General features: G+C 72.6%; 51 protein-coding genes, 2 tRNA genes and 1 pseudogene (2 of these 54 cut by a window edge). 24 read left to right on the top strand and 30 right to left on the bottom strand.

The features are described 5' to 3' along the window. From ASG83_RS09190 to ASG83_RS09165, 6 genes are all read left to right on the top strand, one after another. Positions 1-1,131, top strand: the 3' portion of a protein-coding gene (locus ASG83_RS09190) for a bifunctional o-acetylhomoserine/o-acetylserine sulfhydrylase (protein WP_055860289.1). Its footprint begins 186 nt before the window's first position; only the last 1,131 of its 1,317 coding nucleotides appear in the window; its start codon lies beyond the left edge, outside the window; its stop codon occupies positions 1,129-1,131. A gap of 84 nt (positions 1,132-1,215) precedes the next feature. Further along, on the top strand, positions 1,216-2,415 hold the full coding sequence (locus ASG83_RS09185) for a homoserine O-acetyltransferase (RefSeq protein WP_055860286.1): 1,200 nt from the start codon (positions 1,216-1,218) through the stop codon (positions 2,413-2,415). Position 2,416: 1 nt separating this feature from the next. Then, positions 2,417-3,388 (top strand): hypothetical protein, encoded by a 972-nt coding sequence (locus tag ASG83_RS09180; protein WP_055860283.1) that lies wholly within the window; start codon positions 2,417-2,419, stop codon positions 3,386-3,388. Between the two features lie 59 nt (positions 3,389-3,447). Then, positions 3,448-4,614 (top strand): sensor histidine kinase, encoded by a 1,167-nt coding sequence (locus tag ASG83_RS09175; protein WP_055860280.1) that lies wholly within the window; start codon positions 3,448-3,450, stop codon positions 4,612-4,614. After that, complete coding sequence (locus ASG83_RS09170) at positions 4,611-5,882, top strand: hypothetical protein (protein ID WP_055860277.1); 1,272 nt, start codon at positions 4,611-4,613, stop codon at positions 5,880-5,882. The genes ASG83_RS09175 and ASG83_RS09170 overlap by 4 nt, the downstream gene beginning before the upstream one ends. Positions 5,883-5,967: 85 nt before the next feature. Continuing rightward, positions 5,968-6,639 (top strand): response regulator transcription factor, encoded by a 672-nt coding sequence (locus ASG83_RS09165; RefSeq protein WP_055860274.1) that lies wholly within the window; start codon positions 5,968-5,970, stop codon positions 6,637-6,639. Here the strand turns inward: ASG83_RS09165 and ASG83_RS09160 are convergent. From ASG83_RS09160 to clpX, 3 genes are all read right to left on the bottom strand, one after another. Then, positions 6,636-7,820, bottom strand: coding sequence for an MFS transporter (locus ASG83_RS09160; protein WP_082515103.1), 1,185 nt, complete (start codon positions 7,818-7,820; stop codon positions 6,636-6,638). The two genes, ASG83_RS09165 and ASG83_RS09160, sit on opposite strands and share 4 nt — an antisense overlap. 197 nt (positions 7,821-8,017) lie before the next feature. Beyond that, a complete protein-coding gene (locus ASG83_RS09155) occupies positions 8,018-8,542 on the bottom strand; it encodes a pyridoxal 5'-phosphate synthase (protein WP_055860271.1) in 525 nt (174 codons plus the stop codon). An 87-nt stretch (positions 8,543-8,629) separates the two neighbouring features. Then, entirely contained in the window at positions 8,630-9,907 is a 1,278-nt protein-coding gene (clpX, locus tag ASG83_RS09150; RefSeq protein ID WP_055860268.1) for an ATP-dependent Clp protease ATP-binding subunit ClpX, read from the bottom strand. A 144-nt stretch (positions 9,908-10,051) separates the two neighbouring features. Here clpX and ASG83_RS09145 point away from each other — a divergent pair, with 144 nt between their 5' ends. The 3 genes from ASG83_RS09145 to ASG83_RS09135 all read left to right on the top strand — a co-directional run bounded on the left by ASG83_RS09145 (position 10,052) and on the right by ASG83_RS09135 (position 12,196). Beyond that, on the top strand, positions 10,052-10,726 hold the full coding sequence (locus ASG83_RS09145; protein ID WP_156376810.1) for a hypothetical protein: 675 nt from the start codon (positions 10,052-10,054) through the stop codon (positions 10,724-10,726). 88 nt (positions 10,727-10,814) lie between these two features. Then, positions 10,815-11,576, top strand: coding sequence for a YcnI family protein (locus tag ASG83_RS09140; RefSeq protein ID WP_055860262.1), 762 nt, complete (start codon positions 10,815-10,817; stop codon positions 11,574-11,576). Then, the gene (locus ASG83_RS09135; RefSeq protein WP_055860258.1) at positions 11,573-12,196 is read left to right on the top strand and encodes a copper resistance protein CopC; all 624 of its coding nucleotides are present in this window, start codon (positions 11,573-11,575) and stop codon (positions 12,194-12,196) included. Before ASG83_RS09140 ends, ASG83_RS09135 begins: the two co-directional genes overlap by 4 nt. An 81-nt stretch (positions 12,197-12,277) precedes the next feature. Here ASG83_RS09135 and ASG83_RS09130 read toward each other — a convergent pair whose 3' ends face one another. Continuing rightward, a complete protein-coding gene (locus ASG83_RS09130) occupies positions 12,278-12,940 on the bottom strand; it encodes an ATP-dependent Clp protease proteolytic subunit (RefSeq protein WP_055860255.1) in 663 nt (220 codons plus the stop codon). Between the two features lie 29 nt (positions 12,941-12,969). Further along, entirely contained in the window at positions 12,970-13,554 is a 585-nt protein-coding gene (locus tag ASG83_RS09125; RefSeq protein ID WP_082515020.1) for an ATP-dependent Clp protease proteolytic subunit, read from the bottom strand. Between the two features lie 115 nt (positions 13,555-13,669). Here ASG83_RS09125 and ASG83_RS09120 point away from each other — a divergent pair, with 115 nt between their 5' ends. Both ASG83_RS09120 and ASG83_RS09115 read left to right on the top strand, forming a co-directional pair. Beyond that, on the top strand, positions 13,670-14,266 hold the full coding sequence (locus ASG83_RS09120; RefSeq protein WP_055862001.1) for a GNAT family N-acetyltransferase: 597 nt from the start codon (positions 13,670-13,672) through the stop codon (positions 14,264-14,266). Positions 14,267-14,335: 69 nt separating this feature from the next. Beyond that, positions 14,336-14,746, top strand: a complete 411-nt coding sequence (locus tag ASG83_RS09115; protein ID WP_055860248.1) for a hypothetical protein — start codon at positions 14,336-14,338, stop codon at positions 14,744-14,746. Between the two features lie 59 nt (positions 14,747-14,805). On the opposite strand, the gene tig is transcribed toward ASG83_RS09115, so the two are convergent. Further along, positions 14,806-16,164, bottom strand: a complete 1,359-nt coding sequence (tig, locus tag ASG83_RS09110; protein WP_055860245.1) for a trigger factor — start codon at positions 16,162-16,164, stop codon at positions 14,806-14,808. 36 nt (positions 16,165-16,200) lie between these two features. Then, positions 16,201-16,278 (bottom strand) — tRNA-Pro (locus tag ASG83_RS09105). A 149-nt stretch (positions 16,279-16,427) separates the two neighbouring features. On the opposite strand from ASG83_RS09105, the gene ASG83_RS09100 reads away from it, so the two are divergent. Then, positions 16,428-16,498 (top strand) — tRNA-Gly (locus ASG83_RS09100). Between the two features lie 114 nt (positions 16,499-16,612). Here ASG83_RS09100 and ASG83_RS09095 read toward each other — a convergent pair. Next, positions 16,613-18,157 carry a hypothetical protein gene (locus tag ASG83_RS09095; protein WP_055860242.1) on the bottom strand — a complete coding sequence of 515 codons (1,545 nt, stop codon included), beginning with the start codon at positions 18,155-18,157 and terminating at the stop codon, positions 16,613-16,615. Between the two features lie 69 nt (positions 18,158-18,226). Then, on the bottom strand, positions 18,227-18,754 hold the full coding sequence (locus ASG83_RS12815) for an RNA polymerase sigma factor (RefSeq protein WP_055860238.1): 528 nt from the start codon (positions 18,752-18,754) through the stop codon (positions 18,227-18,229). A gap of 112 nt (positions 18,755-18,866) precedes the next feature. On the opposite strand from ASG83_RS12815, the gene ASG83_RS09085 reads away from it, so the two are divergent. Both ASG83_RS09085 and ASG83_RS09080 read left to right on the top strand, forming a co-directional pair. Further along, complete coding sequence (locus ASG83_RS09085) at positions 18,867-22,562, top strand: SCO7613 C-terminal domain-containing membrane protein (protein WP_055860235.1); 3,696 nt, start codon at positions 18,867-18,869, stop codon at positions 22,560-22,562. A gap of 138 nt (positions 22,563-22,700) precedes the next feature. Continuing rightward, positions 22,701-23,189, top strand: coding sequence for a Dps family protein (locus ASG83_RS09080; RefSeq protein ID WP_055860232.1), 489 nt, complete (start codon positions 22,701-22,703; stop codon positions 23,187-23,189). Between the two features lie 68 nt (positions 23,190-23,257). Here the strand turns inward: ASG83_RS09080 and ASG83_RS09075 are convergent, their stop codons facing one another. The 4 genes from ASG83_RS09075 to ASG83_RS09060 are packed head-to-tail and all read right to left on the bottom strand — an operon-like array spanning position 23,258 to position 26,855. Continuing rightward, on the bottom strand, positions 23,258-24,745 hold the full coding sequence (locus tag ASG83_RS09075; protein WP_055860229.1) for an amidohydrolase: 1,488 nt from the start codon (positions 24,743-24,745) through the stop codon (positions 23,258-23,260). After that, a complete protein-coding gene (locus ASG83_RS09070; protein ID WP_055860226.1) occupies positions 24,726-25,361 on the bottom strand; it encodes an FMN-binding negative transcriptional regulator in 636 nt (211 codons plus the stop codon). The genes ASG83_RS09075 and ASG83_RS09070 overlap by 20 nt, the downstream gene beginning before the upstream one ends. Positions 25,362-25,368: 7 nt before the next feature. Continuing rightward, positions 25,369-26,367, bottom strand: coding sequence for an Fpg/Nei family DNA glycosylase (locus tag ASG83_RS09065; protein ID WP_055860224.1), 999 nt, complete (start codon positions 26,365-26,367; stop codon positions 25,369-25,371). A 2-nt stretch (positions 26,368-26,369) separates the two neighbouring features. Next, on the bottom strand, positions 26,370-26,855 hold the full coding sequence (locus ASG83_RS09060) for a ribose-5-phosphate isomerase (RefSeq protein ID WP_055860221.1): 486 nt from the start codon (positions 26,853-26,855) through the stop codon (positions 26,370-26,372). Between the two features lie 103 nt (positions 26,856-26,958). Here ASG83_RS09060 and ASG83_RS09055 point away from each other — a divergent pair, with 103 nt between their 5' ends. Beyond that, a complete protein-coding gene (locus ASG83_RS09055) occupies positions 26,959-27,735 on the top strand; it encodes an SDR family NAD(P)-dependent oxidoreductase (RefSeq protein WP_055860220.1) in 777 nt (258 codons plus the stop codon). A gap of 51 nt (positions 27,736-27,786) precedes the next feature. On the opposite strand, the gene ASG83_RS09050 is transcribed toward ASG83_RS09055, so the two are convergent. Together ASG83_RS09050 and ASG83_RS09045 are read right to left on the bottom strand one after the other, a co-directional pair. After that, positions 27,787-28,134 carry a cupin domain-containing protein gene (locus tag ASG83_RS09050; protein WP_235460149.1) on the bottom strand — a complete coding sequence of 116 codons (348 nt, stop codon included), beginning with the start codon at positions 28,132-28,134 and terminating at the stop codon, positions 27,787-27,789. Next, on the bottom strand, positions 28,131-29,552 hold the full coding sequence (locus ASG83_RS09045; RefSeq protein ID WP_055860218.1) for an FAD-binding oxidoreductase: 1,422 nt from the start codon (positions 29,550-29,552) through the stop codon (positions 28,131-28,133). Before ASG83_RS09045 ends, ASG83_RS09050 begins: the two co-directional genes overlap by 4 nt. Positions 29,553-29,620: 68 nt before the next feature. Here ASG83_RS09045 and ASG83_RS09040 point away from each other — a divergent pair. From ASG83_RS09040 to ASG83_RS09025, 4 genes and pseudogenes are all read left to right on the top strand, one after another. Next, positions 29,621-30,998 (top strand): annotated as a pseudogene (locus ASG83_RS09040) (alpha-amylase family protein); the annotation flags it as partial. A 516-nt stretch (positions 30,999-31,514) separates the two neighbouring features. Then, complete coding sequence (pepN, locus tag ASG83_RS09035; RefSeq protein WP_055860213.1) at positions 31,515-34,058, top strand: aminopeptidase N; 2,544 nt, start codon at positions 31,515-31,517, stop codon at positions 34,056-34,058. Between the two features lie 115 nt (positions 34,059-34,173). Then, positions 34,174-35,193, top strand: coding sequence for a mechanosensitive ion channel family protein (locus ASG83_RS09030; RefSeq protein WP_055860210.1), 1,020 nt, complete (start codon positions 34,174-34,176; stop codon positions 35,191-35,193). Beyond that, positions 35,193-35,606, top strand: a complete 414-nt coding sequence (locus ASG83_RS09025; protein ID WP_082515016.1) for a globin — start codon at positions 35,193-35,195, stop codon at positions 35,604-35,606. Before ASG83_RS09030 ends, ASG83_RS09025 begins: the two co-directional genes overlap by 1 nt. A gap of 2 nt (positions 35,607-35,608) precedes the next feature. On the opposite strand, the gene ASG83_RS09020 is transcribed toward ASG83_RS09025, so the two are convergent. From ASG83_RS09020 to ASG83_RS09000, 5 genes are read right to left on the bottom strand one after another with little or no spacing between them, the layout of a single operon-like run. Continuing rightward, positions 35,609-36,466, bottom strand: coding sequence for a CoA ester lyase (locus ASG83_RS09020; protein WP_055861993.1), 858 nt, complete (start codon positions 36,464-36,466; stop codon positions 35,609-35,611). After that, entirely contained in the window at positions 36,463-36,951 is a 489-nt protein-coding gene (locus ASG83_RS09015; protein ID WP_055860207.1) for a MaoC family dehydratase, read from the bottom strand. Before ASG83_RS09015 ends, ASG83_RS09020 begins: the two co-directional genes overlap by 4 nt. Beyond that, positions 36,948-38,096, bottom strand: coding sequence for an acyl-CoA dehydrogenase family protein (locus ASG83_RS09010; protein ID WP_055860204.1), 1,149 nt, complete (start codon positions 38,094-38,096; stop codon positions 36,948-36,950). The genes ASG83_RS09015 and ASG83_RS09010 overlap by 4 nt, the downstream gene beginning before the upstream one ends. Then, entirely contained in the window at positions 38,093-40,309 is a 2,217-nt protein-coding gene (locus tag ASG83_RS09005; RefSeq protein ID WP_082599187.1) for a biotin carboxylase N-terminal domain-containing protein, read from the bottom strand. The genes ASG83_RS09010 and ASG83_RS09005 overlap by 4 nt, the downstream gene beginning before the upstream one ends. A gap of 5 nt (positions 40,310-40,314) precedes the next feature. Beyond that, positions 40,315-41,895, bottom strand: coding sequence for a carboxyl transferase domain-containing protein (locus ASG83_RS09000; protein ID WP_055860202.1), 1,581 nt, complete (start codon positions 41,893-41,895; stop codon positions 40,315-40,317). 125 nt (positions 41,896-42,020) lie between these two features. On the opposite strand from ASG83_RS09000, the gene ASG83_RS08995 reads away from it, so the two are divergent. Next, positions 42,021-42,623 (top strand): TetR/AcrR family transcriptional regulator, encoded by a 603-nt coding sequence (locus tag ASG83_RS08995; RefSeq protein ID WP_055860199.1) that lies wholly within the window; start codon positions 42,021-42,023, stop codon positions 42,621-42,623. Positions 42,624-42,750: 127 nt separating this feature from the next. On the opposite strand, the gene ASG83_RS08990 is transcribed toward ASG83_RS08995, so the two are convergent. From ASG83_RS08990 to ASG83_RS08975, 4 genes are all read right to left on the bottom strand, one after another. Next, complete coding sequence (locus ASG83_RS08990; RefSeq protein ID WP_055861983.1) at positions 42,751-44,184, bottom strand: dihydrolipoamide acetyltransferase family protein; 1,434 nt, start codon at positions 44,182-44,184, stop codon at positions 42,751-42,753. A gap of 78 nt (positions 44,185-44,262) precedes the next feature. Next, on the bottom strand, positions 44,263-45,119 hold an 857-nt coding region (locus tag ASG83_RS08985), incomplete at its 3' end, for an alpha-ketoacid dehydrogenase subunit beta (RefSeq protein WP_235460211.1). Further along, positions 45,116-46,252: a pyruvate dehydrogenase (acetyl-transferring) E1 component subunit alpha gene (gene pdhA, locus ASG83_RS08980; RefSeq protein WP_055860196.1), complete on the bottom strand. Its 1,137-nt coding sequence runs from the start codon at positions 46,250-46,252 to the stop codon at positions 45,116-45,118. The genes ASG83_RS08985 and pdhA, both read right to left, overlap by 4 nt. Before the next feature lie 195 nt (positions 46,253-46,447). After that, a complete protein-coding gene (locus ASG83_RS08975) occupies positions 46,448-47,116 on the bottom strand; it encodes a hypothetical protein (RefSeq protein ID WP_055860195.1) in 669 nt (222 codons plus the stop codon). 58 nt (positions 47,117-47,174) lie between these two features. Here ASG83_RS08975 and ASG83_RS08970 point away from each other — a divergent pair, with 58 nt between their 5' ends. Beyond that, positions 47,175-48,023: an acyl-CoA thioesterase II gene (locus ASG83_RS08970; RefSeq protein WP_055861980.1), complete on the top strand. Its 849-nt coding sequence runs from the start codon at positions 47,175-47,177 to the stop codon at positions 48,021-48,023. A 2-nt stretch (positions 48,024-48,025) separates the two neighbouring features. Then, complete coding sequence (locus ASG83_RS08965; RefSeq protein ID WP_156376807.1) at positions 48,026-48,850, top strand: glycoside hydrolase family 16 protein; 825 nt, start codon at positions 48,026-48,028, stop codon at positions 48,848-48,850. Here ASG83_RS08965 and ASG83_RS08960 read toward each other — a convergent pair. The 3 genes from ASG83_RS08960 to ASG83_RS08950 form a co-directional block, all read right to left on the bottom strand. Then, on the bottom strand, positions 48,847-49,260 hold the full coding sequence (locus ASG83_RS08960) for a nuclear transport factor 2 family protein (RefSeq protein ID WP_200932310.1): 414 nt from the start codon (positions 49,258-49,260) through the stop codon (positions 48,847-48,849). The genes ASG83_RS08965 and ASG83_RS08960 overlap by 4 nt on opposite strands. Continuing rightward, entirely contained in the window at positions 49,257-50,234 is a 978-nt protein-coding gene (gene speB / locus ASG83_RS08955; RefSeq protein ID WP_200932309.1) for an agmatinase, read from the bottom strand. The genes ASG83_RS08960 and speB overlap by 4 nt, the downstream gene beginning before the upstream one ends. Before the next feature lie 91 nt (positions 50,235-50,325). Further along, entirely contained in the window at positions 50,326-51,888 is a 1,563-nt protein-coding gene (locus tag ASG83_RS08950; protein ID WP_055860188.1) for a cytosine permease, read from the bottom strand. 85 nt (positions 51,889-51,973) lie between these two features. Between ASG83_RS08950 and ASG83_RS08945 the strand changes: the two genes are divergently transcribed. Further along, a complete protein-coding gene (locus ASG83_RS08945; protein ID WP_055860186.1) occupies positions 51,974-52,639 on the top strand; it encodes a cyclase family protein in 666 nt (221 codons plus the stop codon). Between the two features lie 41 nt (positions 52,640-52,680). Next, positions 52,681-53,229, top strand: coding sequence for a helix-turn-helix domain-containing protein (locus ASG83_RS08940; RefSeq protein ID WP_200932308.1), 549 nt, complete (start codon positions 52,681-52,683; stop codon positions 53,227-53,229). 21 nt (positions 53,230-53,250) lie between these two features. On the opposite strand, the gene ASG83_RS08935 is transcribed toward ASG83_RS08940, so the two are convergent. The 3 genes in view from ASG83_RS08935 to ettA are tightly spaced (at most 58 nt apart) and all read right to left on the bottom strand, a layout consistent with a single transcriptional unit that may run on beyond the window. Beyond that, positions 53,251-53,715 carry a thioesterase family protein gene (locus ASG83_RS08935; RefSeq protein WP_055860180.1) on the bottom strand — a complete coding sequence of 155 codons (465 nt, stop codon included), beginning with the start codon at positions 53,713-53,715 and terminating at the stop codon, positions 53,251-53,253. Continuing rightward, positions 53,712-55,028, bottom strand: a complete 1,317-nt coding sequence (locus ASG83_RS08930; protein WP_235451478.1) for a DUF2254 domain-containing protein — start codon at positions 55,026-55,028, stop codon at positions 53,712-53,714. The genes ASG83_RS08935 and ASG83_RS08930 overlap by 4 nt, the downstream gene beginning before the upstream one ends. Before the next feature lie 58 nt (positions 55,029-55,086). Then, positions 55,087-56,001: the 3' portion of an energy-dependent translational throttle protein EttA gene (gene ettA, locus ASG83_RS08925; RefSeq protein ID WP_055860174.1), read on the bottom strand. It continues 768 nt past the right edge of the window; only the last 915 of its 1,683 coding nucleotides appear in the window; its start codon lies off the right edge, out of view; it ends in the stop codon at positions 55,087-55,089.

The following is a 56,001-nucleotide window of genomic DNA, read 5'->3' as shown; positions in this document are numbered from 1 at the left end:
CAGGACGTCGTCGAGCAGCGCGTCGCCGCGCTCGAGGGCGGAACCGCCGCCCTGCTGCTCGCCTCCGGCCAGGCCGCGACGACGTACGCGGTGCTCAACATCGCGCAGGCGGGCGACCACATCGTGTCGTCCTCGAGCATCTACGGCGGCACCTACAACCTCTTCAAGTACACGCTCGCGAAGCTCGGCATCGAGACGACGTTCGTCGAGGACCAGGACGACCCCGCGGCGTGGGCCGCCGCCGTGCGCCCGAACACGAAGCTGTTCTTCGGCGAGACGGTCGGCAACCCCAAGGTGAACATCCTCGACATCGAGAGCGTCGCGGCGGTCGCGCACGAGAACGGCCTCCCGCTCATCGTCGACAACACGATCGCCACCCCGTACCTGATCCGCCCCTTCGAGCACGGCGCCGACATCGTCGTCCACTCGGCGACGAAGTTCCTCGGCGGTCACGGCACCGTCCTCGGCGGCGTGATCGTCGACGGCGGGAAGTTCGCGTGGTCGCAGAACGCCGAGAAGTTCCCCGGCCTCACCGAGCCCGACCCCTCGTACCACGGAGCGAGCTACACGGGCGTGCTCGGCGACGGCATCGCGTACATCATCAAGGCGCGCGTGCAGCTGCTGCGCGACATCGGCGCGGCCGTCTCGCCCGACAACGCCTTCGCGCTCATCCAGGGCATCGAGACTCTGAGCCTGCGCATCGAGCGCCACGTCGAGAACGCGCTCGCGGTCGCCCGCTGGCTCGAGGCCCACCCCGATGTCGCGACGGTCGACTACTCGGGGCTCGACTCGAGCCCCTGGCACGCGGCCGCCCAGAAGTACGCCCCGCGCGGCGTCGGCGCGGTGCTGTCGTTCGAGCTCAAGGGCGGCGTCGACGCCGGCCGCACGCTCGTGGACTCGGTCGAGCTGTTCAGCCACGTCGCCAACATCGGCGACGTGCGCAGCCTCATCATCCACCCGGCGTCGACGACGCACTCGCAGCTCACCCCCGAGCAGCAGCTGACGGCGGGCGTCACGCCCGGGCTCGTGCGGCTCTCGGTCGGGCTCGAGCACATCGACGACATCATCGCCGACCTCGAGGCAGGGTTCGCGGCCGCGCGCGCCGTCGTCGCGGCCAACCGCGAGGACTGACACCGGGCATCCGCCCGCTCTCGCCGGGCCCCCGCCACCGAGTGGCGGGGGCCCGGCGTCGTCTGCGCCAGAATGAGAGTCGACATGGACTGGCAGACCTCCGAAGACACCGTGCCCTCGGCGTTCATCACCGAGGCGAACCGGCGCGCCCTCCGCGGGACACCGCCGGTCACGGGGGCGTGGCGCGAGGGCGACGACGCGGGCGATCGGCTGTTCGCGAACCTCGGGCCGCTCCCGCTGGAGTCGGGCGCGCGGCTGCCGCACGTGCGACTCGCCTACGAGACGTGGGGCGAGCTGGACGATGACGGCAGCAACGCCATCCTCGTCTGCCACGCGCTCACGGGCGACAGCCACCTGACCGGGCGACCCGGGCGCGGGCATCCGACCGCCGGATGGTGGAGCGGCATCGTCGGCCCCGGGCTCGCGATCGACACCGACCGCTACTTCGTCGTCGCCCCCAACATGCTCGGCGGCTGCCAGGGCTCCACGGGCCCCGCATCCTTCTCGCCCGACGGCGCCGAGTGGGGCTCGCGGTTCCCGTACGTCACGGTGCGGGACCAGGTCGCGGCGCAGCGCCTGCTCGTCGACCAGCTCGGCATCGACCGCTTCTTCGCCGTCATCGGCGGGTCGATGGGCGGGATGCACGCGCTCGAGTGGGCCGTCACCCACCCGGAGCGCGTCGCGCGCCTGGCCGTGCTGGCCGCGCCCGCGATCTCGAGCGCCGACCAGATCGCCCTCAACTCGGTGCAGCTCGAGGCGATCCGGATGGACCCGGCCTTCCGCGGCGGCGACTACTACGACGAGGCCGAGGGGCCGTACCGCGGTCTCGCGCTCGCCCGGCGAATGGCCCTGCTCAACTACCGCTCTCCCGACGAGCTCAACGAGCGCTTCGAGCGGTCGTGGCAGGGCGTGCTCGACCCGCTCGGCGGCGGAGGGCGGTTCGCCATCGAGAGCTACCTCGACTTCCACGGCAACAAGTTCACGCGCCGCTTCGACGCCAACAGCTACGTGCGCCTGGTGGAGGCGATGAACTCGCACGACATCACGCGCGGCCGCGGCTCGCTCGCGGAGGTGCTCGCGGGGGTCACAGCGCGCGCGCTCGTGCTCGGCATCGACACCGACCGCCTCTTCCCCGTGGAGCAGCAGCAGGCGATCGCCGCCGCGCTGCCCTCGACGATCCACGGCCGGGAGGCCGTCGTCATCTCCTCCCCCTTCGGCCACGACGCCTTCCTCATCGAGGACGACCTCGTCGGCCCCCGCCTGACCGCGCTGCTCGCGAGCTGACATGCGCGCGCGCCCGCCCCGTCCTGCCGCGCGCACGGCGGGACGGGTCGCGGTCGCGGCCCTCTCGGCGGCCCTCGCCGCCGCCGGCCTGACCGGATGCGCGGGTGCGACCGGCTCGGACTCCCCGCCCCGCCCGGCCCCGGTCGAGGCGCTCCCCGCCTCGACCGACGCGATCGCCGTCGAGGCGGAGGTCTACCGCACGCGCATCGACGCCGCGCGCGACGGCATCCAGCTCTCGGTGACCAATGAGGGGGATGCCGCGCTCGCCCTCGATGGAGCCCGACTCGAATCGCCCCTCCTGAGCGCCGCGCTCGAGCGGATCGACGACGCCGTCATCCCCGCCGGCGCCACCCGGGATCTTCCGATGACCCTCGTCGAGCCCCGGTGCCCCGCCTCGCCCGAGGGCCGCGCGCCCGACGCCCCCGAGGCGGTACTGCTCGTCCCGCTCGCCGACGGCTCGGTCACCGAGCTGCGCGTGCCGACGACCGACCGCATCGGTCAGTGGGCGGCCTGGGTCGAGAGCGCGTGCTTCGCGCAGGCCGTCGCCGAGCGGGTGGAGCTGAGCGTGCGGGCGGACGGCGGCGCGGGCGGGACGATCGGCGTCGAGCTCGTCGTGCGGCCCCGGGAGGGTCCGGTCGGCGACCGCGGCGGCGCGGAGGTCGTGCGCCTGATGAGCGTGAGCGGCACCGTGCTGCTGGGCGCGCTCGACGCCGCCGGTGAGCGCGCGGAGGGCATCCCCCTCGATGTCGTCGTGGACCCCGCGAGCCCGACCGTCGCGCCGATCGTCGTGCCGCTGCGCTTCTCTCCCAACCGGTGCGATGCCCACGCGATCGCCGACGACAAGCAGGGCACGCTGTTCCGCGTCGGGGTCGCGCTCGGGGAGCGGACGGGCACCGTCACGATCGTCTCGGACGACGCGACGAAGGAGGCGCTCTACGCGGCCCTCACCGCGTCGTGCGCCGCGAATGACTGACGCGCACCGCAGGTGACAGACTGTCACCGGAGCGACCCGACGCTCCTCGACGGAGAAGCATGGACCTGATCGCGAAGGAGCGCCGCACGCTCCTCCAGCGCGCCGCCCGGGCCTTCGGGCTCGCCGGCGTCGCCCTGACGGCGATCTGCGTCGCGCTGCCCGGGATCGTCGACCCCGACGTGCTGCCATCGGTGCTCATCGTGCTCGCGGGCCAGGCCGCCGCTCTGGTCATGGTGGGCCGCTCGGGGAACCTCGGCTGGGTGATCCTGTCGATCGTGCTCGGCTGCGGGGCGCTCGCGCTCGCTCAGCTCCCGTGGGGCGAGTCGGCGAACGTCGCCCTGCCCGTCTCGCTCGCGCCGCTCGGCGCCGCCGGCCTCGGCGCGGTCGGCATGGTGCTGAGCGAGCGCACCGGCCGCTGGATCCTCTGGGCGCTCGGCGCGCTCGGCTCGAGCGTCCTGGTCGCGACGGCCGGCCCCACGCGCGGGCTCGTCTCCGTTCCGGCGATCGCCACCCTCGCCGGCTGGGTCATCACGCTCATCATCGGCATCTGGGTCACCGCGGGCGTGCAGCGCGCGATGCGCCGCATCGAGCAGATCGGCCGCTCGCACCAGGCCGAGCGCCAGGCCAGCGAGCTCGAGGCGCAGCGCCGCCAGGGCGCTCGCCTCCTCCACGACACCGTGCTCGCGACGCTCACCCTGCTGGCGCACTCCGGCGTCGGCGTGAGCGAGGACGCCCTTCGGCAGCAGGCCGAGGAGGACGCGCGCCTGCTGCGCCAGCTGCGGCTCGGCTCGACGCCCATGCCGCGGTTCTCGGGCTCGTACAGCCTCGAGCCGGTCGGCGAGACGACGCTCGGCACGACTCTCGAGTCGGTCAAGCAGCGCTTCCTGCGCATGGGGCTGACGGTGCGCTGGCACGGCACCGGCCACGTGCTGCTGCCCAACGACGTGCTCGACGCCTTCCTCCTCGCCCTCGCCGAGTGCCTCGAGAACGTCCGCCGGCACGCGGGCGTCGAGGAGGCCGACGTGACGATCACCGAGAGCGACGACATCGTCCGCGCGGTCGTCACCGATGCCGGCGTCGGCTTCTCTCCCGAGTCGATCAGCCCCGACCGCCTCGGCTTCCGCGAGTCCGTCGTCGCGCGCCTCGGCAACGTCGGCGGCAGCGCCCGCGTCTTCTCCACTCCAGGAGCCGGCACGACCGTGATGCTGGAGGTGCCGCGGCGATGAGCTCCTCGCGCACGAACCCCCGCTACACGCTCCCGGAGGAGAGCACGCTCGGCGGCAGCATCCGCCGCGCCGGCGCCCGCTCGTCGGTGCGCCGCGGCTCGGCGGGCTCCACGCACGCCTCCGCCCTCGGGTCCGGGTTCCTGGGCATCGGGATGGCGATCATCGCGGCGCTGCAGTCGATCCTCGGCGTCGGCCTGTTCTTCCTGCGGGCCGAGGAGTACCCGAGCCTGCTGCCCGGCCTCGGGGCGTGGCTGCTGCTGCTCGTGACCTTCCTGGGGCTCATCGTCACCATCTCGGCCACGGGAGAGCGCCTGCCCGACTGGCTCTACGGCTTCTTCCTCGCCGCTCTCGCCGCCGTCGTGTGGCTCGACTTCATGACGATCGCGCCGCTCGGCGACATCGGCCGCTACGCCACGGCATCGGTGAGCGCGGGGTTCGTGCTGCTCATCGTGGTGACCCTGCGCGCGGGGTGGGAGGTGCTCGTCGCGACGGCCGCGCTCGGCGCGGCCTTCCTCGTCGCGATCATGCTCACCACGCCGCTCACGCCCGTCACCATCCCCCACCAGATCGTCACGGTCGCCCTCGCCGTCGCCCCGGGCATCACCGGCGTGCTGCTCGTCGCCGGATTCGAGCGGATGCTCAAGCGCGAGCTCGACCGCGTCCTCGTCCAGTCGACCGTCACCGCGCCCCGCCTCGCGGTGGGCATGCTCGCCTCGGAGGAGCTCGCGCGCCTCGACCTCGCCGCGGAGGAGCTGCTGGACGCCGTCGCCGTCGGCGGCACCCCGCTCCCGCTCCCGCCGGAGTACTCCTCGCGCGCGGCGACGCTCGCGACCGAGCTGCGCCTGCACCTGCTGGAGGGCCGCCGCGAGACCTGGCTCTTCCACGCCGTCGCGGAGTCGGAGCAGCTGGGCCGGCGCGTCACCATCAGCGACCCGGGAACCCTCGCGGGGCTCCTCGACGACGTCCAGCGAGACGCCCTCCTGGCGGCGCTGTGGATGCTCGGGGCCGACCCGCTCGGATCCACGCCCGCCGAGTCGGTCACCGTCGAGCTCGGCCCCATGACGAGCGGCCGTGTCGACGCCGAGGGCCGCTCGATCATCCCCATCCGGCTGGAGATCGCAGGCCTGCGCCGGAATCGTGTCGATCCGGGTGTGTGGGAGGCCCTGGACCGGGTCGGCCGGTACAGTGACAGCACGGCATCGAGCATCGTCCGCATCGAGATCGACTGCCCCGTCGAGAATCCTGTCGACGCGGGCCGCACGACCTGAGCGAGGGCGAGCAGCGCACCCGAAGCGCGCGAGCCCGCAGCAGAAGCACCGCAGCACCTGCTCACCGAGTCGGAGGACCCGAGTTATGGCATCTGGAAGCGACCCCATCCGTCTGGCGCTCGTCGACGACCACCGCATGCTCCTCGGCGCCCTGACCGAGTGGATCCGCCAGGCCGCCGACGACATCTCGATGGTCGCGGCCGTCGCCAGCTGGCCCGAGCTGCTCGCCCACCCCGAGTTCCCCGTCGAGGTCGTCCTGCTCGACCTGGACCTCAAGGACAACATCCCCGTCTCGCTGAAGATCCAGACCCTGCGCGCGACGGGCGTCTCGGTCGTGCTCATGAGCACCTACTCGGAGCCGAACGTGGTCCGCGAGGCACTCAACGCCGGCGCGCTCGGCTACCTCGTCAAGAGCGAGGACGCGGGCATGATCGTCGAGGCGATCCGCGCGGCGAAGGCCGGCGAATCGTTCATCTCGGCCGAGCTCGACCTCGCCCTCAACGCCGCCGACGTCGGCGGCTCGCCGCGCCTGAGCGCGCAGGAGCGCCGCGTCATGGCGCTGTACGGCGCGGGCGAGCCCGTGAAGGCCGTCGCCTACCAGCTCGGCATCTCGGAGGAGACCGCGAAGAGCTACCTCAAGCGCATCCGCGAGAAGTACCGCATCGCGGGCATCGACGTGGGCACGAAGGTCGGGCTGCGCAAGCAGGCGATCGCCGACGGCATCCTCGTCGACGCGCCCGGCACCTTCACCGCCTAGGAGTCCCCCGCCGGGGCGCGGCGCTCCATCGCGACGCTCACGACGGCGAGCACCGCGCCGCCGACCGCGAGAGCGAGCCCGACCCACGCCGGCGCGAGATAGCCCCAGCCCGCGGCCACGACCAGCCCGCCGAGGAACGCCCCGCTCGCGTTGCCGAGATTCAGGGCCGAGTGGTTGAGGGCCGCCGCGAGCGTCTGCGCCCGCCCCGCGACATCCATCAATCGGGTCTGGATGATCGGGCTCACGGTCGCCGCCGCGAAGCCGACGAGGAATGTCGCGACGAACAGCCCGACGACGGTGCCGCCGACGACGCCCAGCAGCAGGAGGGAGCCGATGAGCGCCGCGAAGCCCTGGAACATCGCGCGCACCGTGCCGCCGTCGGCCAGGCGCCCGCCGACGAGGTTGCCCATCGTCATCGCGATGCCGGTGGAGATGAGGATCACCGGTACCACCGCTGCCGGCAGGCCGGCGAGCTCGGTGATCATGGGGGCGATGTAGGTGTACATCGCGAAGAAGCCGCCGAAGCCGACCGCGCCGACGCCGAGGGAGATCCAGACCTGGGGCCGGGCGAAGGCGCTGAGCTCGGAGCGGACCGTCGACGTCGGGTCGCCCGGCTGCCGGGGCACGAGCGCGCGGATCGCCACGAAGGTCGCCGCGAACAGCGCGGCGACGAGCAGGTAGGCCGGTCGCCAGCCGGCGTGCTGGCCGACCCACGTGATGATCGGGACTCCGATGACGGTCGCGACCGTGAGACCCGAGAGCACGAGAGCGACGCCCTGCCCGCGCTTGCCCGGCCCCATGAGGTCGGCGGCGACGAGGGCCGCGACGCCGAAGTAGGCGCCATGCGGCAGCGCCGCGACGAAGCGCGCGGCGAGAACCGTCTCGAAGGTCGGGAGGGTCGCCGAGGCGATCGTGCCGAGCGTGAACGCCGCCGCGAGCCACAGCAGCAGGGTGCGCCGAGGCACGCGCGCCGCGAACGCCGCGATCGTCGGCGCGCCGACGACGACGCCGAGCGCGTAGGCGGTGATGAGAAGGCCGGCCTGCGCGATCGCGACATCGGGGTCCTGAGCATGGATGCCCGGCAGCAGGTCGATCGCGAGCTCGGGCAGCAGCCCCATCGCCACGAACTCGGTCGAGCCGATGCCGAACCCGCCGAGGCTCAGGGCCAGCAGCGCCGCGATGACGCGGCGACGGCTCAGCGGGCTGCCGTGCCGATCACGGGCGACGAAGGACTCGTCCTGGTCGACGACGGGCACAGGGGCGGTGGGGAAGCTCACGGGACCTCTTCGCGATCGGGGACCCGGACATCCTATCGAAACGATTCGATCGGCTGAGTCATTCCCGTCGCCGGCCTCTCCCCGGGGTATGCCGCCGCCGATCAGCCGCCGAAGCGGTACCAGTGGCGCACGTGGTCACGGTCGTGCCGCGCCTGCCAGAACTCGATCTCGGTCGGGCTCAGCGCCCACGCGGCCCAGTCGGGGTTGGCGTCGCCCGTGCTCGCGGGGCGGGCGCGCCAGTCGGCCGCGGCGACGTCGCTCGAGAGCTCCTCGACCTCGCCCGTGACGCGCACCTGGCGACCGCGGGCCGGCCAGTAGAAGGTCATGGAGGCGAACGGGTTCGCGGCGAGGTCGACCCCCTTGCGGGTCGAGCGAGCGCCCGCGAAGACCCACAGACCGTCGACGAGATCCTTGAGGATGAGCGTGCGCGCCGTCACATGGCCGGTGGGGCCCGCGGTCGAGAGCGTGAAGGCGTGCGGCTGGTGCACGCCGTGGGCGAGGGCGTCGTCGAGCCAGCCGACGAAGAGCTGCTGCGGGTCGGCGGGCGCGGAGTCCGGGTCGAAGCTCGGGAGCTCGGCGGGGAAGTCGGGCAGTGCTCGCAGGCGGTCGCGCTGGGACTCGATCATGGCGTCAGCGTAGACCGGGCATCCTGCGCACGGCGAGAGCGCGTGCGCGCGCCCAGTCGACGCGCGCGGCGCAGAGGTGCGGGCGGGCTAGGCGCTCTTCTCGCGGCGCACGGGGCGGCGCGGCACGATCGTCGGCGCGGCGTTCTCGAGCACGGCGGCCCGGGTGACGACGACGCGCGCGACCTGGTCGTTCGAGGGCACCTCGAACATGATCGGGCCGAGCACCTCCTCCAGGATCGCGCGCAGGCCGCGAGCGCCGGTCTGGCGCAGCACGGCGAGGTCGGCGATCGCGTCGAGGGCGTCCTGCTCGAACTCCAGCTCGACGCCGTCGATCTCGAACATGCGCTGGTACTGGCGCACGAGCGCGTTGCGCGGCGTCGTGAGGATGTCGATGAGGGCCGAGCGGTCGAGCGGCGAGACCGTCGTGACGACGGGGAGGCGGCCGATGAACTCGGGGATGAGGCCGAACTTGTGGAGGTCTTCGGGCAGGACCTCGCTGAAGATGTTCTTCTCCTGCGCCTTGTCGTGCAGCGGGGCACCGAAGCCGATGCCGCGCTTGCCCGCGCGCTGACTGATGATGTCCTCCAGGCCGGCGAAGGCGCCCGCGACGATGAACAGGACGTTCGTCGTGTCGATCTGGATGAACTCCTGGTGCGGGTGCTTGCGACCGCCCTGCGGCGGGACGCTCGCGACGGTGCCCTCGAGGATCTTCAGCAGCGCCTGCTGCACGCCCTCGCCCGAGACGTCGCGCGTGATCGACGGGTTCTCGGCCTTGCGGGCGATCTTGTCGACCTCGTCGATGTAGATGATGCCCGTCTCGGCGCGCTTGACGTCGTAGTCGGCGGCCTGGATGAGCTTCAGGAGGATGTTCTCCACGTCCTCCCCCACGTAGCCGGCCTCGGTCAGAGCGGTGGCGTCGGCGACGGCGAAGGGCACGTTGAGTCGCTTCGCGAGCGTCTGGGCGAGATAGGTCTTGCCGCAGCCGGTCGGGCCGATGAGCAGGATGTTGCTCTTGGCGATCTCGACGTCGTCGGCGAGCTGGTCGGCCGCGGTGAGGGTCTGGCGGGCGCGGATGCGCTTGTAGTGGTTGTAGACGGCGACCGAGAGCGACTTCTTCGCCGCGACCTGGCCGATCACGTACTCCTCGAGGAAGGCGTAGATCTCCTTCGGCTTCGGGAGCTCGAACTCGGCCGTGGCCTGCTCGTTCGACTCGGCGAGACGCTCCTCGATGATCTCGTTGCAGAGCTCGACGCACTCGTCGCAGATGTAGACGCCGGGGCCGGCGATGAGCTGCTGGACCTGCTTCTGGCTCTTGCCGCAGAACGAGCACTTGAGCAGGTCGGCGCTTTCTCCGATGCGGGCCATGGCGCCCTCCTCCCTGGTTGACCCCGAGCCTAGCCCGACGAGCCGACGTTCGTGACGCGCCGCGCTCCCCCGCGCGCCCGTCGCTCGCGGGCCCCGCTCCGAACACAGCTCGACCCGCCGCCGCGGGCGTACCCTGGAAGGGACATGAGGATGCACGCCGACCTGGCCGCCCGACGCTCGCGCGTCGCCGCGTCGTGGATCGTCGCCCTCGTCACCACGGTCGTCGCGGCCTCCGCCCACACCCTCGCGGGCGGCGCGGCACCGCACGCCCTCGCCCTTCTCGTGGGCGTCGGCGCCTCGGGCTTCCTCGGTATGACGGCGCTCTCGGCCCTCCGTGCCGGCCGCCTGTCGCGCCTCGGCCTCGCGGCCGTCGTCGCGCTCGACCAGACCGTCTTTCACCTCGTCTTCTCGCTGCTGGGCCCGGCGGGCGGGGCCGCCGTCGCCACGGGCGCGGATGCCCCGGCCGGCCACCCGGCGCACGGCGCGATCGAGGCGGCCGCCGTCGCGATCGCGCCCGCGGGCATCCCCGTCGAGGCGGCCGCGCCGCTCGCCGGCGCGACCGCGCTCATGGGGCTGCACCACGCCGTCGCCGCCCTGACCTCGTACGCGCTGCTGCGCCGAGGCTCGGAGGCCGTCGCCGCGGCCCTGCACGCGCTCGGGCTGGCGCTCGCGCGCCTGCTCGAGCCGGTCGTCGCGGCCGCGGCTCCCGTGGTCGGTCGCGCCCCGCTCGGCGGCGCCGGTCGGCGCCTCCTTCCGGCCGTCGTCGTGCTCGGCGGCTCGGGGCGGCGCGGGCCGCCCGCGGTCGCGCTCGCGCGCTAGTCGCGCCGGGCATCCCGCGACCCCACATTCATCGCGCCGTCGATCCGCCTCCGGGCGCCCGGCGCACCCGCACGGAAGAAGCACGACCATGACCGCACGAACCCTGTCCACCGCCCCCGCCCCCGCTGCCGCTCCGGCTGGCGCTCCGCGCGCCCGCCGCGCGGGCATCGCCGCCCTCGCGCTCGCGGCGGGCGCCGGCCTCGCGATCGCCGGCCCGACCGCCGCCTTCGCCCATGTGAGCGCCTCGAGCGACTCGACCGCCCCCGGCGGCCGCGCGCTCGTCACCTTCTCGATGTCGCACGGCTGCGAGGGGTCGTCGACGACCGTCGTGACGATCGACATCCCCGAGAGCATCCCGACGGTCGCGCCGACCGTCTACGCCGGCTGGAGCGTCGAGAAGGTCATGGTGCCGCTCGACGCGCCGATCGAGACCGAGTACGACACGCTCACCGAGCGCGTCGGGCAGATCGTCTACACGGCGACCGACGCGCCGCTCGCCGACGGCTACCGCGCCGCCTTCGACCTGCAGGTGACGCTGCCCGAGGGCGAGCCGGGCGAGCGCATCGAGTTCCCGACGACGCAGACGTGCGAGGTCGGCACGGCCGCCTGGACGGGCGAGGATGCGCCCGTCGTGACCCTCACCGACGGCGCGGCGGAGGACGACCACGACTCCGCCGACGCCGGTGGGCACAGCGAGGCCGACGACTCCGCGACTCTCACGAGCGCGACGCGCGAGGCGAGCGGTGGAGGCGATGACCTCATCGTGCGCATCCTCGGCGCCCTCGGCCTCGTCGCCGGGACGGCCGCCCTCACTCTCGCGCTCGTGCGTCGCCGCGGGGCCTCCTCGTGAGCCGCGCAATCGCGCGCGTCGCCCGCGCCGGCGTCGCGACCCTCGCGGCCTCCGCCGCGCTCGTCCTCGGGCTCGCGGCCCCGGCCGCCGCGCACGACTACGTCGTCGACTCCACGCCCTCCGACGGCGCGACGATCACCGCGCTGCCGGAGGCGTGGACGGTCACCGCGAACAACCCGCTCCTCACGCTCGAGGGCAACGACGGCGCCTTCGCGATCGTCGTCACCGACGCCGACGGGCTCTACTACGGCGACGGGTGCGTCGAGGTCACCGGCGCGACCATGGCCGCGCCCGCCGCGCTCGGCGAGCCGGGCGAGTACGCGATGACCTTCCAGTACGTCTCGAGCGACGGTCACACGCTGTCGGAGACGTACGCGTTCACCTACGCGCCCGAGGGCGACGAGCCCGTCACCGAGGGCTCGACCACGGCGCCCGAGTGCGGCGGCGAGCCTGCGGCCGGCGCGGGCGGGGACGACGACGCGCGCGGCGACGGTGCGGCCTCCGACGAGAGCGCGACCGTGCTCGCCGGCGTCGCCTGGATCGGCGGCGGGCTGCTCGCCGCGGCCGCCATCGCGACGATCATCGTGCTCGCGAACCGGCGCCGCCCCGCGGGCGACTGAACGCGCGAGAACGACGCGGGCCCCGCATCCTGAATCGGATGCGGGGCCCGCGGTCGTCCGCCTGTCGGCGCGGCCGGATGCTCAGCTCGCGGTGAGCGCCGGGAGCGTCTTGCGGCTCGTGAGGACCTGGTCGATGAGGCCGTACTCGAGCGCTTCCGAGGCGATGAGGATCTTGTCGCGATCGATGTCCTTGTTGACCTGCTCGACCGTGCGGTTCGAGTGCTTCGACAGCGTGTGCTCGAGCCACTCGCGGAGGCGCGCGATCTCCTTCGCCTGGATCTCGATGTCGGACGCCTGGCCGCGGCCCGCGTCACCCGTCGCCGGCTGGTGGATGAGCACGCGCGCGTTCGGCAGCGCGAGGCGCTTGCCGGGCGAGCCCGCCGCGAGCAGCACCGCGGCGGCCGAGGCCGCCTGGCCGAGCACGACCGTCTGGATCTGCGGGCGGATGTACTGCATCGTGTCGTAGATCGCCGTCATGGCCGTGAACGAGCCGCCGGGGCTGTTGATGTACATGACGATGTCGCGGTCCGGGTCCTGCGACTCGAGGACGAGCAGCTGGGCCATGACGTCGTCGGCCGACGCGTCGTCGACCTGCACACCGAGGAAGATGATGCGGTCCTCGAAGAGCTTCGCGTACGGGTCCTGGCGCTTGTAGCCGTAGGCCGTGCGCTCCTCGAAGCTGGGCAGGATGTAGCGGCTGCTCGGCATCGCGAGCGGGGTGCCGCCGAGGTTCGGGGTCTCCATGGGGGTCTCTCTCTCGTACTCGCGGATGCCTAGGCCTGGGTTCCGCCGCCGCCGACGATGTCGGTGGCCGAGGAGCGGATGTGGTCGACGAAGCCGTACGCGAGGGCCTCCTCGGCGTTGAACCAGCGGTCGCGGTCGCCGTCGGCGTTGACCTGCTCGACCGACTTGCCCGTCGCCTCGGCGGTGATCGCCGCGAGACGGTGCTTCATGTCGGAGATCAGCTGGGCCTGCGTCTGGATGTCGCTCGCTGTTCCGCCGAAGCCGCCGTGCGGCTGGTGCAGCAGCACGCGCGCGTTGGGCGTGATGTAGCGCTTGCCCTTCGTGCCGGCCGTCAGCAGCAGCTGGCCCATCGACGCCGCCATGCCGATGCCGACCGTTACGATGTCGTTCGGCACGAACTGCATGGTGTCGTAGATCGCCATGCCCGCCGTGATCGAGCCGCCGGGCGAGTTGATGTACAGGTAGATGTCCTTGTGCGGGTCCTCCGCAGCGAGGAGCAGCAGCTTCGCCGCGATCTCGTTGGCGTTGTCGTCGCGCACCTCGGAACCGAGCCAGATGATGCGGTCCTTGAGGAGTCGATCGAAAACGCTGTTGGGCATTGCCGGTTCGGCCATGGGGTTGAGCTCCTGTTCGTCTCGTGGTTCGAATCTACAGAAGCCAACCCGCGAGCCCGGCCGTGTTCGCCGTGGGCAGAGAACGCGTCGCGCGGGTCGCTACCGTGGCCCCGTGATGCGATTCCGGCCGCCCTCCCCCGCCGACCTCCCGGCCCTCTACCGCGTGTGCCTGCTGACCGGCGACGCGGGCTCGGATGCGTCGGCGCTGCACGACGACCCCGACCTGCTCGGACACCACTGGGCCGGGCCGCAGTCGGTGCACGACCCGGCCATGTGCGAGGTCGTCGAGGACGACGCGGGTCTCGCCGGGTACCTCGTGGGAGTCGCGTCGACCTCCGACTTCGAGGAGTGGTGCGGGCGCGAGTGGTGGCCCGCGCTGCGCGAGCGGTACCGGCTCGGCGTGGAGCGACGCCAGGCGGACGCGGAGCTCGTGCGGAGCATCCACCGCCCCGATCGCACGCCGCCGGCGATCACCGCGTTATTCCCCGCCCACTTCCACGTGAACCTCCTGCCACGCGCGCAGGGGCGGGGCATCGGGCGGATGCTCATCGCGCGGCTCATCGCCCGCCTCGAGCAGCGCGGCGCGAGCGGCGTGCACCTCGGGGTCGAGCCCGCGAACACCCGGGCGATCGGCTTCTACCGGCACCTCGGATTCACGGAGGTCGCCGTCGAGGACGACGGCGGGCTCATCCTCGGCCTGCGGCTCGGGTGAACGGCCTGACATGGCGCGACCTCGGTGGGTGAGCCACACGCGCCGCGGTATGTGAGGAAGACTACGGTCATGCGCCCTTCCCGCCGCCTGCAGTTCGTCGGAACGTCCGCCCTCTTCGCGGCTTTCATCTCCGGCGCCCTCGCGCTTTTCCTCGCGGCGATCGTCGCGGGCGCGATGCTGCGGTACTCGGACGCTGGCGCCGCGCAGGGCACGTGCCTCAGCGTCGGTGCGGGACCGGGCGTGATCGCGAGCGAGGCGGCGGTGCCGATCGGCGAGCCGAGCGCGTGGCCGCTCGGGCTGCGATGCATCTTCCCCGCCGCCGACGGCGGCACGATCGTGGTGGAGCCGGACCTGACGCTCTCGATGCTCGCGGTCGCGAGCGTGGGTCTCGCAGCGGCCGGGGCGGCGGCGTGGACTTTCGGCTGCGAGCGCCGACGACTCGCCCGCCACGAGCGCGTTCTGGAGCTGCGGCTCGGGTGAGACGCACGACGGGCCCGGAGCGAGATGCTCCGGGCCCGTCGGCGTGACTGCGGGGTCGACTAGTGGTCGTGGCCCTCGTGGTCGTGACCGTCGTGGTCGCCCTCGTCATCGGTGACGACCGAGTCGGCGACGGGAGCCGTCGCGGCGGCCGTGAAGGCCGACAGGTCGACGGCCTCGCCGTTGCCGTCGACGACCTTCGCCTTGCTGAGGGCGATCGAGAGCGCCTTCGAGCGGGCGACCTCGCCGACCATCTGCGGGATCTGGCCGTTCTGGTCGAGGACCTTGATGAACTCGCCCGGCTCCATGTTGTACTGCGCCGCGCCCTGGATGAGGTACTGGGTGAGCTCCTGCTGGCTGACCTTGACCTCCTCCTTCTCGGCGAGAGCGTCGAGGAAGATCTGGCTCGTGAACGTCTTCTGCGTCGACTCAGTGACCTCGGCGCGGTGCACGTCATCCTCGAGGCGGTTCTCGTTCTCGAGGTGGCGGTGCACCTCGGTCTCGACGAGCGCCTCGGGCACGGGGATCTCGACCTGCGAGAGCAGCTTCTCGAGGAGGAGGTCGCGCGCCTGAGCGCCCTGGCCGAAGGCCTTCTGGCGCTTGACCTGCTCGCGGATGTCGTCGGTCAGCTCGCCGATCGTGTCGAACTGGCTCGCGATCTGCGCGAAGTCGTCGTCGGCCTCGGGGAGCTCGCGCTCCTTGACCGACTGGAGGGTGACCTCGATCTGGGCGGTCTCGCCCTCGTGGTCGCCGCCGAGCAGGACCGACTCGAAGGTCGTGGTCTCGCCCGCGCTGAGCGAGTCGAGCGCCTCGTCGATGCCCTCGATGAGCTCGCCCGAGCCGACCTCGTACGAGATCGAGCTCGCGGAGTCGACGGTCGAGCCGCCGACGGTGGCGACGAGGTCGATCTGGACGAAGTCGCCCGTCTTGGCGGGGCGGTCGACGGTGATGAGCGTTCCGAAGCGGCCGCGCAGGTTCTCGAGCTCCGACTGGACCTCCTCGTCGGAGACCTCGGCCGCGTCGACCGTGATCTCGACGCCCTCGTAGGCCGGGATCTCGAACTCGGGGCGGACATCCACCTCGATCTCGACCTTGAGGTCGCCGGAGAAGTCCTTCTCGCTCGGCCACTCCGTGACGTCGGCCGACGGGCGGCCGAGCGTGCGGAGCTTCTGCTCCTGCACGGCGTCGCGGAAGAACTTGTCGAGCCCCTCGCTCACGGCGTGGTTGATGACCTCGCCGCGGCCGACGCGCTGGTCGATGATGGGCGGCGGCACCTTGCCCTTGCGGAAGCCCGGAATGTTCACCGACTCGGCGATGTGCTTGTACGCGTGATCGATGCTGGGCTTGAGCTCGTCGGGCGTCACCGTGATGGCGATCTTGACGCGAGTGGCGCTGAGCTTCTCAACCGTGGACTGGACCAATTGGGGATTCTCCTGAGGTTTCGGGGCTGATGGGTCTGGTCGGGGCGACAGGATTTGAACCTGCGGCCTCCCGCTCCCAAAGCGGGCGCTCTAGCCAAGCTGAGCTACGCCCCGATGACTGGCGACCATCGACCAGTTGGGCGGAAGACACGAGGTCTCTGCAAAACGGCCTCGGCAAGTCTAGCCGAGCCGCGCGGCACCGCCGCCGAGAGCAGAACGGGATGCGATACGCTGACTCCCGCACGCGGCCGGTTCGGCCTCGTGGGGATGTAGCTCAATGGTAGAGCCTCAGTCTTCCAAACTGATGGTGCGGGTTCGATTCCCGTCATCCCCTCTGTATTGGTCTCTGGCTGCGCCGCCGCTCCTGCGGCGCAGCGCGCTCCGCGCCTCGAGCGTGGTCGAGACGCTTCGCGCCGTCCGCTCTGGACGAGGAGAATCGCGCCTGCTACTACTCCGCGGGCAGCGGCATCGGCATCGGCTCGATGCGGTACTCGATCGGCTCGGGCAGTTCGATGACGCCCTCGACGAGCGAGACCACCGAGTTCCACCAGCCCTCGGCCTGCTGGAAGGCGTAGCCGGGCACGAGCCAGGCATCGCCCTCCGAGTCCCACATGAGCAGGAGCGTCGCCTCGGCCTCGTTCACCGTGACGATCTCGACCTCGGGGGTCGGCTCGGGCAGAGGCTCGGGCTCGACGACGGGCGGCTCGCTCGGGTCGATCGGGGTCGGCGCGACGGGCTCCGGCTCGGTCGGCGCGGGCTCGACCGGGTCGACCGGTGCAGGCTCGGGCGCGGGCTCGCTCGGGACGGGCTCCGCGGGCGGGGCCGAGTCGGTCGGCGCCGGAGCGGGCGCGGTGCCGGGGTCGACGGCCGCGCCGCTCGATCCGGTGGCTCCGTCGCCGTCGGTGCCGGGCATCCGCTGCTCGATGGCGGCATCGCCGGCCATCTCGGCGATGCCGACGCCTCCGCCCTGGAACTCGGGGCCGGCCGCGCCGAACCAGCGGCCGTCGGCGAGCCGGGAGACGGCGTCGCGCTCCGAGACGGTGCCGAACGAACCCTTGCTCACGACGTCGACCGCGTGGCCGTAGGCCCACGCGATCTCGCCGCCGGGGCCCCACGCGACGGCCCAGTCGAGCGCGGTCGCGACGCCGTCGACGACGAGGTTCGCGCTCGCGACGGTCTGCCAGTCGTCGGCGGTGACGCGGATGTCCTCCGCATCGACATCGAGACCGGTCGCGGCCAGGATCGCGGCGGCCTCGCCGCGCGCCTCTTCCTCGCTCGGCATCGCGCCGCCGGTGGGCGGCACGGGCTCGCAGATCTCGGGCGCGATCTCGGGCAGCGGCTCGTCAGCCGGAGCCTCTCCGGCGGTCCCGTCCGCCCCGACGTCGCCCGGGACCGCGCAGCTCGTCCACCCGCTCGCGGCGGGGTCGCTGTACCACCAGCTGGCGGTGCCGGCCCAGGTGATCGTGAGCGCGGGCGCCGAGCCGTCCTCCGGGCCGACGATGTACGAGGGGTAGCTCTCGTCGAAGTAGCTCGCACGCACCGCCTCGCCCACGAGGTCGAAGACCTCGGCGAGCCCGTCGAGGGTCGCCTCGGGGGCTCCGGTGCGCTCGAGCGCGAAGACGGCGCCCGAGCCGCCGGAGGTCGCGAGGCCGTCGCCGGCGACGTACTCGTACTGCTTCCAGACGCCGATGCGCAGGTCGCTCGACTCGGCGGCGGCGCCGAACGCCGACTGATCGGCTGCGCCATCGGCCGCGGTGAAGAGCGGCGCGCGCGGGGCGAACGGCTGGGTGATGACGAGGGACGCCGCGGTGACGGCGGCGATGGCGAGCACGGAGCCACCGGCCGTGCGCGCGACGCGGCCGTGGTTGACGAGGCGCGGGGCGCGACGGCCCGGGGCTTGCGTGACGATGTCGGAGGACAGGACCGGGGCGGCGCCCTGGTCGATCGCCCGGCGGAGGCGGGCTGCTGCATCGTCGTGCTGTTCGCTGCTCATACCCGGTATATGTCGAAGAGCGGTCGGATCTTTCGCGGGCGTCGCGGATGGGGCCGCGCGATCGGGGGGTCAGTCTCGGGGCGCGGCGGGGGCATCCCCCGCATCGCGCGCCTGGGCGCGCTCGAGCGCCTCGGCGAGGGCCTTCTTCGCGCGGTGCAGCCGGACGCTCACGGCGTTGGGGGTGATCGCGAGCGCGACGGCGATGGCGCTCACCGGGATGTCCTCGAGCACGGCGAGGGCGAGCACTTCGCGGTCGCGGGGGCGCAGCTCCTCCCAGGCGCGGGCGAGAGCCAGGTCGCCGAGCACGATGTCCTCCGTGCTGGGCGCGGAGTCGGGGGCGGCGAGGATCGCGAGGGCGCTCGTGCGGGCGGCGTGACGGCGCCGGTGATTGGCGACGAGGTAGGACGCGATGCGGTAGAGCCACGGGAGCTCCTCGCCCTCCGTGACCGACTCGCGTTTGCGCCAGGCGACCGCGAACACGTCGGCCGCGAGGTCGTCGACGGCGTCGCGCTCGACGCGGCGGGCGAGGTACGCGCTCACGGCGGGGAGGTGCCGGGCGTAGACGGCCGCGAACTCGTCGGGCGTCACGGGCGGCATGGCGACAGTTTGCCCTCGTCGCGGCTCGTCCCTAGCGCACCGGGCGGCGCGTGTTCGCACATCCCGTTCGAGGGTCCCCCCTCGTCGCGCCCCGGCCGATAGGTTGTGCCGCATGAGCGTCGTGCCGCCCCTCAGTCCGCCCGCCGACCCCGCGAGCCCGGGTCGCTCGACCGCCGCCGACGTGGCCCTCGCCGGCCCCGTGACCTTCCCGCGCTCACCGGTCGAGCTGCGGTCGACGACGACGTGCCCGGCGTGCCTCGCTCCCCTGCGTGACGCGCGCTGCGCCCGCTGCGGCCTCGACCTCACGCAGCCCTCCGCGATCGAGCTCGCGCGCGTCTCGCAGCAGGCCGCCGACCTCCTGGATGCCCGGGTCGCCCTCATCGGCCGCATCCGTCGCGAGGGCGCCGCCGCGGTCGCCGTGCCTGGCGCGTCGGCGAGCGCCGCACCCGCCTCGCCCGCTCCCGCGGAGTCCGCCGTCGCGCCGCCCCCCTCACTCGCGCTTCCGGGGATGCCGGCGCCGACCTCTCCGCGATCGGGGAGATCGAGCATTCAGATCGCGCTCATCATCATCGGCATCAGCCTGCTGTCGGTCTTCGCGATCTTCGGGCTCGTCTACGCCTTCCTCACCTACGGCCAGACGGTGCGGATGCTCATCGTCGCGGCCGGGACCCTCGCGACCCTCGCGGCCGCGGCCGCCCTCTCGCGGCGGGGGCTGAGCGCGACGGCCGAGGGCATCGCCGCCCTCGGCACCATCGTGCTCGTGCTCGACGCGTGGGCCCTGCGAGAGAACGACCCGCGCGGTCTCGGCACGCAGCCCGAGCTCGCCTACTGGGGCGCCGCCCTCATCGTCGTCGGCCTCATCTGCGTCCTGTGGTCGCGGCTCGGGCGGCTGCACGCTCCCGCACTCGGTGCCGCACTGCTCGTGCCGCTCGGCGCGGCCATGCTCGCGACCCACCTCGCCGAGCTCCTCGACGCGCAGTGGGGGTCGACGATCCTCGCCGGGGCGAGCACCGCGGTCGGCGGCATCGTCGGAGCGGCGGCCGCGCTCGCCCACCCGGTGCTGACGAGCCGCGAGACGCCCGGCATCGCCCGCGGCGCGCGGCTCATCGCCGTGCTGACGGCGATCGGCCTCGGCACGGTCGCGGCGAGCGCGATCACTCTCGGGCTCGACGATGCGACCGCGACGCTCGTGCTGAGCATCGCACTCGCCCTGGTCGCCCTGGCCCACGCGGCACTGGTCGCCCGGGTCGCCGACGCCGGGCACTCGATCGAGCGGTGGCTCGCCGCCGCCACGGGCGCGCTCGCGGTCCTCGCCGCGGTTGCGGGGTCGGCGATCGGCGCCGCCCGACTGCCGGCGGGTGATACGGCCGTGTGGCTTCCGCTCCTGGTCGCGACCGGCATCGCCGTCGTCCTCGAGCTCGGTGTCGCGCGACGAGAGCCCTCCCCGAGAGCCGTCGCGCTGCGCACCGCTCTGATCACGGCCGCCGCGCTCGCCGCGGCGGCCGCGGGAATCGCGGCGATCGTCGGTCTCGGCGCCGCGGCGGAGGCGGCGCTCGCCGCGACGTCGCCGCTCGGCACGCTGACCACGAGCACGATCGTCGACCCCGAGCCGGTCATTCCGGCCGCGCTCGCGGGCCTGCTCCTGGCGCTCGGCTTCGTCGCGGCGGGCTGGGCGGCGCTCGGTGTCCTCCGCGCGCGGGCACGCGCGCTGACGGCCGTCGGCGGCGTCCTTGCCGTCGCCGCCGTGCCGCTGCTGGGGACGTGGATCGCGATCATCGTCGTGCTCTCCGTTCTCGCGATCGGCGCGAGCCTGCTCCTCCACGCCTCGGGACGCTTCGACTCTCACGACGATCGCCGCGCTGTGCAGGCCCTCCTGGCACCGCTCGCCGTGGGCTCCGCCGTTCTCGTGCTGCTGATCGCGCCCGCCGTGACCGGCGGATGGATCATCGGCACGGCGGTCGCGGTCACCGCCGTCGCCATCTGCCGGTCGCTCCCGGCTCATCCGATCGTCACCGCGATCGCCGTCGCGACCGCCTCGGCGATCGTCATCCTCGCGAGCATCCCCCTCGCCGACGACGTCGCACGAGCGGGGCTCCTCGACGGCACGATCGGCGGCGATGGTTCGTCGCCGACGATCGCGCCCTCCACCCTCGCTCTCGCCCTGTCGGGCGTCGTCCTCCTGGCCGCCCAGCTCGGTCGGGTGCAGCGGACTGAGCGTCGGGCGGCCTCCGCGGTCGCCGTGCTGCTGGGCGCGCTCGCCGCGCTCGACCTGCGCGCCCCTGCCCTCGGTGCGGCGCTCGCGGCCGCCATCGGCCTGGGTGCTCTCGTGATCGTCCTCATCCGATCGCGGCGCGGCGCGCATCACTCGGCGGTCTCTCCTGACGAGCGGCGCCTGGACGGGCTCATCGCCGCGGGGCTGCTCCCCGGCCTCGCGGTCGTCCTCGCCGGCGCGACGCTGCTCGACGCGACCCCGGGCTCGGTGCCGTCCGACGTGAGCGGAGCTGTGGCGCTGCTCGCGCTCATCGTCGTCGCGACGACGAGCCTCGCCGCGCACGCGCTCCGGGCGCCCGACTCCCGGCGTCGAGCAGTGACGGACTCCGTCACCGCGGCTCTCGGGGCGCTCGTCGTGCTCGGCTCGGCCACGAGCGGGTCGACGGCAGCGCTCGACGGTGGCGACGGGGCGCTCCTGCTGCTGGCGGGCGCGATACTCCTCCTGCTGCTGGCGATCGACCGGGATGGGCTCGTCGGGTCGCACTCGCGCCGCCGCCACCTGGGCTGGGGCGCCCTGGCGCTCGGCTCGCTCGCGCTCTGGACCCAGCTGACGACCACTGGGGAGAACGCACCGGAGCCGTTCGTCCTCCCCGTCGCCGGCATCGTGCTCCTGGTCGCGGCGCGCCTCGCCGTCGTCCGACGCGACGACGAGGGGGCGCCGAGCCATGCGGTCGCGCCGCTCATCGCCCTCGCCGCGCTGCTCGCCGGCGCTCCCCTCGCGCTGGCGAGCGCGGAGGGCCCGCTCCTTCGAGCCCTCGCGGTCGGCGTGATCGCGAGCGTCGTCGCCCTCGCCGTCGCGTGGCGCGCCCGTGAGCTCGACGCGCGCATCCCCGGGCTGGCCTCGACCCTCGCGGCGGCCACGCTCGTCGTGCTGGGGGTGCTCACCGTGGTCCAGTCCGTCGACCCGGCCGCTTCGGCCGGCGCCGGCGGCCTTCCGATCGCGGAGCAGATGCGCGGGATCCTCCTCGTGATCGTGCTCGCGGCCGTCGCCGTCGGAGCCTGGCTCGCGCCGGAGGGACGTGAGCGCGACATGGTGTCGGCGGGGTCGGCGGGTCTCGGAGCGCTCGCGGCGGGCATCCTCGGTGCGGGCGGCGCGGCCGACCCCGTGGAGCTCGTGAGCCTCCCGATCGCGCTCGCGCTCCTCGCGATCGGCACGCTTCGCCTCGAGCGGGACGAGCGCGCCCGCAGCGCCGTGTGGCTCACCCCCGGTCTCATCCTCCTCCTCGTGCCGTCGCTCGTCGCCGTCGATCAGGACCCCGCTCTCTGGCGCGTCGTCGCCCTGGGCGTCGTCGCCACCGCCGTCGCCGTCGGGGGCGCGATCCGCCGCCTGCAGGCGCCCCTGCTCATCGGCGCGATCGTCCTGCTCGTCCACCTGCTCGTGCAGAGCTGGCCGCTGCTGGAGGACATCGGGCGCGCCGTCGAGTGGTGGCTGTGGCTCGGTCTCGCCGGCGTGGTCGTGGTCGCGATCGCCGCTCGCTACGAACGACGTCTTCAGAATGCGCGCGACCTCGTCCGCCGGATCCGCGACCTGCGCTGAGCGCAGCCGAGCATCGGGTCCGCCCTGGGAGCGCGGTGGGAGTCGCCTCCACGCGGCTCGCGATCGGCCTACCGTGGATCACGAGCGCGCGCCACGAGCGCGACTCATCCACGATCGACGACACGAAAGGACCACGCCATGACGGACGTGACCTCCGCCCCCGAAGCGACGACGGACGCCGAGATGGTCTCGGGCGTCGCCCAGTACCTCGAGCCCGTCGTCATCGACCTCAACGCCCTCGCCCTCGAGGGCAAGCAGGCGCACTGGCACGTGCGGGGCCGCAACTTCATCGGCGTCCACGAGCTCCTCGACACGCTCGTCGAGCACGCCCGCGACTACGGCGACACCGCCGCCGAGCGGATCGTCGCCCTCGGCCTCCCGCTCGACGCGCGCACCAAGTCGATCGCCAAGAAGACGACCGTGCCGCCCGTCCGCGCCGGCTTCGCGCAGACCGACGACTTCATCGCCGACGTCATCGCGGGCATCGACGCCGCTCTCGTGAGCCTTCGCGCGGCGATCGAAGGACTCGAGGAGATCGACCCCGTGAGCCAGGACCTCGCGATCGCGATCACCGCCGACCTCGAGAAGGACCGCTGGTTCCTGTTCTCGCACATCGCGGAGGCCTGAGACCGGGCACCTCACCGACCTGCGCGCGCGACGGCCGCGGCCCCCACGGGGTCGCGGCCGTCGTGCGTCTAGGAGCGCGCGAGCTGCGGCAGCGCGGCGTGGGTCACGCGGCCGCCGAGGAGCGTGAGGGCGACGGGCATCGTGCGCAGGGCATCCCCCGATGCCGACAGCGGATCGGTGTCGACGGCGATCAGATCCGCGCGCGCGCCCACCGCGACGAGCGAGCGGGTCGACGCCGCGAGCGCCTCCGCAGGCGTGATCGCCTGCTCGCCGTGGAACGGCTCGCGGCCGTCGCGCGACCGCGTCGTCGCCGCGGCGATCGCGATCCACGGGTCGAGCGGCGCGACGGGGGCGTCGGAGCCCAGCACGATCGTCGCGCCCGCGTCGAGCAGCGACCGCAAGGCGAACGAGCGGCGCGTTCGGCCGGGCCAGAAGCGCTCGGCGACGTCGCGGTCGTCCATCGCGTGCTCGGGCTGGACGCTCGCGATCACGCCGAGGGCGGCGAAGCGAGCGAGGTCCGAGTCGTGCAGCAGCTGGGCGTGCTCGATCCGGCCGCCGCGCCCGAGCTTCTGGAAGACATCGAGAGCGACCTTGTTGGCGCCGTCGCCGATCGCGTGGACGGCGAGCTCGAACCCCGCCTCCGAGGCGCGGGCGAGCAGGGGGTGCAGGTCGCACGGCGGGACGGTGAGGAGCCCGTAGGGGTGCTCGGCCTCCTCCGGGTAGGGGTCGCAGCAGTAGGCGGTGCGCGTGTTGAGCGAGCCGTCGGTGATGACCTTGAGCGGGCCGACCGACACCGTCTCGCTCACGACCGCGCCGGAGCGCAGACCTGCCTCGATCGCGCGGTCGAGGTGCTGGGGGTAGACGCCGAACTCGACGCGCAGGCCGTCGAAGCCCGCGGCGGTGCGACGGCGCCAGTCGTCGACGCTCCAGCGCATCTCGAGATCCACGACGCCGACGACGCCGCGCGCCGCGGCCTCGCGCGCCGCCGCGGCGACCCACTCGTCGAGCACGTCGTCGGGCGCCGCGTCGAGCTGGCGGGTCACGGCGAACGCCGCCTCCTCGCGGAGCAGCCCCGAGGTGCGCGCGCCCTCGAGCTCGGCGGCCGGCAGCCCGGCGCCGAAGCGGTCGAGGGCGGCCGAGTTCAGCCAGGCGCAGTGCACGTCGGCGCTCACGAGGACGACAGGATGATCCGGAGCCGCGGTGTCGAGCAGTGCGGCGCTGGGGGCGTCGGGCCACAGGCCGTCGCGGAAGCCTCCGCCGACGATCGTGTCGCCGGGCGCGGCGTGGGAACGGGCATCCGCCACCCGATCGGCGACCTCGCGCGCGCTCGACGCGCCGGACAGATCGAGCCGGCGGCGGTGCTGCGCCCACTGGGTGAGGTGCACGTGCTCGTCCCACAGGCCCGGCAGCAGGAAGCGGCCCTCGAGGTCGATGACGCCCTCGCCCGCCGCGATCGTGCCGGCGGGGTGGATGCCCGTGATGACGCCGTCGCTGATCGTCACGTCGATCGGCGCGTGGCCTCCGAGCGGGCGAGCGTCACGGATGGCGCGGATCATGGAGTCTCCTCATCTCTCGGGCGAGGCCCGTGCTGGCGTACGGGCCGTCGCCCTCGAGCTCGCCGACGATGCGGTCGACGACCTCGGGGGTCTTGTTCTGGCTGAGCTTCGCGCGCGCGTCGAAGCGGGTCACGCGCAGGCGGATGCCCACCGTGCCCTTCGCGATGCGCGCGCTCTTCTCGAGGTCGAGGTGCAGGCCGCGCGGGGCGTCGACGTGCTGCTCGAAGTGGTCGGTCAGGTGCGTGAGCACGCGCAGGTTCTCGTCGTCGCTCAGGATCTCCGGCGTGCCGTAGAGGTGGGCGGTGACGTGGTTCCAGGTCGGCACGAAGTCGCCCTCGGCGTACCAGGACGACGAGATGTAGCCGTGCGGGCCCTGCACGATGACGAGCACCTCGCGGGTGCCGAGCTCGTGCAACTGCTCGTCGGGCCGGCCGACGTGGCTGACGAGCACGATGTCGTCACCGGTCGAGGCCTCCTCGTCGAGGAGGAACGGGTAGTGCGAGGCGACGAGACCGCGGTCGGGAACGTGCGACACGATCGTCGCCCACGGATTCTCGCGCACGAGTCGACGGACCTCGTCGGGGTCGGTCATGAGGAAGTTCGGGCTGTGGCGCATGACGACCTCAGACCTGGCAGCTCGGGCAGTAGTAGAGCTTCCGGCCGGCGGCGATCTCCATGACGATGTGCGTGCCGCACACGCGGCACGGCAGGCCCTCGCGCTTGTAGACCCAGTGCCGGTCGGCGCGGTTGCGCAGGGCGAGGCGACGGGCCTCCTCATCGAGGCCGTCCATCGTGAGCATCTGGCCGGTGTCGACGCCGACGCCGAGCAGGTAGCGCCAGTCGCGCCAGAGCCCCCGGATGACGTCCTCCGGCAGGTTCGCGCCGAGCGCGTGCGGGTCGAGGCGCGCGCGGAACAGGATCTCGGCGCGGTAGACGTTGCCGATGCCGCTCACGACCGACTGGTCCATGAGCAGCAGCCCGATCGGCACGCGCCGGCGGCGGATGCGCGCGAGCATGCGCTCCTCCCCCGCGTCGGCGTCGTCGATGAGCGGGTCGGGGCCGAGCTTGTCGATGACCTGCTGCACGCCCGCGGCGTCGAGAACCTCGCACGCCGTCGGCCCGCGCAGGTCGGCGACGGCGCGCTCGGTGAGCAGACGCACGCGCACGGCGCCGATGGGCTCAGGCGGGAACCCCTCGAGCGCCGCGTCGTCGAGCGCGCTCTCGCTCTCCTGCTCGGCCATGCGCAGCCGGGTGCGGCGGGGGGCGCCGATCGAGGCGAGCGACTCCTCGTGGGCGCCGACGACGGTGGTCGGGGCGGCTGCGACATCGTCATCGGATGCTCCGCGCATCCCTGTCTGCCCCATGCGGCCGGCGGCCGACGCGACCGCGCCGCTGAAGTCCCACGCGCCGTAGATGCCGAGGTGGACGCGCAGCCACACGGCGTCGTCGAACTCGAGGAACATCTGCTTGCCCACGGCCTTCGCGTCGGTCATCACTCGTCCGTCGATGAGGGAGGCGCCCTCAGCGAAGCGCCCCTGGGGCGACGAGGCGCTGATGCGCTCGCCGACGAAGTGGCGCCCGAACTGGCGGGCGATGCGATGGACGGAGTGACCCTCGGGCACGGTCAGAGAATGCCGTGGCCGGCGATGGCGCCCGTCGACTCGTACTCGGCGAGCTGGGCGATGCGGCGCGCGTGGCGCTCCTCGCCGGGGAACGGGGTGGCGATGAAGACCTCGATGAAGCGCAGGACATCCTCGACCGAGTGCTGGCGGGCGCCGATCGCGATGACGTTCGCGTCGTTGTGCTCGCGAGCGAGCGTCGCGGTCGCCTCGCTCCAGACGAGAGCGGCGCGGACGCCGCGGACCTTGTTCGCCGCGATCTGCTCGCCGTTGCCGGAGCCGCCGAAGACGATGCCGCGCGCCTCGACCCCCTGCTCGAGGTCGCGGGCGACGGCGCGCGCGGCGTTGATGCAGAAGGCCGGGTAGTCGTCGAGCGGGTCGTACTCGACGGGGCCGTGATCGTGGACTTCGTGGCCGAGGCCGGCGACGTGCTCGCGCACCGTGCGGCTGAAGTCGAGACCGGCGTGATCGGTGGCCACGTGGATGCGCATGACCACGATTCTAGGGCCGTGGGAAGCGGGCCGAAGGACCCTGGACGCGCCGCAGGGGCGGTGGGATGCTGAGCCCGAATCCGATCCGGAAGGAGTCATTCCCATGACCCGCACCTACCTCATCACGGGCTCGGCGAGCGGCATCGGCGCCGCGACCGCCGACCTGCTCGCCGCCCAGGGCCACCGCGTCATCGGGGTCGACGTGCACGACGCCGACATCGTCGCCGACCTCACGACGCACGAGGGGCGCGCCGCCCTCGTCGAGCACGCCCGCGACCTCAGCGGGGGCACGATCGACGTCCTGATCGCCAACGCGGGCCTCGCGACCGAGTCGACGGCGACGGTCGCGGTCAACTACTTCGGCGCGCTCGCGACCCTCGACGGGCTGCGTCCGCTGCTCGCCGGCTCCTCCGCCCCGCGCGCCGTCGCGACCGCGTCGATGGCCTCTCTCTTCCCCGTGGACGACGAGCTCGTCGACGCGTGCCTCGCGCACGACGAGCCGGCGGCGCTGCACCGCGCCCAGGAGCTCCTCGACTCGGGCGCCGGCGGCCTCATCTACAGTTCGACCAAGCGCGCGCTCGTGCGCTGGATCCGCCGCAACGCGGCGACGCCCGAGTGGGCCGGGGCGGGCATCCCGCTCAACGCCGTCGCCCCCGGGATCATCCGCACGCCCATGACGGCCGACTACACGGCGACGGAGGAGGCGACGAAGGCCATCCTCGACATGGTGCCCATGCCGCTCAACGGCATCGCCGAGGCGGAGACGGTCGCGCACCTGCTGGCGTACCTGACGAGCGTGGAGAACACCCACCTGTGCGGCCAGGTCGTCTTCGTCGACGGCGGCAGCGACGTCGTCATCCGCGGCGAGTCCACCTGGTAGCGGCTCGCGCATCCGTGACAGCGGGGCCTGGATGCCCGGCGCGGGCCCGGCTCAGGCGATGTAGATCTTCCGCAGGGTCTCGAGCACTTCCCACTCGGTCTCCTCGCCGTCCTCGAGCCGGCCGACCGAGCCGGGGACGAGCTCGGTCTCCGAGCCGTCCTCCCGGCGAAGGATCGCCCGGCCGCGCAGCACGATGAAGACCTCCTCGACCTCGACGTCGGTCACGATGCCGGGGGTGAGCTCCCAGACGCCGACCTCCCAGTCGTCGACCTCGGTGAGGGCGACCGAGCCGACGTGCGGGTCGCCGTCGACGACCTGCTCGGGGTCGACGCGCTCGAGCTCGAGGTCGAGCTCGAGGGCCTGGAGGATCGTGGGCGCGTCGAGCGGAAGAGAGGTCACGAGTCGAACCCTAGACCCACCGCGTCGAGCGTGCGAAGGAACGGATTGCGCCGCCCCTCGCTGTGGTCGGCGCGGTCGAGCGCCCAGCGCACCGACTGCACGGCCGGATAGGTGGCCGGCTCGGGCGGGAACGGCATCGGGATCTGATTCACCATGGCCAGCGAGGTGCGCTCGGTCTCGAGCCCCGCCAGCTGGTCGAGCATGACGTTCGCGGCGAAGCGGGTCGCCGCGACGCCGAGTCCGGTGAAGCCCGCCGAGTAGGCGACGCGACCGTCGTGCGCGGTCGCGTGGAAGGCGCAGAACCGGCTCGAGGTGTCGATGACGCCGGCCCAGCGGTGCGTGAAGCGCACGCCCTCGAGCTGCGGGAAGGTCGTGAAGAAGTGGCTCGCGAGCTTCTCGAAGCTCGCGCGGCGATCGTCGTACTCGGGGCGGATGCGGCCGCCGTAGTGGTAGATCGCGTCGTAGCCGCCCCACAGGATGCGGTTGTCGGCCGAGAGCCGGTAGTAGTGGAACTGGTTGGCGGAGTCGGCGACGCCCTGACGGCCCTCCCACCCGATCGAGGCGAGCTGCGCGGTCGTGAGCGGCTCGGTCATGAGCACGTAGTCGTACACCGGCACGGTGTGCAGACGGTAGCGCTTGAGCAGCGACGGGAAGGCGTTGGTCGCGAGTGCGACGCGATCGGCGCGCACGACGCCGCCGGGCCTCGTCGACAGCTCCACCGCATCCGGCTCGGCGCGCAGCGCGGTCACGGGGCTCGACTCGAAGACCTCGACGCCCGCCTCGAGGCACGCCCGCAGCAGCTCGCGCCCGAGCCTTCCGGGGTGCACGAGGGCGGTGTCGCGCGTCGAGAGCAGGCCGCCCTGGTAGGTGGGCGAGGCGATCGCGGCGCGCATCGCGGTCGCGTCGTGGAAGAGCTCGGCGTCGCCGTCGTGCGCCTCGGCGAGCTCGCGCACCTGGTACGGCTCGGTCGCGACGGCGAATGAGCCGACGCGCTCGAAGTCGCAGCTCCAGTCGCGGTCGCGCACGGTGGCCTCGATGCCGTCGAGGTTCTGCATGCCGAGCCGGTCGAGCGTTGCGAGCTCGTCGGGGAACCGCTGCTCGCCGTTCTTCGCGCCGTGCGTCAGGGTCGCCTCGACGAAGCCGCCGTTGCGGCCGGAGGCGGCCCAGCCGATGCGCCGGCCCTCGAGGAGGATCACCCGCGCGCCGGGGTCGCGCTCCTTCGCCAGTAGCGCCGTCCAGAGCCCGGCGTAGCCTCCGCCGACGACGGCGAGGTCGGCGCGCTCGCGCGTCGTCAGCGCCGGGTGCGGGGTGCGCGCGGGGAGGTCGTCGAGCCAGAAGACGGAGAGGCGGGAGTCGGCGAGCGCCGCCGTGACGAGTCGCTCGTCGGGCCGCTCGCGTTCGAATACCGTGGTCGCCATGGGGCAAGGATGCCACGTCTTGTCCAGTTGGACAATGATGCGATCCGAACGATGAGAGGGATGCCGCGATGGAGCGAGCACTGCAGGTCGCGCTGACGGGCGCTCGCGACGCGAGCACGGCCGATGCCGACTGGGCCCGACTGAGCGAGCGCGTCGAGCGCGAGATGCCCCGCCTCGCGAGCCTCTTCCGCGAGGTGTACGGCGAGAGCGAGCGCACCGACCGCGAGCTCGAGCTGCTCGTCGCGCAGCTCGCGACGAGCTGGCAGGCCCGCCCCGCCGAGCTGCGCGCGCTCGACGCCGCCCGCGAGGCCGACCCGGACTGGTTCACCTCGAACCGGATGCTCGGAGGCGTCATCTACGTCGATCGGTACGCGACCGACCTGCGCGGCGTGAGCGCGCGCATCCCCTACTTCCAGGAGCTCGGGCTGACGTACCTGCACCTCATGCCGCTCTTCCTCGCCCCGGAGGAGAACAGCGACGGCGGCTACGCAGTGTCGAGCTACCGCGAGGTGAGCCCCGCGCTCGGGGACATGGCGCAGCTCACGGCGCTCGCGGCCGAGCTGCGGGAGGCGGGCATCGCGCTCGTCGTCGACTTCATCTTCAACCACACCTCGAACGAGCACGACTGGGCGCAGCGGGCCCTCAACGGCGAGAAGGAGTTCGAGGACTACTACTGGGTCTTCGACGACCGCGAGATGCCCGACGCCTTCGAGCGCACCGTGCGCGAGATCTTCCCCGACGACCACCCCGGCTCGTTCGTGCCGATGCCCGACTCCCCCGACGGCTGGCGAACGGGCCGCTGGATCTGGGCGACCTTCCACACCTTCCAGTGGGATCTCAACTACTCGAACCCCGCCGTCTTCCGCGCCATGGCGGGCGAGATGCTGTTCCTCGCCAACCAGGGCGTCGACATCCTGCGCATGGACGCGGTCGCGTTCATCTGGAAGAAGCTGGGCACGCAGTGCGAGTCGCTTCCCGAGGCGTACCTGCTGATCCAGGCGTTCAACGCCGCGCTGCGCATCGCCGCCCCGGCCGTGCTGTTCAAGTCGGAGGCGATCGTGCACCCCGACGAGGTCATCCAGTACATCTCGCCCGAGGAGTGCCAGCTCAGCTACAACCCGCTGCAGATGGCGCTCATCTGGAACTCGCTCGCGACGCGCGACGGCCGCCTCCTGCAGCAGGCGCTCGAGCGGCGTCACGCGCTGCCCGCGGGCACGGCGTGGGTCAACTACGTGCGCAGCCACGACGACATCGGCTGGACCTTCGCCGACGAGGACGCCGCCGAGCTCGGCATCGACGGGTACGCCCACCGGCGGTTCCTCAACAACTTCTTCGTCGACCGGTTCCCGGGCTCGTTCGCGCGCGGCGTCCCCTTCCAGGACAACCCGAAGACGGGCGACTGCCGCATCTCGGGCACGACGGCGTCCCTGGCCGGGCTCGAAGCGGNGCCGCTGCTGTACCTCGGAGACGAGGTCGGCCAGCTCAACGACTACACCTATATCGCCGACCCCGCCCACCGGGACGACAGCCGCTGGGTCAACCGGCCGCCGTACCCCGCCGATCGGTACGCGCAGCGCCACGATGCGACGACCGCGGCGGGGATGCTCTACGCGCGCCTCACGCGCCTGCTGGCCGTGCGCCGCACGACCCCGGAGTTCTCCGGCGGCACCCTCGTCGCCTTCGACGCGAACAGCCCCCACGTCATCGGGTACCAGCGGCCGGGGCTCGGCACGCGCGTCCTGTGCCTCGCGAACGTCGCCGACGATCCGCAGACCGTGACGGCGCTCACCCTCTCGGGGCTGCCGGCGACGGGCGAGGATCTCATCGCGGGCGGCACGATCGACCTGCGGCGCGACCTGGTGATCCCCGCGCACGGCATCGTGTGGATGCGCGTGGCCGAATAGGGTGGAGTCGCTCCGCCACGAGCGGAGCCTTCCCCTGTGTGCCGAAGGAGGCCCCGCTGTGCCCGGAGAGAATCTGACCCGCGCCGAAGCTCAGGAGCGCGCGTCGCTCGTCCAGACCGAGAGCTACGACATCGCGCTCGACCTGACCACGGGAGCCGAGGTGTTCCGGTCGACGTCGACCGTCGTCTTCACCGCGACCCCCGGCGCGAGCACGTTCATCGATGCGATCACCCGCACGGTGCACAGCGTCACGCTCAACGGCGCCGAGCTCGACGCGGCCGCCATCGCCGACGGCACGCGCATCCAGCTGGACGGCCTCGCCGAGCGCAACGAGCTCACGGTCGTCGCCGACCACGAGTACACCAACACCGGCGAGGGCCTGCACCGCTTCGTCGACCCCGTCGACGGCGAGGTGTACCTGTACTCGCAGTTCGAGGTGCCCGACAGCCGCCGCGTCTTCGCGGTCTTCGAGCAGCCCGACCTCAAGGCGACGTTCCGCTTCGCCGTGACCGCGCCGCAGTCGTGGGTCGTCGTGTCGAACTCCCCCGTCGAGAGCCGCACCGAGAACGGCGAGGCCGCCACGACCGTCTTCACGACGACGAAGCGCATCTCGAGCTACATCACCGCGATCGTCGCGGGCCCGTACCAGAGCGTGCACTCCGAGCTGCAGAGCTCCGACGGCCGCACCATCCCGCTCGGGATCTTCGCGCGCGCCTCGCTCTTCGAGTACCTCGACGCCGACTACATCTTCGACATCACGCGCAAAGGCTTTACGTACTTCGAGTCGAAGTTCGGCGTCGCGTACCCGTTCGAGAAGTACGACCAGCTCTTCGTGCCCGAGTTCAACGCCGGCGCGATGGAGAACGCGGGCGCCGTGACCTTCACCGAGACCTACGTCTTCCGATCGAAGGTCACTGACGCGATCAAGGAGCGCCGCGTCGTCACGATCCTGCACGAGCTCGCCCACATGTGGTTCGGCGACCTCGTGACGATGAAGTGGTGGAACGACCTGTGGCTCAACGAGTCGTTCGCCGAGTGGGCGTCGACGATCGCCACGGCCGAGGCCACCGAGTGGCACGAGGCGTGGACGACGTTCCAGGCGATGGAGAAGAGCTGGGCCTACCGACAGGACCAGCTGCCCTCGACCCACCCGGTCGTCGCGACGATCAACGACCTCGAGGACGTGCAGGTCAACTTCGACGGCATCACCTACGCCAAGGGCGGCAGCGTGCTCAAGCAGCTCGTCGCGTGGGTGGGGCAGGACGCCTTCTTCGCGGGCGTCTCCGCCTACTTCCGGAAGCACGCGTGGGGCAACACCGAGCTGCGCGACCTGCTCGTCGAGCTCGAGGCCGCGAGCGGCCGCGAGCTCACGACGTGGAGCGAGAAGTGGCTCGAGACCGCCGGCGTCAACACGCTGCGCCCCGAGCTCGCGGTCGACGACCGCGGCGTCATCACGTCGTTCGCCGTGCTGCAGTCGGCAGCGGCCGACTACCGGACGATCCGCCCGCACCGCATGGCGATCGGCTTCTACGACCTGGTGGATGGCGCGCTGACGCGCACGCACCGCCTCGAGCTCGACGTCGATGGCGAGCGCACCGACGTGCCCGAGCTCGTGGGCCGGAGCCGCCCCGCGCTCATCCTGCTCAACGACGACGACCTCGCGTACGCGAAGATCCGCCTCGACGAGGCCTCGCTCGCCGTCGCGATCGAGCACCTCGCGGCGATCGAGAGCCCGCTGGCTCGCGCGATCGTGTGGGGCGCCGTCTGGGATGCCACGCGCGACGCCGAAGCGGCCCCGCGCGACTACGTGCGCCTCGTGCTCAACAACATCGCGACCGAGACCGAGTCGACGACGATCCGCACGACGCTCACGCAGCTCACGACCGTCGCGCGCCTCTACGTCGACCCCTCGCGCCGCGACGCGACGATCGCCGAGGTCGCCGACGCGCTGTGGGCGCTCGCCCAGGGCGCCGATGCCGGCAGCGACGCGCAGTTCCAGTTCGTGAAGTTCTTCGCGAACATGGCGGCGACGCCCGCTCACGGCGAGATCCTCGCGGGCCTCCGCGACGGCTCGATCACGCTCGAGGGGCTCAGCGTCGACACCGACCTCGAGTGGGAGCTCCTGGAGGGCCTCGCCCTCGTCGGCGCGATCACGCCGGGCGACATCGACGCGGCCCTCGCGAAGGACAACACGTCCAACGGCCAGCAGGCGGCGGCGCGCGCGAACGCGGCGTTCCTCGACGCGGCGAGCAAGTCCGCCGTCGTGGAGCACCTGCTCACCGACGACTCGGTGCCGAACGCGATCGTGCGCATGACGACGATGGGCTTCCAGCACGTCAACGACCCCTCGAGCCTCGAGGGTCTCGTCGGCCGCTACTTCGACGCCCTCACGGGCATCTGGACGAGCCGCAGCTACAAGATCGCCGAGTACCTCATCCTCGGCCTCTACCCGGCGCCGCTCGCATCGCTGCGCCTCGTCGACGCGACCCGCGCGTGGCTCGACGCGAACCCCGACCAGCCGGCCGCGCTGCGTCGGATGGTCTCGGAGAACCTCGCGGGCGTCGAGCGGGCGCTCGCCGCTCAGGAGCGCGACCGGGCGTAGTCGCCTCACCCCGGGCATCCTGCGACGGATGCCCGGCCGGAGCACCTCGAGGGCCTCGTCGATCGACGGGGCCCTCGGGCGTTCCCGGGCTGAGCCCGTGGCTAGGCTGGGGGCGATGGACTCCTTCGACTGGTCGACCCTCGGCGACGGCATCTACGCCTGGTACCTGGCGTGGCGCGTTCCGCTGCGCATCCTCGGCGTCATCGTCGGCGCGATCGTGCTGCGGGCCCTGCTGCGGGTGTCGATCCGGCGCGTGGTCGACCGCGTCGTCAACGGCGTCAAGAAGGCGCAGGCCGTCGAGCACACGGTCGAGCTGAGCGCCTCGCCGCTCATGGCGGTGCGCGTCGTGCAGCGCACCCGCACGATCGGCTCGGTGCTCAACAACCTCGTGACGTGGTCGATCGTGTCGATCGCGATCGTGCTCGTGCTGAGCGAGCTGCAGTTCTCGGTGACGGCGCTCATCGCCTCCGCGGGAATCCTCGGCGCCGCGCTCGGCTTCGGAGCGCAGAACGTCGTCAAGGACATGCTCAACGGGCTGTTCATGGTCTTCGAGGACCAGCTCGGCGTGGGCGACATCGTCGACCTCGTCACGACGCAGGGGCCCGTCTCGGGCGTCGTCGAGACGGTCGGCGTGCGCGTCACGCAGGTGCGCGACGTCAACGGCACGCTCTGGTACGTGCGCAACGGCGAGATCACGAACGTCGGCAACAAGTCGCAGGGCTGGGCGCGGGTCATCCTCGACATCCCCGCTCCGTACACGGCCGACATCGACTCCGTCGAGAAGACGATGCTCGACACGGCGCAGTCGATGGCCGACGATCCGAGCTGGAAGCGGAAGATCCTCGAGAAGCCCGAGGTGTGGGGCATCGAGTCGATCTCGGCCGAGGCGCTCGTCATCCGGCTCGTCGTGAAGGTGCGCTCCGGTGACCAGTTCGACATCGCGCGCGAGCTGCGCCGCCGCATGAAGGACGCCCTCGACGAGCTCGGCGTGGCGCTGCCCGCGCTCAACCGGCTCGTGCTCGACGGGCTCGACGCGAAGGCGCCGCGGAAGCCGGCCGGGAAGCCCCTGTCGCGGGGGGCGGCGGCGGACCCTACTGGGGCGGGCGGCGCGTCGCCGGGAAAGGCGGCCGACTGATGGCCGACCTCACGCTCGGGCCCACTGGCGGACCGACCGACCCGATGTTCGCGCAGGTCGGCGGCCACGCGACCTTCGACCGACTGGTCCGGAAGTTCTACGAGGGCATCGAGTCGGACCCGGTGCTGCGCCCGATGTACCCCGACGACGACATGGAAGGCGCGATCTGGCGCCTGACCGCATTCCTCGAGCAGTACTGGGGCGGCCCGACGACGTACAGCGAGCAGCGCGGGCACCCGCGGCTGCGCATGCGGCACATGCCCTTCACGGTCAACCCGGATGCCCGTGACCGCTGGCTCACGCACATGCGCGCCGCGCTCGACTCGCTCGCGCTGCCACCGCTGCACGAGGAAGCGATCTGGGACCACATGGAGCGCGCGGCCTACGCGATGGTGAACACGTTCGAGGAGTAGGGCTACTCCCCTGCGCGCTGCAGCACCCGGCGCGCATGGCGCAGCACCGGCTCGTCGACCATGCGGCCCTCGTGCGCGAACACTCCCGAGGCGCCGGCCGCTGACGCGGCCTCGAGAACGCCGCGCGCCCAGGCGACCTCCTCGACCGAGGGCCGATACGCCGCCCTGATCGTCTCGACCTGACCGGGGTGGATGCACGCCGTCGCCACGAAGCCGTGCGCGACCGCGTCGCGGGCCTCCAGCTCGAGCCCCGCGAGGTCGGCGATGTCGAGGTGCACGGCGTCGATCGCAGCCTTCCCGTGGCCGCCCGCGGCGAGCAGCACGCGCGCACGTGCGTGCCGTGCGACATCGCGGTACCGACCGTCCGGGCCGCGGCTCGAGGTGCCGCCGAGCGACGCGACCAGATCCTCCGCGCCCCACATGAGCGCGACGACCGACGGCTCGGCCGCGAGCTTCTCCGCCGCGAGCACTCCTGCCGCGGTCTCGACGAGCGCGATGATCGTGCTGCCGGTCGAGCTCGGCAGGTCGGCGGCGAGGGCTGCCACGTCCGCGGCGCGCTCGGCCTTCGGCAGCATCAGGATGCGGTATCCGGTCGCCGAGACGGCCGCCACGTCGAGCGCGTGGTCGGCCGTGCCGCGCGCGTTGACTCGCACGATCGTGCGGGTCGGGTCGAGATCGGAGGCCCGCAGCGCCTCGCGCGCGCGCTCCTTGTCGGCCGGCGCCACGGCATCCTCGAGATCGATGATGACCGCGTCGGCGCGGTCGGCCGCCTTCGCGAAGCGCTCGGGGCGGTCGGCCGGCACGAACAGGATCGCGGGCCCGAGCACGAAGCCCGCCGCACCGCCAGCCGGCGAGGTCACGGCGCGTGCCCCTCGCACCACACGAGCGTCGAGCGGGTCGCGGTCGCGACGACGACGCCGTCCTGGTTGCGGCCCGTGTGGCGCAGCGTCACGATGCCCTGCCCGGGCCGCGAATCCGAGAGCCGCTTCGCCTCGACGAGCGTCTCGGAGTAGAGGGTGTCGCCGTGCCGCATCGGGTGCGGGAAGGCCACCTCGCCGAAGCCGAGGTTGGCGACGATCGTGCCCTGCGTGAGCTGGGCGACGGATGCCCCGACGAGGGTCGAGAGCGTGAGCATCGAGTTGACCAGCCGCTCGCCGAAGGGCTGCCCGGCCGACCACGCCGCGTCGAGGTGCAGCGACTGCGAGTTCATCGTCAGCGTCGTGAAGAGCACGTTGTCGGCCTCGGTGAGCGTGCGCCCCGGGGCGTGGACGTAGGTCGCGCCGACCTCGAACTCCTCGAACCAGAGGCCGCGCTGCACGATGCGGCGGCCCTCGCCCTCGTTCATGAGAACCCCAGCTCGCGCGCGATGATCATGAGCTGCACCTCGGTCGTGCCCTCGCCGATCTCGATGACCTTCGAGTCGCGGTAGTGGCGGGCGACGCGGTACTCGTTCATGAATCCGTAGCCTCCGAAGATCTGGGTCGCGTCGCGGGCGTTGTCCATCGCGGCCTCGCTCGCCACCATCTTGGCGATGCTCGCCTGCTTCTTGAAGGGCTTGCCCGCCACGAGCCGGAACGCCGCGTCGTACGTCGCGAGCCGCGCCTGGTGCACGCGCGCCTCCATACGCGCGAGCGTGAACGCGATGTGCTGGTTCGCACCGATGGGTCGGCCGAAGACCTTCCGGCTCTGCGCGTACGCGATCGACTCGTCGAGGCAGCCCTGAGCGGCTCCCGTGCCGAGCGCGGCGAACGCGACGCGCCCCTCGTCGAGCGTCTGGATGAAGTTCGCGAACCCGCGCCCGCGCTCCCCCAGCAGGTTCGCCTCGGGAACGCGCGCGCCCTGGAACGTCAGCGGGTGCGTGTCGGAGGCGTGCCAGCCGACCTTGTCGTACGCGGGCTCGACTGTGAAGCCGGGCGTGCCCGTCGGCACGAGGATCGCGCTGAGCTCGGCCTTCCCGTTGTCGTCGCGCCCAGTGACCGCGGTCACGGTCACGAGTTCGGTGATGGGCGTGCCCGAGTTGGTGATGAACTGCTTCGAGCCGTCGATGACCCACTCGCTGCCCTCGAGTCGCGCGGTCGTGCGCGTCGCGCCCGCGTCCGACCCCGCCTCGGCCTCGGTGAGCCCGAAGCCCGCGAGCGCCTCGCCCGAGGTCAGGCGCGGCAGCCAGTGCTGCTTCTGCTCCTCGGTGCCGCTGCGGAAGATCGGCATCGCGCCGAGCCCGACCCCGGCCTCGAGGGTCACGGCGATCGACTGGTCGACGCGGGCGAGCTCCTCGATCGCGAGGCACAGCTCGACGTAGGTGCCGCCCTGCCCGCCGTACTCCTCGGGGAACGGCAGCCCGAACAGCCCCATCTCGCCCATCTGCCGCACGACCTCCATCGGCAGCGTCTTCGTGCGGTCGGCCTCGTACGCGGCGGGGTCGACGACCTCGTTCGCGAACTCGCGGACCATGGCCTGCAGCTCGAGCTGGTCGTCGTCGAAGTCGATCATGCGGGGGCTCCTTCATGGGGGGCGGATGCGGTGGTCGCGTCGGGGTCGCCGGCCGCGGGGGTCTCGGGGGCAGCGGCGATCGCGGGCTCGGGCTCGGGCTCGGGCTCGGGCTCGGGCTCGATGCGGGCGAGGACCTGTCCCTGGCGCACCTGGGCCCCGACGGCGACGTCGAGCCGCAGGACGCCCGCGTGCGGGGCGAGCACGGCGTGCTCCATCTTCATCGCCTCGACGGTGACGATCGACCGGCCCGCCTCGACGCGGTCGCCGTCGGCGGCGCCGAGAGCGACGACCGCGCCCGGCATGGTCGCGCGCAGTTCAGGGCTCGCGGCGCCGGTCGCGGCGCCCGAGCCGCTGGCCCGGCGGCGGTCGGCGTGAGCGGCGGCGCGCGCGGCGCGGTCGAGCACGCGCAGCGCGAGCGCGGCGCCCGCCTCGGCGTCGGTCGGCTGGAGCCACACGCGGTCGCCCTCGCGGCCCACGGCGAAGGTCCGCGCGGCACGGTCGAGGTGCACGGTCACGCAGCCGTCGCGCTCGGCGAGGCGCGCCGGCCGGGGCTCTGCACCGCCGATCCGCACGGTCGCCTCGGTCGTCGAGCCGGTCACGAGCACGACCACGGGCTCCGCGTCGGGGCTCGCGGCGGCGTCGACGACCTCGTACCGGGCGGGCTGGTGCACGCCGAGGCGGAACCCCGACGGCGTGCGCCAGAGCGGGCTCGCGGCGCGGGCGGCGGTGGCGGCTCCGGCTGAGGCGCTCGGGGCGGCGAGCTCGAGGCGACGCGCGTGCTCGAGCAGGGCCGCGGCCGCGACGGCCGCGGCATCCGTCGCCGATGACGTGGGGTCGAGCGACGCCGCCGCAGGTACGATCCGCTCGATGAGCGAGGTCTCGAGCCGACCCTCGCGGACGGCGGGGTCGGCGAGCACCTGGCGCAGGTACGCGCGATTGGTGCGCAGGCCCAGCACGTGAGTACCGGCGAGCGCCGCGTCGAGCCGCGCGAGCGCCGTCGCACGGTCGGGCCCGTGCGCGATGACCTTCGCGAGCATGGGGTCGTAGTCGGCTCCGACGACGAGGCCCTCGACGAGCGCCGAGTCGACGCGGACTCCCTCGCCTCGGGCCTCGACGAGCCCGCGGACCGTGCCCGTCGACGGCAGGAACCCCGCGGCAGGGTCCTCCGCATACAGCCGAGCCTCGATCGCGTGCCCGTCGAGCGCGAGCGGCGGCAGGTCGAGGCGCTGCCCCGCGGCGATGCGCAGCTGCTGCTCCACGATGTCGACGCCCGTGACGAGCTCGGTGACGGGATGCTCGACCTGCAGGCGCGTGTTCATCTCCATGAAGAAGAACTCGTCGGGGCGCGCGTCACTGACCAGGAACTCGACCGTGCCGGCACCCGCGTAGTCGACGCTGCGGGCCACCTCGCACGCCGACTCGCCGATCGCGGCGCGCGTCGCCTCGTCGAGCAGGGGCGAAGGGGCCTCCTCGATGATCTTCTGGTGCCGGCGCTGCAGCGAGCACTCGCGCTCGCCCAGGTGCACGGTCGTGCCGTGGCTGTCGGCGAGCACCTGCACCTCGATGTGGCGCGGGGCTACGATGAACCGCTCGAGCAGGAGGGTGTCGTCACCGAAGGCCTTGAGCGCGACGCGGCGCGCACCCGCGAGCGCCTCGCGCAGAGCATCCGCCTCATGGACGACCGTCATGCCCTTGCCGCCGCCGCCCGCCGATGGCTTGATGATGAGCGGGAAGCCGACTCGGTCGGCCGCGGCGACGAGCTCGGCGTCGCTCATGCCCGCCTCACCGGCGCCGGGGATGGTCGGCACGCCGCGCTCGGCGACGTGCGCCTTCGCCCGGATCTTGTCGCCCATCACCTGGAGCGCGCGCGGGCTCGGCCCGACGAACACGATGCCGGCCTCGGCGCTCGCGGCCGCGAGCTCGGCGTTCTCGCTGAGGAACCCGTAGCCCGGGTGAATGGCCTCGGCACCGCCGCGGCGGGCGGCGTCTACGATGGCCTCGACGCTCAAGTAGCTCTCGGCGGCGGAGGCCGGGCCGATGCGCAGGGCGAGATCCGCGAGCGCGACGTGGCGGGCATCCGCATCGGCGTCGCTGAAGACCGCGATCGAGCGGATGCCCAGCTCGCGCAGCGTGCGGATGAGGCGGCACGCGATCTCGCCGCGATTCGCGACGAGCACCGAGGCGAAGGGGCGTGGCAGGTCGTGGCTGGTCATCGCGCTCACATCCGGAAGAGGCCGAAGGCCGGGTCGGGCAGCGGCGCGCGGCTGCAGACGTCGAGGGCGAGACCGAGCACCGTGCGGGTGTCGGCGGGGTCGATGATGCCGTCGTCCCACAGGCGGCCGGTCGAGAAGTACGGACTTCCCTCGACCTCGTACTGGGCGCGGATCGGGGCCTCGAAGGCCTCCTGCTCCTCGGTGCTCCACGCGTCGCCGAGCTGGTCGCGCCGCACGGTGCCGAGCACGGCGGCGGCCTGCGGCCCGCCCATGACCGAGATGCGGGCGTTGGGCCACATCCAGAGGAACCGCGGCGAGTAGGCCCGGCCGCACATCGAGTAGTTGCCAGCGCCGAACGAGCCGCCGATGACCACCGTGAGCTTCGGCACGCGCGTCGTCGCGACCGCCGTGACCATCTTCGCGCCGTGCTTGGCGATGCCTCCCGCCTCGGCGTCGCGACCCACCATGAAGCCCGAGATGTTCTGCAGGAACAGCAGCGGCACGCCGCGCTGGTCGCACAGCTCGATGAAGTGCGCCCCCTTCGCGGCCGACTCGCTGAACAGCACGCCGTTGTTGGCGACGATGCCGACCGGGTGGCCGTGAATGCGCGCGAAGCCCGTCACGAGCGTCTCGCCGTACTCGCGCTTGAACTCGTGCCAGCTGCCGCCGCCGTCGACGAGCCGCGCGATGACCTCGCGCACGTCGTACGGCGTCTGCACGTCGGGCGGGATCACGTCGTAGAGGCTGCCCTCGTCGACATCGGGCGGGATGCTCTCGCCGACCTCCCACGCGGGTGCCGCGGGCGGCGGCACGGTGGCGATGATGTCGCGCACGATCTCGAGCGCGTGCCGGTCGTCGTCGGCGAGGTGGTCGACGACGCCCGAGACGCGGGCGTGCGTGTCGCCGCCGCCGAGCTCCTCCGCACTCACGACCTCGCCGATCGCGGCCTTCACAAGGGGCGGCCCGCCGAGGAAGATCGTGCCCTGGTTGCGCACGATGACGGTCTCGTCGCTCATCGCGGGCACGTACGCGCCGCCGGCCGTGCACGACCCCATGACGGAGGCGATCTGCGGGATGCCCGCCGCGGACATCCGCGCCTGGTTGTAGAAGATGCGACCGAAGTGGTCGCGGTCGGGGAAGACCTCGGCCTGCAGCGGCAGGAACGCGCCGCCCGAATCGACGAGGTACACGCACGGCAGGCGGTTCTCGAGCGCGACCTCCTGCGCCCGCAGGTGCTTCTTCACGGTCATCGGGAAGTACGTGCCGCCCTTGACGGTCGCGTCGTTGCTGATGACGAGCACGTGGCGGCCGTGCACGAGCCCGATGCCCGCGATGACGCCCGCGGCGGGCGCCTCGTCGTCGTAGAGCCCGGTCGCCGCGAGCGGGGCGAGCTCGAGGAAGGGGCTGCCGTCGTCGAGCAGCGCGTCGATGCGCTCGCGCGGCAGGAGCTTGCCCCGGGCGACGTGCCGCTCGCGGCTGCGCTCGGGGCCGCCGAGGGCTGCGGTGGCGAGGCGCTGCTTCAGGTCGTCGACGAGGGCGCGCATCGCGGCGGCGTTCGTGCTGCTGGTCGCGGTACCGGTCGTCATCGACCGCTCCCCTCTCGTCGGCGGCTCGTGGCCCCGGTGCGGTGCGGATGCGAGCGTCGCTTCGGTTAGTCGACGCTCACCGATTCAGGTTAGTCACGGCTAACCGGAATGTCTAGACTGGCGGCATGTCCTCCGCGACGGATGTCCCCGCCGACGCCGCGACCGCGCGCGACCGGGCGAAGGCGGAGCGGCGGGCGGCCCTGCTGCGCGCGGCTGCGCAGCTCTTCGCCGAGCGCGGGTTCCCCCGCGTGTCGCTCGACGACCTCGGCGCCGCCGTCGGAGTGAGCGGACCCGCGGTCTACAAGCACTTCGCAAGCAAGCAGGCCGTGCTCGCGGCGATCCTCGTCGACGCGAGCGAGGGCCTGCTCGCGGGCGGGCGGGCGGTCGTCACCGACGCCGCGTCGGACGCCGGCGCCCTCGCCGACCTCGTCGCCTTCCACGTCGACTTCGCCCTCGCCAACGCCGACGTCATCCGCGTGCAGGATCACGACCTCGACTCGCTCGCCGACGACGACCGCCACACCGTGCGGGCGCTGCAGCGCGAGTACGTCGAGCTGTGGGTCGACGTGCTCGCGCGGCTGCGACCGACGGATGCGCGGCCCGCGCTGCGCACCCGCGCGCACGCGTGCTTCGGGCTCATCAACTCGACGCCGCACAGCTCGCGCGTCGGGGCGCGGGCCGCGCGGAGCATCCTCGAGTCGATGGCGCTGGCGGCGCTCACGGCGTAGCCGCGCGTTGGGGTAGCGGCACGCCCGGCCGTCGACTCCCTCACGTTTGTGCCCGAAAGTCGCACGTGAGCCCGAAAGTTCGGGCCCCACTGCGACTTTCGGGCACAAGGGCGGGGCCTTCGCCAGGCTAGACGAGCGCGAGCACGCTCGCCGGGTCGTGGAGGATCCCGCCGATGTCGGTCAGGAACCGCGACCCCTGCTCGCCGTCGACCATGCGGTGGTCGAACGACACGCTCAGCGTCATGACGTCGCGCAGCGCGATGCAGCCCTCGAACTCCCACGGCATGCGCCGCACGGCTCCCATCGCGAGGATGGCCGCCTCGCCCGGAACGATGATCGGCGTGCCCGCGTCGACGCCGAAGACGCCGATGTTGGTGATCGTGATCGTGCCACCGCTGAGCGACGACGGCGGCGTGCGACCGTCGCGCGCGGTCCCTGCCAGCTCGCGGATCGCGTCGGCCAGCTGCGGCACCGTCATCGACTGCGCGGTCGGGATGCTCGGCACGAGCAGCCCGCGCGGCGTCGCCACCGCGATGCCGAGGTGGATGTCGCGCAGCTCGACGATCTCGTTCGCCGCCTCGTCCCACCGCGAGTTGAGGCTCGGATTGCGCCCGACGGCGATGCACAGCGCCCTGCTCACGAGCGCGAGCATCGACGCGCTCTGGCCGCGCGCCTTGAGCCGTGCCACGAGCTCGCTCGCGGCGGTCACGTCGACGGTCAGGAACTCGGTGACGTGCGGCGCGGTGAACGCGCTGCGCACCATCGCCTCGGCCGTCGCCTTGCGCACGCCCTTGATCGGGTGGCGCACCTCGGCGGGGCGGTCGGCGGCGAGGTAGGACGAGCGAGCGCCGGCCGCCCCGGTCGCGCCCGTCGCGGCCGGCGGCGCGGATGCCGCGGCACGACCGCTCTCGGCGAACCGGGTGACGTCGGCGCGCGTGACCTGACCGTTGTCGCCGGTGCCGTCGACCTCGGAGAGGTCGACGCCCAGGTCGTGCGCGAGCTTGCGCACGGGCGGCGTGGCGAGCGCGGCGCCGCGAGTCGCTCCCGGACCGCGCGCGGCTCCCCCGCCCGGGCCACCGCTGGACGGACGATCGGCCGGCCGCTCGGGCAGGCTTCGCGACTTGCGCTTCGGGCGTCGCCCCGTCTCGACGGCGGGGCCGTAGCCGACGAGCACCGATTGGCGCTCGGCGGCGGGCTCGGCGGGCGCATCCGGCTCGACGACCTCGGCGGCGGGAGCGGGAGCGCTCGGCGCGGCCGGCGCCGGCGTCGCCTCGGCGACGGGCGACCCGCCAGCCGCGCTCGACGCGAGCGGAGCATCCGCCGCCACCTCGATCGAGACGATGGGCGCGCCGACCTGGACGGTCGTTCCCGGCTCGGCGTGGAGGGCGGCGACGATGCCCGCGAACGGCGAGGGCAGCTGCACGATCGCCTTCGCGGTCTCGACGTCGGCGAGCACTTGGTTGAGCGTCACGCGGTCGCCGACGGCGACGTGCCACTCGACGAGCTCGCTCTCGGTCAGGCCCTCGCCGAGATCGGGGAGGCGGAACTCGTGGACGGTCATGAGGCGCTCCATCCGGTGAGGGCGTTCTGGCGGCCGAGCACGCGGTCGACAGCGTCGAGGATGCGGTCGAGGTCGGGNGCCGCCTCGAGGTACAGGAAGCATCGGTCGGTGATGCTCGCGGCGATCTCGGCCCCGAGACCGCCGAACTGCGCGGCCTCGTGCGTGATGACGAGTCGGCCGGTCTTGCGCACGCTCGCCTCGACGGTGTCGAGGTCGAGCGGCGAGAGCGACCGCAGATCGATGACCTCGACCGAGGTGCCCTCGTCGCCTGCGGCGATCGCGGCGTCGATCGCGGTCGCGACGAGCGGGCCGTAGGCGACGATCGTCACGTCGGCGCCCTCGAGCACGACGCGCGCCCTGTCGAACGGGAAGTCGGCGTCTTCGTCGACCTCGCCCTTCGTCCAGTAGCGGCGCTTCGGCTCGAAGAACAGCACGGGGTCGTCGCACGCGATCGCCTGGCGGATCATCGTGTGCGCGTCCTGCGGCGTCGAGCACGTGACGACGCGCAGCCCCGCGGTATGCGCGAAGTACGCCTCGGGCGACTCCGAGTGGTGCTCGACCGCGCCGATGCCGCCGCCGAAGGGCACGCGGATGGTGATCGGCATGCGGACGGCGCCGCGCGTGCGGTAGTGCAGCTTCGCGACCTGCGCGACGATCTGGTCGAAGGCCGGGTAGATGAAGCCGTCGAACTGGATCTCGCACACGGGGCGGAAGCCGCGGTATGCGAGGCCGACGGCCATGCCGATGATGCCGGATTCCGCGAGCGGCATGTCCATGACGCGATCGGTGCCGAAGTCGCGCTGCAGGCCGTCGGTGACGCGGAACACGCCGCCGAGCGGGCCGATGTCCTCGCCGAGCAGTACGACGCGGTCGTCGTCGGCGAGTGCGCGGCGCAGCCCCGAGTTGACGGCCTTCGCGAGGGTGAGCTCAGTCATTCCGCACCTCCCTCGAGCTCGCCGACGCTGCGGAGGTAGGCCTCCTGCTGCGAGCGCTGCCGCGCGAGCCCCGTATGCGGCTCGGCGTACACATGGTCGAAGACCGACAGCGGCGCGGGGTTCGGGAGGGCGAGGCAGCCGGCGCGGAAGGCGGCGGCGACCTCGTCGGCCGTTGCGGCGACGGATGCGGCGGTCTCGTCGGTCAGGACTCCCGCGTCGCGCAGGTGCGCCTCCACCCGCGCGATCGGATCCTTCGCCGCCCACTCCTCGCGCTGCAGCGGGTCGACGTAGCGGCTCGGGTCGTCGGAGGTCGTGTGCGGGCCCATCCGGTAGGTGACGGCCTCGATGAAGGTCGGGCCGTCGCCGCGGTGGGCGCGGTCGAGGGCGCGGCGCGTCGCGGCGAGCACCGCGAGCACGTCGTTGCCGTCGACGCGGATGCTCGGGATGCCGAAGCCGGGCGCCCGCTCGGCGATCGGCCGCTGCGCCTGCAGGCCGACGGGCTCGGAGATCGCCCACTGGTTGTTCTGGCAGAAGAACACGACGGGGGCGCCGAACGAGGCGGCGAAGACCATGGCCTCGTTGACGTCGCCCTGGGTCGTCGCGCCGTCGCCGAAGTAGGTGATCGTCGCGGTGTCGACGCCGTCGTGGCGGCAGCCGACGGCGTAGCCGACCGCATGGAGGGTCTGCGCGCCGATGACGATCTGCGGCGTCGCCATGTTCACGGCGTAGGGGTTCCACCCCGACTGGGCGGTTCCGCGCCACACCTCGACGAGCTGCGGCAGCTCGACGCCGCGGCAGTAGGCGACGGCGTTCTCGCGGTAGCTCGAGAAGATGAAGTCGTCGGCGCGCAGGGCTCGGGCCGAGCCGACCTGGGCGGCCTCCTGCCCGAGCAGCGGCGGCCAGAGCCCGAGCTGGCCCTGGCGCTGGAGGGCGGTGGCCTCGACGTCGATGCGACGGACCACGACGAGGTCCTCGTAGAGGCGGAGGAGGGCCTCGCCCGAGACGTCGGAGACGTAGGGATCGTAGAGCGGATCCTCGATGCGCCGACCCTCGGGGTCGAGCAGCTGCACGAGCTCGTCGGGCGGGCTGGGAAGCTCCGCCTCGATTCGCGTGTCGGACACAGTGGTTCGCATCGCATCTCCGATCCGCCGCGCCCCGTGCGGGTGTGCCGAGGGCGGTCGATCCTCACAGTCGTCGGCCGGTGGGCCGCATGACTGACCGGGGCACCGTTGCCCCGAGTTGCCTCGACCGTAGCCAGCGCGGGCTGGGAAGACAAGGGCGACCCGCCGATGAGCGGGCCCGGCGCAGCGGGCGCGGCCGGGCGGGCGTCAGCGCCCGAGCGTCCAGCCGGCCTGCTTCACGAGGACGTGCCCGCGCTCGGTCGAGAATCGGAGCCACGATCCGGAGGCGAGCTGCTGGACGGGGTCCTCCCCGAGGAATCCGAGCGAGAGCGCCGCGAACGCCGCGCCGGCGGGCACGTGGTCGAGACCCTCGAGCGGCCTCCCCCACACCTCGGTGCGCACGCGGTGCACGAGGTCGGAGCCGAGCGCGTCGGGAACGGCCGTCGCGACTTCGTCGATGCCCGCGCGGGCCGCGGTCTCGAAGACCGCGGGCTCGATCGGCTGCATGCGCTGCCAGCCGCCGCGGGGCGGCGAGATCGCCGCCCAGACCACCGTGTTGACGCTCGTGGGGAGGGTCAGCGTGACGGGACCGTCCGTCGCGGAGGCGACCGCGGCATCCGTCCTCGTCAGCAGCGAGCGGATCGGGACGACCTCGTCGAACCCCTCGCCCTCGGCGGCGAGCGTGCGCAGCCCGAGCACGGTCGGCCCGCGATCGAGCAGGCCGCGCGGGTGGAGGACCGCGACGTAGACGGCGAGTACGCCGGAGTCGAGGATGAGCCGCACGGCGGCGTTCTCCTCGAGTCGCGCCGCGCGCCCGAGCAGCACCTGCAGGTCGTGCGCCGCGGCGGCGTCGGGGAGGGAGAGGATGCTCGACATCGCTCCCTAGACTACGGGCGTGACCGATGAGCGCGCCCCCCACGATCCCGTCTCCGCGATGCTCCAGGCGCTCGACCTGACCGACACCGGCGCACGCACCACGGAGGACATCTTCACCGCGCCGAGCCAGTGGATGCCGCAGGGCCGCGTCTTCGGCGGGCAGGTCATGGCGCAGTCGGTGCTCGCGGCGACGCGCACGGTGGAGCGGGACCGGCTGATCCACTCGATGCACGGGTACTTCCTCCGACCGGGCGACGTCGACCTGCCCATCACGTTCTCGGTCGACCGCATCCACGACGGCCGGTCGTTCTCGACCCGGCGCACGCAGGCCTATCAGAAGGGCGTGCCGATCCTGTCGATGATCGCCTCCTTCCAGGACGACGACCCCGGCCTCGAGCACCAGGCCGAGATGCCGGAGGGGATCCCCCAGCCGGAGGACCTCCCGAGCACGCGCGAGGTGCTCGAGCAGCTCGATCACCCGGTCGCGCGCTTCTGGGCCACCGAGCGGCCCTTCGACCTGCGGCACGCCCCCGGGCACCTGTACTTCGGCGGCGGCCGGGAGCAGGTCGCGCACCAGGCGGTCTGGCTGCGCGCGCTGAGCCCGCTGCCCGACGACGAGAGCCTGCACCGCGCCGCCCTCGCCTACGCGAGCGACTACTCGATCCTCGAGCCGATCCTCCGCCGGCACGGCCAGTCATGGGCGACGCCGGGGCTCAAGATGGCGAGTCTCGACCACGCGATGTGGTGGCACCGCTCGGCGCGCGTCGACGACTGGCTCTGCTACGTGCAGGAGTCGCCGAACGCGATCGGCGGCCGCGGCCTGTCGATGGGCCGCATCTTCACGCGTGACGGCGTGCTCGTCGCGAGCGTGGCGCAAGAGGGCATGGTGCGGATCCCGCAGGAGTGAGCGTGCGCCGCTCCCCCGCCCTCCCCGCTCACCGGCTCGATCGGTCGCGCTTCGAGCTCGTCGTCGACGAGCGATTCGATGGCGCGACGCTCGACGACGCGCGCTGGATGCCCGAGTACCTGCCGCACTGGAGCACGCCCGATCGCTCGGCGGCCCGGTACTCCCTCACGCCCCAGGGCCTCGAGCTGCGCGTCGACCACGACCAGCCCGCGTGGTCGCCCGAGTTCGACGGCGAGCTGCGCGTATCGAACCTCCAGACCGGTTCCTTCTCGGGCCCAGTCGGCAGTGCGGTCGGGCAGCACCGGTTCCGCGACGGCCTGATCGTTCGCACGGCGGTCCCTGAGCGCCGGCTGTGGCAGCCGCGGTGCGGGCTCGTCGAGGCGCGCATCCGCCCGAGCCTGCACCCGCGCGCGCTCACCGCGCTCTGGCTCATCGGTCACGAGGCCGAGCCCGAGCAGTCGGGCGAGCTGTGCGTGGTCGAGCTCTTCGGCGGCGAGATCGACGAGCGCGGCGCCACGAGCATCGGCGCGGGCGTGCATCCGTTCGGCGACCCGCGACTGCGGGAGCAGTTCGCGCGCGTGCCCGTCGCGGGCGACGCGCGCGGCTTCCGCACGTACTCCCTCGAGTGGATGCCCGGCACGGCCCGCTGGTACGTCGACGACCTGCTCATCGCCGAGGTCGACCAGTCGCCCGACTACCCGCTGCAGCTCATGCTCAACCTCTACGACCTGCCGCTCGAGAGCACGACGCGCGACGCCGAGTCGTACCCGATGACGGCGGGCGTCGCATGGGTGCGCGAGTGGCGCGCCCGCGACGTCGAGGGCTAGGCGCGCGGCGAGAGGTGCTCGTGCACGGCGACCCACCGGCCGTCGCGCAGTGCGAAGACGATCGTCTCGCGCTCGGTGACGTCGTCGATCGAGCCGCCGAGCTCGATGCGCGAATCGACCGAGTGGGTGAAGATCGCGGTGTCGCCGAGCAGCTGCACGCGGCGGTCGCTCGAGCGGCAGCCGTGGACGCGGAAACCGTCCTCGCGCTCCCACTGCGCCCACAGCGCCTCGTACTCGGCGCGGCTCTCGAGCCGGCGATCAGCCGTGTGGAAGACGAACGTCGCGTCCTCCGCGAACCCGGCGAAGTAGGCCTCGGTGCGGTGGGCGCCGAAGTCGGCGACGATCGCGTCGGCGGCGGCGAGCACCGCGTCGACGACGGCCGCGTCGCCCGAGCCGGCGGCCGCGCTCACGACGCGCTCCGGCGGCGGGCCATCACGGTCAGCAGCTCGTACGCGACGTGCGCCGCGGCGATGCCGGTGATCTGCGCGTGGTCGTAGGCGGGTGCGACCTCGACGATGTCGGCGCCGATGAGGTTCACGTCGGCGAAGCCGCGCAGCACCGCGAGCAGCTCGCGGCTCGTGAATCCGCCGGCCTCGGGCGTGCCCGTGCCGGGCGCGAACGCGGGGTCGAGCACGTCGATGTCGATCGAGACGTAGACGGGGCGATCGCCGACGCGCGCCCTCATGCGCTCGATGACGCCGAGAGCCCCGAGGGCATCCATCTCGGTCGAGTGCACGATCTGGAAGCCCAGGTCGCCGTCCTCGGTGAGGTCGTCGGCCGTGTACAGCGGGCCGCGGATGCCGACGTGCAGGCACGAGTCCTGCGCGAGCAGCCCCTCCTCCGACGCGCGGCGGAACGGCGTGCCGTGCGTGTAGTCGGCGCCGAAGTAGGTGTCCCACGTGTCGAGGTGCGCGTCGAAGTGCACGACCGCGATCGGCCCGTGCTTCGCGTGCATCGCCCGGAGCAGCGGCAGCGCGATCGTGTGGTCTCCGCCGAGCGTCAGCAGCTGAGCGCCGGAGTCGAGCACGCGCGCGGCCTCGGTCTCGATCGTCTCGAGCGCCTCGGCGATGTCGAAGGGGTTCACGCCGATGTCGCCGCCGTCGACGACCTGCTGCAGCGCGAACGGCTTCGCGTCCTGCGCGGGGTTGTAGGGCCGCAGGAGGCGCGACGACTCGCGGATGTGCGAGGGGCCGAACCGCGCACCGGGCCGGTAGCTGACCCCCGTGTCGAACGGCACGCCGAGCACGACGACGTCGGCCTGCTCGACCTCGTCCCAGCGCGGCAGCCGCGCGAAGGTCGCGGCGCCGCCGTAGCGGGGCACCTGGGTCGCGTCGACCTGGCCGATGTTGCCGTTCTCGGTGACGCGGGGCGTGCGCTGCTCCACGGTGTCCTCCTGGGGTGCGTCGGGTGGGGATGCCCGTGGCGAGCGGGCAGGAGGCCCGGGGCGGTCTGCGGGGCCGCCCCGGGCATCCGTCTCAGCGGGCGCGGCGCGCCGCTGCCTTCGCCGCCTGCGACCGGTGGTCGGTCTCGATGGGGGCGAGCGGTGCGCTCTGCTCGCGGACGACGCGCGGGCCGTCGGGCGGGAACACGTACGTCGGCTCCGGGAAGAGGATGAGCGCGCCGATGTAGAGCACCGCGGCCGAGACGATCGCGACGATGAGGCTCAGGTCGACGCCGCCGGCGACGCCGCTCAGCGGGCCCTCGATGACGGGCGGGAAGTAGGCGAACAGCAGGCCGAGGACGGCCGAGGCGATCCACGCGACCATGCCGCGCCAGTTGACGCCGCCGGAGAACCAGTAGCGGCCGCCGGTCTCGCCGCGGTTGAACACCTGCAGGTCGGAGCGGTCGAACGACCCGCGGCGCACGAAGTAGCCGATCGCCATGATGATCATCCACGGCACGGTCGTCACGATGATCGCGCCGACGAAGGCGTTGACGGCCCCCAGCAGGTCGAAGAAGAGCCGGCCGAGCAGGATGAACAGGAAGGCGATGACGCCGATGAAGATCGTCGCCTGGACGCGGGTGAAGCGCGGGAAGACCGACGAGAAGTCCAGGCCCGTGCCGTAGAGCGAGGTCGAGCCCGTCGACAGGCCGCCGATGAACGCGACGACCATGAGCAGCACCGCGTACCAGAGCGGCGACTCCTGGATGAGCGCGAAGACGTAGTCGGCCTCGCCGGCGACGAGGGTCGCCGTGGCGACGCCGAAGAGGAACGGGATGATCGTCAGGCCCTGGCCGAGCGCGGTCGCGCCGAAGAGCTTGCGGGCCGGGGTCGAGGCGGGGATGTACCGCGACCAGTCGCCGAGGAACGCGCCGAACGACACCGGGTTCGACATGACGATGAGCGCCGAGAGCACGAAGGTCGGCCAGAAGCTGCCGAGCGCGTAGGCGTCGGGGCCCGGGTCGTAGCCGGCGTCGAACGTGCCGGCGAACGCGACGATCGCGAGCAGGAAGAGCACCGAGTTGGCGAGGACCGCGGTCTTGTTGATGAGCAGCATGAACTGGTAGCCGTACACGACGACGACGATCACGATGAGGCCGATGACGCCGTAGATGACGGTGCGGAGTCCGACCGAGTCGGGCACGCCGGCGAGGCGGTTGAGCGCGCCGACGAGGGCGTCGCCGCCGACCCAGACCGAGATCGAGTAGAACGCGACGGCCGTCAGGAGTGAGAGGAACGAGCCGACGACGCGGCCGCGGACGCCGAAGAAGGCGCCGGAGGACACCGCGTTGTTCGTGCCGGTCTTGGGGCCGAAGAGCCCCATCGGCATGAGGACGAGGATGCCGACCGCGAGGCCGAGCACGGTCGCTCCGACGGCCTGCCAGAACGAGAGGCCGAGCACGATCGGGAACGTGCCGAGCAGGACGGTCGCGAAGGTGTTGGCGCCGCCGAACTGGATGCGCATGAGGTCGACCCATGTCGAGGTGCGGTCGGCGTCGGGCACGGTGTCGATGCCGCGCTGCTCGACCTCGGTCGCGCGCGGGCGGGCGTTGAGGCTGACGTCGGAATGATCGACAACCACTCTGTTGTCCGTCATGAAGGTTCCTTCTCATCGGGGTGGACGTGCAGGGTTGGCCCTGAATATAGACCGCGATATGCCTGGTGTGCAAAAGTTCTTTCCCATGAAGATAAATCGTGTCGTCGACCTGTCCGTCACGCTCTCCGCAGCGACCCAGGTCTACCCCGGCGACCCCGTCGTCTCGCTCACCCCGCACAGCACGGTCGCGCGCGACGGGTTCAACCTCCTCGCCGTCACCATGGGCTCGCAGAGCGGCACGCACGTCGATGCGCCCTTCCACTTCGACGACGGCACGCCGCGCATCGACGAGGTGCCCCTCGAGCGCTTCGTCGGCGAGGGCGTCATCGTGGATGCCCGTGACGCGGGTGCGCGCGGCCGCATCACGAGCGCGCACCTGGCTCCCGTCCTCGACCGGCTGCAGCCCGGATGCATCGTGCTCCTCCGCACCGGATGGAGCGCCCACTACGGCACGGACGCCTACTTCGACCACCCCTACCTGGACGCCGCGGCGTGCCGGATCCTGCTCGAGCGCGGGATCCGCACCATCGGCATCGACGCCGTCAACCTCGACGAGACGCCCGACGACGCGCACCCCGGCGTCGGGTTCCCCTGCCACCACCTCATCGCCGAGGTCGGAGGGGTCATCATCGAGAACCTGACGAATCTCGACGCGATCAGCAGCGCGCATCCCCTCATCTCGGTCATGCCGCTCAAGCTCGAGGCCGCCGACGGCGCGCCCGTGCGGGCGGTCGCCATCGAGAGCGACTGATGCGGTCCGCGGTCTCGGCGGGAATGGCGCAGGATAGAGCCATGACGAGCGAGGTGAAGATCGGCGCCCGCCTGCGAGCCGCCCGCCTCGCCCGCGGGCTCACCCTCGAGACCGTGGGCGCCGCCGCCGGGATCAGCCAGGGGTTCGTGAGCAAGCTCGAGCGCGACCAGGTCTCGCCCTCGGTCGCCTCCCTCGTCGCGATCTGCGAGGCCGTGGGCCTCAAGGTCGGCGAGCTGTTCGAGCCGCCGCCCTCGCAGATCGTGCGCGCCGGCGAGGGCTCCCCCATCAACTTCGGCGGCGAGGGCGCCGAGGAGGTCCTCCTCACGCCGGGCTCGCAGACCGACGTCGAGGTCATCCGCTCGATCGTCGAACCGGGAGGGTCCGCCGGCGACGACCTCTACAGCCTCGACTGCGACGTGGAGTTCGTCTACGTGCTCGGCGGTCGCATCACGATCACGCTCGGAGACGACGAGCACGAGCTCTCCACGGGCGACTCGATGACCTTCCGCGGCCGCGACCCGCACACCTGGCGGAACCCCTCGACGACCGAGGGGTGCGAGGTGCTCTGGGTGCTCGCCCCGGCGACCTGAGCCGCCGCGGCCGCCTCGGCTTCAGCTCCGGCGACGGAAGGCCACGGTCTCCTCGATGTACGGCGACCACAGCGCGCGCTCGCGGTCGCTGATGCGGCGCGGCCGACCCGATCCCTCGTCGACGAGCACGAGGGTCGACAGCGCACGGGCGAACACCACCTGCGGCTCGGCCCCCTCGGGCGATCGGACCTCGTAGCAGATGTCGAGGCTCGCGCCCCCGAGCGCCCCGATCCAGAGCTGGATGTCGAGCGGATCGCGCAGGTGCGGGATCGGCGCGAGGTACTCGACCTCCTGCCGCGCGATGAGGCTCTGCGCGCCCTCGTCGATGTGCAGCTCGGGCAGCGGGGTCGCCGTCTCCCCCCGGCCGCGCCAGAACACCTCGATGCGGGCCTCCTCGAGCAGCGTGAGCATGCGGGCGTTGTTGACGTGCCCGTAGGCGTCGAGGTCGCTCCAGCGCAGCGAGATGGGAACGTGGATGCGGGTCATGAGGCTCCTCCCTGCACGATGGTGGCGCGCCGCCGCTCGAGGGCCGCGGCGTCCTCCGCAAGCGTGCCCGGTCCGATCGCGGATCGCGCGACGCGGTCGCCCGCGTCCCGATACGCGGCGGTGCGAGCGGCGGCGACTCCCCCGGACGCCCCCTCCCGCGCGATGAGCCGCTCGAGCAGGTCGAGCAGCCGGTGGGCGACGAGCGGCTGATCCCCGACGTACTGGCGGATGATGTCGACGGCGTCGACGGCGAGGGCGGAGAGCTCCCGCGGAGCGACGAGCAGGCGCGGTGCGCCCGCGTCGTCGAGGAGGACGCGGCTCGGGTCGGGTCGCCCCGCCGCGCTCGCCAGGGCGATCGTGAGCGCGTCGATCGCCGTGAGCGCGGTGATGGGGTCGTTCACTCCGGGGCTCAGCGCTCGAGCCGCCACATCGACGAGCTGGCGGACGAGATGCTCGGCGTCCTGCACGGGCGTCCGCTCGTCATCGATCGAGATCGCCGCGAGCACGGCGGTCTTCAGGCGCGCGGCCTCCTGCGGGCCGGTGGAGGGCGCGGTCGAGCTCGACACGCGCGCGATCGGATCCCCGGCGCACACGAGAGTGCCGGGTCGCACGCGCAGCTCCACGCGCGCCCCCGCGGCGCACGCCTTCGACACGAGGTGCGCGTGGTCGATGCTCGCGACGTAGCCGCTCGCGCGGGCGCGGACCTCCGCGCCGCCCTCGATCGTCGCCCACTGCGCCGCCGGCGCGCGCCCCGCCGCCCCCCTCTCGGGGTAGAGGTCGTCGAGGAGGGCGACGAGCTGAGCGCGCACTCCGCTCGCGAGCCGGGAGATCTGGATGCTCGCGCTGATGTGGTGGATGAAGTACACGAGGGCGACGATCGAGGCCACGGCGAGCACGATCGCGACGTTGACGGCGAGGTGGGGCACGAACTCGGAGTCGGCGCCGGCGCGGACGTGGCGCACGACGAGCATCGCGAAGAGCGAGGTCGAGACGAGCAGGGCGAGCACGACCTGATTCCCCCGGTCGGCCATGAGGCTGCGCACGAGGCGCGGGCCGTAGGCCGATGAGGTCAGCGTCAGCACCGCGATCGTGATCGAGAACGTCGTCGCGGCGGCGGCGAGCATCGATGTCGCGATGGCGCTGAGCAGCCCGCGGCTGCCGTCGGGTCCGACGGCCGGAAGGATCTCGTCGATCGCGACGGGGAGCACGGGCTCGACGGCGACGAGCGCCTCGGCGACGACGAGCGCGAGCAGCAGCCCGAGCCCGGGGACGAACCAGAACGAGTCGAGGACTCGCCGGAGCCGGTAGCGCATGCCGTTCACGAGTCGCTCCGTTCTCGGCCCGGGCGGGCCGTTCGCCGCGGCGCCGTGCTCAGTCGCGCGTCAGCTTGCGGTAGGTCGAGCGGTGCGGCTTCGCCGCATCCGGGCCGAGGCGCTCGATCTTGTTCGCCTCGTACGCCTCGAAGTTGCCCTCGAACCAGTGCCAGTAGCTCGGGTTCTCGTCCGTGCCCTCCCAGGCGAGGATGTGCGTGGCGATGCGGTCGAGGAACCACCGGTCGTGCGTGATGACCACGGCGCAGCCGGGGAACTCCAGCAGCGCGTTCTCGAGGCTGCCGAGGGTCTCGACGTCGAGGTCGTTCGTCGGCTCGTCGAGCAGGAGGAGGTTTCCGCCCTGCTTGAGGGTGAGCGCGAGATTCAGTCGGTTGCGCTCACCGCCCGAGAGCACGCCGGCCTTCTTCTGCTGGTCGGGGCCCTTGAAGCCGAACTGCGAGACGTAGGCCCGCGACGGGATCTCGGTCTTGCCGACCTGGATGTAGTCCAGGCCGTCGCTCACGACCTCCCACAGCGTCTTGTTCGGGTCGATGCCGCCGCGGCTCTGGTCGACGTACGAGATGTCGACCGTGTCGCCGATCTTGAGCGTGCCGCCGTCGAGCGGCTCGAGGCCGACGATGGTCTTGAAGAGCGTCGTCTTGCCGACGCCGTTCGGTCCGATGATGCCCACGATGCCGTTGCGGGGCAGCGTGAACGACAGCCCGTCGATGAGCACGCGGTCGCCGAACCCCTTGGTGAGCTTCGAGGCCTCGATGACCTGCGCGCCGAGGCGCGGGCCGACGGGGATGACGATCTCCTCGAAGTCGAGCTTCCGCGTCTTCTCCGCCTCCGCCGCCATCTCCTCGTAGCGCGCGAGTCGCGCCTTCGACTTGGCCTGGCGGCCCTTGGCGTTGCTGCGCACCCACTCCAGCTCGCTCTCGAGGCGCTTGGCGAGCTTGGCATCCTTCTTGCCCTG

The sequence above is a fragment of the Yonghaparkia sp. Soil809 genome, from assembly GCF_001429705.1.
GTDB lineage: Bacteria > Actinomycetota > Actinomycetes > Actinomycetales > Microbacteriaceae > Microcella.
This window is presented reverse-complemented; position numbering and strand designations above follow the sequence as displayed.

Bases quoted from the DNA above. Each gene is read 5' to 3' on its own strand.
- ASG83_RS09185 (WP_055860286.1), top strand. From the start codon at position 1,216: ATGGACTGGCAGACCTCCGAAGACACCGTGCCCTCGGCGTTCATCACC.
- ASG83_RS09180 (WP_055860283.1), top strand. From the start codon at position 2,417: ATGCGCGCGCGCCCGCCCCGTCCTGCCGCGCGCACGGCGGGACGGGTC.
- ASG83_RS09175 (WP_055860280.1), top strand. From the start codon at position 3,448: ATGGACCTGATCGCGAAGGAGCGCCGCACGCTCCTCCAGCGCGCCGCC.
- ASG83_RS09170 (WP_055860277.1), top strand. From the start codon at position 4,611: ATGAGCTCCTCGCGCACGAACCCCCGCTACACGCTCCCGGAGGAGAGC.
- ASG83_RS09165 (WP_055860274.1), top strand. From the start codon at position 5,968: ATGGCATCTGGAAGCGACCCCATCCGTCTGGCGCTCGTCGACGACCAC.
- ASG83_RS09155 (WP_055860271.1), bottom strand. From the start codon at position 8,542: ATGATCGAGTCCCAGCGCGACCGCCTGCGAGCACTGCCCGACTTCCCC.
- clpX (WP_055860268.1), bottom strand. From the start codon at position 9,907: ATGGCCCGCATCGGAGAAAGCGCCGACCTGCTCAAGTGCTCGTTCTGC.
- ASG83_RS09145 (WP_156376810.1), top strand. From the start codon at position 10,052: ATGAGGATGCACGCCGACCTGGCCGCCCGACGCTCGCGCGTCGCCGCG.
- ASG83_RS09140 (WP_055860262.1), top strand. From the start codon at position 10,815: ATGACCGCACGAACCCTGTCCACCGCCCCCGCCCCCGCTGCCGCTCCG.
- ASG83_RS09130 (WP_055860255.1), bottom strand. From the start codon at position 12,940: ATGGAGACCCCGAACCTCGGCGGCACCCCGCTCGCGATGCCGAGCAGC.
- ASG83_RS09125 (WP_082515020.1), bottom strand. From the start codon at position 13,554: ATGGCCGAACCGGCAATGCCCAACAGCGTTTTCGATCGACTCCTCAAG.
- ASG83_RS09120 (WP_055862001.1), top strand. From the start codon at position 13,670: ATGCGATTCCGGCCGCCCTCCCCCGCCGACCTCCCGGCCCTCTACCGC.
- ASG83_RS09115 (WP_055860248.1), top strand. From the start codon at position 14,336: ATGCGCCCTTCCCGCCGCCTGCAGTTCGTCGGAACGTCCGCCCTCTTC.
- ASG83_RS09095 (WP_055860242.1), bottom strand. From the start codon at position 18,157: ATGAGCAGCGAACAGCACGACGATGCAGCAGCCCGCCTCCGCCGGGCG.
- ASG83_RS12815 (WP_055860238.1), bottom strand. From the start codon at position 18,754: ATGCCGCCCGTGACGCCCGACGAGTTCGCGGCCGTCTACGCCCGGCAC.
- ASG83_RS09085 (WP_055860235.1), top strand. From the start codon at position 18,867: ATGAGCGTCGTGCCGCCCCTCAGTCCGCCCGCCGACCCCGCGAGCCCG.
- ASG83_RS09080 (WP_055860232.1), top strand. From the start codon at position 22,701: ATGACGGACGTGACCTCCGCCCCCGAAGCGACGACGGACGCCGAGATG.
- ASG83_RS09075 (WP_055860229.1), bottom strand. From the start codon at position 24,745: ATGATCCGCGCCATCCGTGACGCTCGCCCGCTCGGAGGCCACGCGCCG.
- ASG83_RS09070 (WP_055860226.1), bottom strand. From the start codon at position 25,361: ATGCGCCACAGCCCGAACTTCCTCATGACCGACCCCGACGAGGTCCGT.
- ASG83_RS09060 (WP_055860221.1), bottom strand. From the start codon at position 26,855: ATGCGCATCCACGTGGCCACCGATCACGCCGGTCTCGACTTCAGCCGC.
- ASG83_RS09055 (WP_055860220.1), top strand. From the start codon at position 26,959: ATGACCCGCACCTACCTCATCACGGGCTCGGCGAGCGGCATCGGCGCC.
- ASG83_RS09045 (WP_055860218.1), bottom strand. From the start codon at position 29,552: ATGGCGACCACGGTATTCGAACGCGAGCGGCCCGACGAGCGACTCGTC.
- ASG83_RS09030 (WP_055860210.1), top strand. From the start codon at position 34,174: ATGGACTCCTTCGACTGGTCGACCCTCGGCGACGGCATCTACGCCTGG.
- ASG83_RS09025 (WP_082515016.1), top strand. From the start codon at position 35,193: ATGGCCGACCTCACGCTCGGGCCCACTGGCGGACCGACCGACCCGATG.
- ASG83_RS09015 (WP_055860207.1), bottom strand. From the start codon at position 36,951: ATGAACGAGGGCGAGGGCCGCCGCATCGTGCAGCGCGGCCTCTGGTTC.
- ASG83_RS09010 (WP_055860204.1), bottom strand. From the start codon at position 38,096: ATGATCGACTTCGACGACGACCAGCTCGAGCTGCAGGCCATGGTCCGC.
- ASG83_RS09005 (WP_082599187.1), bottom strand. From the start codon at position 40,309: ATGACCAGCCACGACCTGCCACGCCCCTTCGCCTCGGTGCTCGTCGCG.
- ASG83_RS09000 (WP_055860202.1), bottom strand. From the start codon at position 41,895: ATGACGACCGGTACCGCGACCAGCAGCACGAACGCCGCCGCGATGCGC.
- ASG83_RS08995 (WP_055860199.1), top strand. From the start codon at position 42,021: ATGTCCTCCGCGACGGATGTCCCCGCCGACGCCGCGACCGCGCGCGAC.
- ASG83_RS08990 (WP_055861983.1), bottom strand. From the start codon at position 44,184: ATGACCGTCCACGAGTTCCGCCTCCCCGATCTCGGCGAGGGCCTGACC.
- pdhA (WP_055860196.1), bottom strand. From the start codon at position 46,252: ATGCGAACCACTGTGTCCGACACGCGAATCGAGGCGGAGCTTCCCAGC.
- ASG83_RS08975 (WP_055860195.1), bottom strand. From the start codon at position 47,116: ATGTCGAGCATCCTCTCCCTCCCCGACGCCGCCGCGGCGCACGACCTG.
- ASG83_RS08970 (WP_055861980.1), top strand. From the start codon at position 47,175: ATGCTCCAGGCGCTCGACCTGACCGACACCGGCGCACGCACCACGGAG.
- ASG83_RS08950 (WP_055860188.1), bottom strand. From the start codon at position 51,888: ATGACGGACAACAGAGTGGTTGTCGATCATTCCGACGTCAGCCTCAAC.
- ASG83_RS08945 (WP_055860186.1), top strand. From the start codon at position 51,974: ATGAAGATAAATCGTGTCGTCGACCTGTCCGTCACGCTCTCCGCAGCG.
- ASG83_RS08940 (WP_200932308.1), top strand. From the start codon at position 52,681: ATGACGAGCGAGGTGAAGATCGGCGCCCGCCTGCGAGCCGCCCGCCTC.
- ASG83_RS08935 (WP_055860180.1), bottom strand. From the start codon at position 53,715: ATGACCCGCATCCACGTTCCCATCTCGCTGCGCTGGAGCGACCTCGAC.
- ASG83_RS08930 (WP_235451478.1), bottom strand. From the start codon at position 55,028: ATGCGCTACCGGCTCCGGCGAGTCCTCGACTCGTTCTGGTTCGTCCCC.